The 57,671-nt window shown below is 42.6% G+C and carries 55 protein-coding genes, 1 tRNA gene and 1 rRNA gene; 47 read left to right on the top strand and 10 right to left on the bottom strand.

The window, feature by feature from the left end; all coding sequences use genetic code 11:
* The first annotated feature begins 11 nt into the window (after positions 1–11).
* Both rrf and PCY71_RS13415 read left to right on the top strand, forming a co-directional pair.
* Positions 12–127 (top strand): 5S ribosomal RNA (gene rrf / locus PCY71_RS13410).
* Between the two features lie 5 nt (positions 128–132).
* Positions 133–206, top strand: a tRNA-Asn gene (locus PCY71_RS13415).
* A 229-nt stretch (positions 207–435) separates the two neighbouring features.
* On the opposite strand, the gene PCY71_RS13420 is transcribed toward PCY71_RS13415, so the two are convergent.
* Complete coding sequence (locus tag PCY71_RS13420; RefSeq protein ID WP_002901191.1) at positions 436–1,800, bottom strand: aspartate kinase; 1,365 nt, start codon at positions 1,798–1,800, stop codon at positions 436–438.
* A gap of 250 nt (positions 1,801–2,050) precedes the next feature.
* Between PCY71_RS13420 and PCY71_RS13425 the strand changes: the two genes are divergently transcribed.
* From PCY71_RS13425 to PCY71_RS13500, 16 genes are all read left to right on the top strand, one after another.
* Complete coding sequence (locus PCY71_RS13425) at positions 2,051–2,842, top strand: enoyl-CoA hydratase (protein WP_002901188.1); 792 nt, start codon at positions 2,051–2,053, stop codon at positions 2,840–2,842.
* Between the two features lie 141 nt (positions 2,843–2,983).
* On the top strand, positions 2,984–3,418 hold the full coding sequence (locus PCY71_RS13430; protein ID WP_002901186.1) for a MarR family winged helix-turn-helix transcriptional regulator: 435 nt from the start codon (positions 2,984–2,986) through the stop codon (positions 3,416–3,418).
* Positions 3,418–4,392: a beta-ketoacyl-ACP synthase III gene (locus tag PCY71_RS13435; RefSeq protein ID WP_301412756.1), complete on the top strand. Its 975-nt coding sequence runs from the start codon at positions 3,418–3,420 to the stop codon at positions 4,390–4,392. The genes PCY71_RS13430 and PCY71_RS13435 overlap by 1 nt, the downstream gene beginning before the upstream one ends.
* 55 nt (positions 4,393–4,447) lie before the next feature.
* Positions 4,448–4,672 carry an acyl carrier protein gene (locus PCY71_RS13440; RefSeq protein ID WP_002893611.1) on the top strand — a complete coding sequence of 75 codons (225 nt, stop codon included), beginning with the start codon at positions 4,448–4,450 and terminating at the stop codon, positions 4,670–4,672.
* 136 nt (positions 4,673–4,808) lie between these two features.
* Complete coding sequence (fabK, locus tag PCY71_RS13445; RefSeq protein WP_002896881.1) at positions 4,809–5,783, top strand: enoyl-[acyl-carrier-protein] reductase FabK; 975 nt, start codon at positions 4,809–4,811, stop codon at positions 5,781–5,783.
* Positions 5,776–6,696 (top strand): ACP S-malonyltransferase, encoded by a 921-nt coding sequence (gene fabD, locus PCY71_RS13450; RefSeq protein ID WP_301412757.1) that lies wholly within the window; start codon positions 5,776–5,778, stop codon positions 6,694–6,696. Before fabK ends, fabD begins: the two co-directional genes overlap by 8 nt.
* 12 nt (positions 6,697–6,708) lie before the next feature.
* The gene (gene fabG / locus PCY71_RS13455; RefSeq protein WP_002893608.1) at positions 6,709–7,443 is read left to right on the top strand and encodes a 3-oxoacyl-[acyl-carrier-protein] reductase; all 735 of its coding nucleotides are present in this window, start codon (positions 6,709–6,711) and stop codon (positions 7,441–7,443) included.
* 64 nt (positions 7,444–7,507) lie between these two features.
* Entirely contained in the window at positions 7,508–8,740 is a 1,233-nt protein-coding gene (gene fabF, locus PCY71_RS13460) for a beta-ketoacyl-ACP synthase II (protein ID WP_002893606.1), read from the top strand.
* Between the two features lie 6 nt (positions 8,741–8,746).
* Positions 8,747–9,235 carry an acetyl-CoA carboxylase biotin carboxyl carrier protein gene (accB, locus tag PCY71_RS13465; protein ID WP_301412758.1) on the top strand — a complete coding sequence of 163 codons (489 nt, stop codon included), beginning with the start codon at positions 8,747–8,749 and terminating at the stop codon, positions 9,233–9,235.
* Positions 9,232–9,654: a 3-hydroxyacyl-ACP dehydratase FabZ gene (fabZ, locus tag PCY71_RS13470; RefSeq protein ID WP_002908094.1), complete on the top strand. Its 423-nt coding sequence runs from the start codon at positions 9,232–9,234 to the stop codon at positions 9,652–9,654. The genes accB and fabZ overlap by 4 nt, the downstream gene beginning before the upstream one ends.
* Before the next feature lie 18 nt (positions 9,655–9,672).
* Entirely contained in the window at positions 9,673–11,040 is a 1,368-nt protein-coding gene (locus tag PCY71_RS13475) for an acetyl-CoA carboxylase biotin carboxylase subunit (RefSeq protein WP_002908096.1), read from the top strand.
* Positions 11,041–11,139: 99 nt separating this feature from the next.
* On the top strand, positions 11,140–12,003 hold the full coding sequence (accD, locus tag PCY71_RS13480) for an acetyl-CoA carboxylase, carboxyltransferase subunit beta (protein WP_301412759.1): 864 nt from the start codon (positions 11,140–11,142) through the stop codon (positions 12,001–12,003).
* On the top strand, positions 12,000–12,770 hold the full coding sequence (locus PCY71_RS13485) for an acetyl-CoA carboxylase carboxyl transferase subunit alpha (RefSeq protein ID WP_301412760.1): 771 nt from the start codon (positions 12,000–12,002) through the stop codon (positions 12,768–12,770). The genes accD and PCY71_RS13485 overlap by 4 nt, the downstream gene beginning before the upstream one ends.
* 199 nt (positions 12,771–12,969) lie before the next feature.
* Positions 12,970–13,518 carry a carboxymuconolactone decarboxylase family protein gene (locus tag PCY71_RS13490; protein ID WP_301412761.1) on the top strand — a complete coding sequence of 183 codons (549 nt, stop codon included), beginning with the start codon at positions 12,970–12,972 and terminating at the stop codon, positions 13,516–13,518.
* A gap of 18 nt (positions 13,519–13,536) precedes the next feature.
* A complete protein-coding gene (locus PCY71_RS13495; RefSeq protein ID WP_301412762.1) occupies positions 13,537–14,601 on the top strand; it encodes an acyl-CoA dehydrogenase family protein in 1,065 nt (354 codons plus the stop codon).
* A 72-nt stretch (positions 14,602–14,673) separates the two neighbouring features.
* On the top strand, positions 14,674–15,591 hold the full coding sequence (locus PCY71_RS13500) for a TDT family transporter (protein ID WP_301412763.1): 918 nt from the start codon (positions 14,674–14,676) through the stop codon (positions 15,589–15,591).
* A 119-nt stretch (positions 15,592–15,710) separates the two neighbouring features.
* Here PCY71_RS13500 and serS read toward each other — a convergent pair whose 3' ends face one another.
* Positions 15,711–16,988 carry a serine--tRNA ligase gene (gene serS / locus PCY71_RS13505; protein ID WP_301412764.1) on the bottom strand — a complete coding sequence of 426 codons (1,278 nt, stop codon included), beginning with the start codon at positions 16,986–16,988 and terminating at the stop codon, positions 15,711–15,713.
* A 310-nt stretch (positions 16,989–17,298) separates the two neighbouring features.
* On the opposite strand from serS, the gene PCY71_RS13510 reads away from it, so the two are divergent.
* From PCY71_RS13510 to PCY71_RS13520, 3 genes are read left to right on the top strand one after another with little or no spacing between them, the layout of a single operon-like run.
* The gene (locus tag PCY71_RS13510) at positions 17,299–17,856 is read left to right on the top strand and encodes a TetR/AcrR family transcriptional regulator (protein ID WP_002903320.1); all 558 of its coding nucleotides are present in this window, start codon (positions 17,299–17,301) and stop codon (positions 17,854–17,856) included.
* Entirely contained in the window at positions 17,849–18,427 is a 579-nt protein-coding gene (locus tag PCY71_RS13515) for an NAD(P)H-dependent oxidoreductase (RefSeq protein WP_002893583.1), read from the top strand. Before PCY71_RS13510 ends, PCY71_RS13515 begins: the two co-directional genes overlap by 8 nt.
* A 13-nt stretch (positions 18,428–18,440) precedes the next feature.
* Entirely contained in the window at positions 18,441–19,073 is a 633-nt protein-coding gene (locus tag PCY71_RS13520) for a GNAT family N-acetyltransferase (protein ID WP_301412765.1), read from the top strand.
* A gap of 185 nt (positions 19,074–19,258) precedes the next feature.
* On the opposite strand, the gene PCY71_RS13525 is transcribed toward PCY71_RS13520, so the two are convergent.
* From PCY71_RS13525 to PCY71_RS13550, 6 genes are all read right to left on the bottom strand, one after another.
* On the bottom strand, positions 19,259–19,621 hold the full coding sequence (locus PCY71_RS13525) for a DUF956 family protein (RefSeq protein ID WP_002920098.1): 363 nt from the start codon (positions 19,619–19,621) through the stop codon (positions 19,259–19,261).
* 79 nt (positions 19,622–19,700) lie between these two features.
* The gene (locus tag PCY71_RS13530) at positions 19,701–20,642 is read right to left on the bottom strand and encodes a PTS system mannose/fructose/sorbose family transporter subunit IID (RefSeq protein WP_002893579.1); all 942 of its coding nucleotides are present in this window, start codon (positions 20,640–20,642) and stop codon (positions 19,701–19,703) included.
* Positions 20,643–20,660: 18 nt separating this feature from the next.
* Positions 20,661–21,467 (bottom strand): PTS mannose/fructose/sorbose transporter subunit IIC, encoded by an 807-nt coding sequence (locus tag PCY71_RS13535; protein ID WP_002893578.1) that lies wholly within the window; start codon positions 21,465–21,467, stop codon positions 20,661–20,663.
* Positions 21,468–21,511: 44 nt separating this feature from the next.
* Positions 21,512–22,507 (bottom strand): PTS sugar transporter subunit IIB, encoded by a 996-nt coding sequence (locus PCY71_RS13540; protein WP_002893577.1) that lies wholly within the window; start codon positions 22,505–22,507, stop codon positions 21,512–21,514.
* 460 nt (positions 22,508–22,967) lie between these two features.
* Complete coding sequence (gene adhP, locus PCY71_RS13545) at positions 22,968–23,987, bottom strand: alcohol dehydrogenase AdhP (protein WP_002916361.1); 1,020 nt, start codon at positions 23,985–23,987, stop codon at positions 22,968–22,970.
* A 217-nt stretch (positions 23,988–24,204) separates the two neighbouring features.
* On the bottom strand, positions 24,205–25,017 hold the full coding sequence (locus PCY71_RS13550; RefSeq protein ID WP_002901352.1) for a Cof-type HAD-IIB family hydrolase: 813 nt from the start codon (positions 25,015–25,017) through the stop codon (positions 24,205–24,207).
* Positions 25,018–25,113: 96 nt separating this feature from the next.
* Between PCY71_RS13550 and PCY71_RS13555 the strand changes: the two genes are divergently transcribed.
* From PCY71_RS13555 to PCY71_RS13575, 5 genes are all read left to right on the top strand, one after another.
* Positions 25,114–25,743: a DUF1361 domain-containing protein gene (locus PCY71_RS13555; RefSeq protein WP_002920095.1), complete on the top strand. Its 630-nt coding sequence runs from the start codon at positions 25,114–25,116 to the stop codon at positions 25,741–25,743.
* A gap of 146 nt (positions 25,744–25,889) precedes the next feature.
* On the top strand, positions 25,890–27,311 hold the full coding sequence (locus PCY71_RS13560) for an NCS2 family permease (protein WP_301412766.1): 1,422 nt from the start codon (positions 25,890–25,892) through the stop codon (positions 27,309–27,311).
* A 139-nt stretch (positions 27,312–27,450) separates the two neighbouring features.
* Entirely contained in the window at positions 27,451–27,891 is a 441-nt protein-coding gene (tsaE, locus tag PCY71_RS13565; RefSeq protein WP_004185531.1) for a tRNA (adenosine(37)-N6)-threonylcarbamoyltransferase complex ATPase subunit type 1 TsaE, read from the top strand.
* Positions 27,884–28,405 carry a GNAT family N-acetyltransferase gene (locus PCY71_RS13570; RefSeq protein WP_004185532.1) on the top strand — a complete coding sequence of 174 codons (522 nt, stop codon included), beginning with the start codon at positions 27,884–27,886 and terminating at the stop codon, positions 28,403–28,405. The genes tsaE and PCY71_RS13570 overlap by 8 nt, the downstream gene beginning before the upstream one ends.
* Positions 28,406–28,412: 7 nt before the next feature.
* Complete coding sequence (locus tag PCY71_RS13575; RefSeq protein ID WP_004185534.1) at positions 28,413–29,651, top strand: LCP family protein; 1,239 nt, start codon at positions 28,413–28,415, stop codon at positions 29,649–29,651.
* A gap of 120 nt (positions 29,652–29,771) precedes the next feature.
* Here the strand turns inward: PCY71_RS13575 and PCY71_RS13580 are convergent, their stop codons facing one another.
* Together PCY71_RS13580 and PCY71_RS13585 are read right to left on the bottom strand one after the other, a co-directional pair.
* Complete coding sequence (locus tag PCY71_RS13580) at positions 29,772–30,059, bottom strand: hypothetical protein (protein WP_002896907.1); 288 nt, start codon at positions 30,057–30,059, stop codon at positions 29,772–29,774.
* Positions 30,060–30,068: 9 nt separating this feature from the next.
* Positions 30,069–30,479, bottom strand: a complete 411-nt coding sequence (locus PCY71_RS13585; RefSeq protein WP_002893566.1) for an HIT family protein — start codon at positions 30,477–30,479, stop codon at positions 30,069–30,071.
* 68 nt (positions 30,480–30,547) lie between these two features.
* On the opposite strand from PCY71_RS13585, the gene PCY71_RS13590 reads away from it, so the two are divergent.
* From PCY71_RS13590 to PCY71_RS13690, 21 genes are all read left to right on the top strand, one after another.
* On the top strand, positions 30,548–31,279 hold the full coding sequence (locus tag PCY71_RS13590) for an ABC transporter ATP-binding protein (RefSeq protein WP_301412767.1): 732 nt from the start codon (positions 30,548–30,550) through the stop codon (positions 31,277–31,279).
* Positions 31,276–32,322, top strand: a complete 1,047-nt coding sequence (locus tag PCY71_RS13595; protein WP_125337798.1) for an ABC transporter permease — start codon at positions 31,276–31,278, stop codon at positions 32,320–32,322. Before PCY71_RS13590 ends, PCY71_RS13595 begins: the two co-directional genes overlap by 4 nt.
* A 50-nt stretch (positions 32,323–32,372) precedes the next feature.
* Positions 32,373–33,167 (top strand): cell cycle regulator CcrZ, encoded by a 795-nt coding sequence (gene ccrZ / locus PCY71_RS13600; protein WP_002893562.1) that lies wholly within the window; start codon positions 32,373–32,375, stop codon positions 33,165–33,167.
* The gene (gene trmB, locus PCY71_RS13605) at positions 33,164–33,802 is read left to right on the top strand and encodes a tRNA (guanosine(46)-N7)-methyltransferase TrmB (RefSeq protein ID WP_301412768.1); all 639 of its coding nucleotides are present in this window, start codon (positions 33,164–33,166) and stop codon (positions 33,800–33,802) included. Before ccrZ ends, trmB begins: the two co-directional genes overlap by 4 nt.
* 199 nt (positions 33,803–34,001) lie before the next feature.
* Positions 34,002–34,490 carry a ribosome maturation factor RimP gene (gene rimP, locus PCY71_RS13610; RefSeq protein ID WP_032911855.1) on the top strand — a complete coding sequence of 163 codons (489 nt, stop codon included), beginning with the start codon at positions 34,002–34,004 and terminating at the stop codon, positions 34,488–34,490.
* 59 nt (positions 34,491–34,549) lie between these two features.
* Positions 34,550–35,806 carry a transcription termination factor NusA gene (gene nusA / locus PCY71_RS13615; RefSeq protein WP_301412781.1) on the top strand — a complete coding sequence of 419 codons (1,257 nt, stop codon included), beginning with the start codon at positions 34,550–34,552 and terminating at the stop codon, positions 35,804–35,806.
* Positions 35,807–35,816: 10 nt separating this feature from the next.
* The gene (locus PCY71_RS13620) at positions 35,817–36,113 is read left to right on the top strand and encodes a YlxR family protein (protein ID WP_301412769.1); all 297 of its coding nucleotides are present in this window, start codon (positions 35,817–35,819) and stop codon (positions 36,111–36,113) included.
* Entirely contained in the window at positions 36,106–36,402 is a 297-nt protein-coding gene (locus PCY71_RS13625) for a YlxQ-related RNA-binding protein (RefSeq protein WP_002893557.1), read from the top strand. Before PCY71_RS13620 ends, PCY71_RS13625 begins: the two co-directional genes overlap by 8 nt.
* A 19-nt stretch (positions 36,403–36,421) precedes the next feature.
* The gene (gene infB / locus PCY71_RS13630) at positions 36,422–39,214 is read left to right on the top strand and encodes a translation initiation factor IF-2 (RefSeq protein ID WP_002920084.1); all 2,793 of its coding nucleotides are present in this window, start codon (positions 36,422–36,424) and stop codon (positions 39,212–39,214) included.
* A gap of 175 nt (positions 39,215–39,389) precedes the next feature.
* The gene (gene rbfA, locus PCY71_RS13635; protein WP_002893555.1) at positions 39,390–39,740 is read left to right on the top strand and encodes a 30S ribosome-binding factor RbfA; all 351 of its coding nucleotides are present in this window, start codon (positions 39,390–39,392) and stop codon (positions 39,738–39,740) included.
* Between the two features lie 239 nt (positions 39,741–39,979).
* Entirely contained in the window at positions 39,980–41,131 is a 1,152-nt protein-coding gene (nagA, locus tag PCY71_RS13640) for an N-acetylglucosamine-6-phosphate deacetylase (protein WP_032909589.1), read from the top strand.
* 157 nt (positions 41,132–41,288) lie between these two features.
* On the top strand, positions 41,289–41,483 hold the full coding sequence (locus tag PCY71_RS13645) for a hypothetical protein (RefSeq protein ID WP_002903311.1): 195 nt from the start codon (positions 41,289–41,291) through the stop codon (positions 41,481–41,483).
* A gap of 76 nt (positions 41,484–41,559) precedes the next feature.
* Complete coding sequence (locus PCY71_RS13650) at positions 41,560–42,405, top strand: aldo/keto reductase (RefSeq protein ID WP_048773531.1); 846 nt, start codon at positions 41,560–41,562, stop codon at positions 42,403–42,405.
* Positions 42,406–42,609: 204 nt separating this feature from the next.
* Positions 42,610–45,681, top strand: coding sequence for a type I restriction endonuclease (locus tag PCY71_RS13655; RefSeq protein ID WP_002914307.1), 3,072 nt, complete (start codon positions 42,610–42,612; stop codon positions 45,679–45,681).
* Entirely contained in the window at positions 45,681–47,285 is a 1,605-nt protein-coding gene (locus PCY71_RS13660; RefSeq protein WP_002914305.1) for a class I SAM-dependent DNA methyltransferase, read from the top strand. Before PCY71_RS13655 ends, PCY71_RS13660 begins: the two co-directional genes overlap by 1 nt.
* Positions 47,278–48,462 carry a restriction endonuclease subunit S gene (locus tag PCY71_RS13665; protein ID WP_032911362.1) on the top strand — a complete coding sequence of 395 codons (1,185 nt, stop codon included), beginning with the start codon at positions 47,278–47,280 and terminating at the stop codon, positions 48,460–48,462. The genes PCY71_RS13660 and PCY71_RS13665 overlap by 8 nt, the downstream gene beginning before the upstream one ends.
* A gap of 18 nt (positions 48,463–48,480) precedes the next feature.
* Positions 48,481–49,554: a hypothetical protein gene (locus tag PCY71_RS13670; RefSeq protein WP_002914303.1), complete on the top strand. Its 1,074-nt coding sequence runs from the start codon at positions 48,481–48,483 to the stop codon at positions 49,552–49,554.
* Between the two features lie 5 nt (positions 49,555–49,559).
* Entirely contained in the window at positions 49,560–50,948 is a 1,389-nt protein-coding gene (locus PCY71_RS13675) for a hypothetical protein (RefSeq protein ID WP_301412770.1), read from the top strand.
* Between the two features lie 176 nt (positions 50,949–51,124).
* Positions 51,125–51,463, top strand: coding sequence for a type II toxin-antitoxin system RelE/ParE family toxin (locus PCY71_RS13680; protein WP_301412771.1), 339 nt, complete (start codon positions 51,125–51,127; stop codon positions 51,461–51,463).
* Positions 51,456–52,541, top strand: a complete 1,086-nt coding sequence (locus PCY71_RS13685) for a HigA family addiction module antitoxin (RefSeq protein WP_002926554.1) — start codon at positions 51,456–51,458, stop codon at positions 52,539–52,541. Before PCY71_RS13680 ends, PCY71_RS13685 begins: the two co-directional genes overlap by 8 nt.
* Before the next feature lie 326 nt (positions 52,542–52,867).
* Positions 52,868–57,388 carry a S8 family serine peptidase gene (locus PCY71_RS13690; protein ID WP_301412772.1) on the top strand — a complete coding sequence of 1,507 codons (4,521 nt, stop codon included), beginning with the start codon at positions 52,868–52,870 and terminating at the stop codon, positions 57,386–57,388.
* Positions 57,389–57,671: the final 283 nt, after the last annotated feature.

Consider the following 57,671-nt stretch of genomic DNA (forward strand, 5'->3'; position numbering starts at 1 on the left):
TAATTCAATAGTTAAGTGACGATAGCCTAGGAGATACACCTGTACCCATGCCGAACACAGCAGTTAAGCCCTAGAACGCCGGAAGTAGTTGGGGGTTGCCCCCTGTGAGATATGGTAGTCGCTTAGCAGTTATCCGCCATAGCTCAGTTGGTAGTAGCGCATGACTGTTAATCATGATGTCGTAGGTTCGAGTCCTACTGGCGGAGTTTCAAAGAGGTTTTTACCTCTTTTTATTTTTAGTGATAGAATATACTGGAGACAAGGTATTCTATAGTCTTATTGATGAGCTATGAAACTTCTATTAGTTCTTAGTGTATTCTAAAGTTTGACTTTGTATTCTTTATAGTTGAATGAAAAAAGCAGAAGTTAGTCAGTGACTAGTTTCTGCTTTTTTGATCAGAGTTTGTTTGATAAAAATGGTTTCTAAATCTGGACTTACTTTAGAGTTTGGGGTTCAAAGAAAGCTCGGTAAAGTGCACGAATAGCAGCTTTTTCTTGATTTTTTTCAACAACAAACATGATGGATACTTCGCTTGAGCCTTGGGACATCATTTGAATGTTGATGTTATTTTCTGAAAGAGCTTTAGTTGCAGCGGCAGTAACCCCGATATGGCTTTTCATTTTTTCGCCGACAATCATGATAATGGAAAGGTTGTGTTCGATTTCTGCATGATCAACCTCTGCTTTTTGAACAAGCTGGCGAAGGATTTCTTCCTCTTTGATAGGAGTTAATTCGCGCTCGCGCAAGATAATGGAAAGGTCATCAATTCCTGTAGGCATGTGCTCCCAACCAATATTCAAATCTTCTAGAATTTGAAGGACACGTCTACCAAAGCCGATTTCTCTGTTCATCAGGTACTTGGACATGTTAATGCTGACAAAGCCAGCATCTCCAGCAATCCCAACGACCGGGAGGTGATCCTTGCTATGTTTATGAACAATTTGTGTTCCAGGATGTTCTGGATTGTTGGTATTTTTAATAACCAGCGGGATTTTGCCGCGGTAAGCTGGAAGCAGAGCTTCATCATGGAGAACTGTAAAGCCAGCGTAGGCCAATTCACGCATTTCCCGATAGGTTAGCTCAGGAATGGAATGTGGTTTGTGAACGATGCCGGGATGGGCAGCAAAGATTCCGTCAACATCAGTAAAGTTTTCATAGACATCTGCTTTGACTCCCGCAGCAATGATAGAGCCCGTAATATCAGAACCTCCGCGAGAGAAAGTACAGATTTGTCCATCTTGAGTTACACCAAAGAAACCAGGAATAACTAGAACTTCATCAGAATTGTTGAGTTCTTCAATCTTATCATAGCTGGAAGGAAGAATTCTTGCATTGCCAGGTTCACTGGAAACGACGAGTCCTGCTTCTCTCGGATGAACGTAGCTAGCTGGAACGCCATTTTGACTGAAATAAGCTGCAATTAATTTGGCATTGTTGTTTTCTCCTGCAGCAAGAAAAGTATCATAAAGAAATGCGTTATCTTCAATTGGCAAAGTTGCAAGGCTTGTGATGCTTTTGGAAATTTTCTCCAGAACTTTTGGTTTCAAACCAAGTTCTGCCACCATATCTGCATAGCGATTGATAATCCACTGTTGATTTGGTGTGACATCATTTCCTGCTATGTACTCTCGGTAGTATTTAATCAGAGCATCGGTTACTTTGATATCGTCATCGTGGCGTTTTCCTGGCGCTGATACTACAACAAACCGACGTTCAGGATCAGATTTGACAATATTCAAAACTTTTTCTAATTGAGTCGCAGAAGCCAGTGAACTTCCGCCAAATTTTACAACTTTCATAGGTTCTCCTATCTTATTTTAAAAATTATAACAAAATTCTGAAAATTATTCAAACGCTGTTTTTATACTATTTTTATCCATAATATTGCTTTTACACTTTAAATTTGAAGACCATCTAATTTTTCCCATTTTTTATTTCCTTTCTTTTATATTTTATGATAAAATATAAGTTGTGTATAATTTGAATATCAAATTATTTAAGAATAAAACAAAACGGCTGATTTGAAATCGGGTCGGGAATGGAGCTGAAATGACATTTAATGGAATTCTCTATCACGTAGCAGATGAGGTAGCAACGATTACTTTTAATCGCCCTGAAGTTTCAAATGGCTTTAATATTCCTATGTGCGAGGAAATTTTAGAGGCTATTGAACTTGCTGCTAAGGATGAGTCCGTCAAATTTTTAGTTATCAATGCTAATGGCAAGGTTTTTTCAGTGGGTGGGGATTTGGCTGAGATGCAGAGAGCTGTCAGTGATGATGATGTCCAATCCTTGGTGAAAATCGCGGAACTGGTGAATGATATTTCCTTTGCTATGAAGCGTTTGCCTAAGCCGGTTATCATGAGTGTTGATGGCCCTGTTGCTGGTGCAGCTGCTAATATGGTCGTTGCAGCAGATTTCTGCATTGCCACTGAAAAATCCCGTTTCATTCAGGCCTTTGTTGGGGTTGGTCTGGCGCCAGATGCTGGCGGTCTTTACTTACTGACTCGTGCTATCGGGGTGACTAGGGCGACCCATCTGGTTATGACTGGGGAAGCTCTGACTGCAGAGAAAGCTCTGGATTACGGCTTGCTTTATAAAGTCTGTGAAGCAGAAAAGTTGGAAAAAACAACGGAACAGTTGCTGAAGAAGCTGAAACGTGGCTCTCTAAATTCTTACAGAGCCATGAAAGAAATGGTCTGGAAGAGTCTGTTCAGCGGCTGGTCTGAGTATGCTGAGCTAGAGTTGGAACTACAGAAATCGCTGGCTTTCACAGAAGATTTCAAAGAGGGAGTTCGGGCACACTCTGAGAAGCGTCGTCCAAATTTCACAGGTAAATAATATATTGGTTCAAGGTTGCTTAATTTGTAAGTTGTTTACGAAAATATTTGAAAATCAAATTAATTTTCAAAAAAGCTTGCAAATTACTTTTCTATCTGATAAAATTTGATTGTCAAAGTATTTTCTTAAGGAGGGTTGGTTTTGAATTTTCAGTTAGTAAATGATTACTTAACGTCTATTTTCAATAATGTCTTGGTTATTGAAGAATCGAGCCTAAGAAGCAGTCGCTTCAACGACGTCTCCATTAAGGAAATGCATACGATAGATGTCATCGGTACAACCCCAAATGCTACTCCAAGTGATATATCACGAGAATTGATGGTTACTTTGGGAACTGTTACGACCAGTTTGAATAATCTGGAGCGTAAGGGGTATATTGAGAGACGTCGGTCGGAAGTTGACCGTCGTGTGGTGCATCTGAATTTGACAAAGAATGGACGGCTTTTGTATCGTCTTCACAAGCGATTCCACAACCGCATGGTCATGCAGGTAGTGGATGGGATGAGTCCAGAAGAGAGACAAGTGATGCAAAAGGGCCTGCAAAATTTATATAGTTTCCTAGAGGATTTGAAATAATGAACTATGCTAAGATTAGCCAGGTGGCTCATTATGCTCCCCGTCAGGTTGTCAGCAATGATGATCTAGCCGAGATTATGGATACCAGTGATGAGTGGATTTCAAGTCGAACTGGGATTAAAAACCGCCATTTATCGTCAGATGAAACGACAAGTGATTTAGCTACAAAAGTAGCAGAGAATTTGCTGCAAAAGTCAGGGATTCCTGCTCAGGACCTGGACTTTATCATTGTTGCCACTATTACGCCGGATTCTTTAATGCCTTCAACAGCTGCTAGAGTACAGGCAAATATCGGTGCTAAGAATGCATTTGCCTTTGATTTGACAGCAGCCTGCAGTGGCTTTATCTTCGCACTATCTACTGGGGAAAAATTTATTTCTTCAGGTCGTTATCAAAAAGGTCTGATCATAGGAAGTGAAACTCTCTCTAAGACGGTAGATTGGTCAGATCGTTCAACAGCGGTTCTCTTTGGAGATGGTGCTGGCGGTGTACTGTTGGAAAGTGCTTCAGAACAGCATTTTTTGGCAGAAAGTCAGTTTACAGACGGATCTCGCGGAGATAGTCTGACCTGCGGAAAAATCGGTTTGTCTTCACCTTTTTCTGAAAAGGGTGAGAATCAGCCTTATCTGACAATGGACGGTAGAGCTATTTTCGACTTTGCTATTCGTGATGTTGCTCGTTCTATCAGGGAAACCATTGAAAGCAGTCAGCTTTCAGCGGAAGATTTGGATTTTCTGTTGCTGCATCAGGCCAATATCCGTATTTTGGATAAAATGGCTAAGAAGCTTGGTGTTGCGCGGGAGAAACTTCCAGCCAATATGATGGAATATGGCAATACTAGCGCTGCTAGCATCCCGATTTTATTATCTGAGTGTGTGGAGCAAGGACTGATCAAACTGAACGGAAATCAGACAATTTTGATGTCAGGTTTCGGTGGAGGTTTGACATGGGGCACGCTTATTGTTACAATTTAGTTAATCAAGTGGAAACACATGATAAAAAATATTTTATTTTTAAAGGAGTCTATCCATGGCAGTATTTGAAAAAGTACAAGAAATTATCGTTGAAGAACTTGGCAAAGAGCCATCAGAAGTTACTCTTGAGTCAACTTTCGATGATCTTGAAGCAGATTCATTGGACTTGTTCCAAGTGATTTCAGAAATTGAAGATGCATTTGACATCCAAATCGAAACTGAAGAAGGTTTGAACACAGTTGGTGATTTGGTTGCTTATGTAGAAGAAAAAACTAAATAAGCAAGTAACTGAGAGTATCGAAAGATATTCTCTCTTGTTTAGGTAATAGTTTGACTGTCAAAGTAAAGAAAATACATCTAGCGTGTGGTAGTTTGAAATCAAGCTATTACTTAAGCAATGATAAAAGGAAGGTATTATGCAAACACGTATTACAGAATTATTGAACATTGATTACCCTATTTTCCAAGGCGGAATGGCCTGGGTTGCTGACGGCGACTTGGCTGGTGCAGTTTCAAAAGCTGGTGGTCTTGGTATCATCGGTGGCGGAAATGCACCTAAGGAAGTAGTAAAGGCAAATATTGACAAGATTAAGTCTTTGACGGACCGTCCTTTCGGAGTTAACATCATGCTCCTTTCTCCTTTTGCAGACGACATTGTGGATCTCGTCATTGAAGAGGGAGTAAAAGTAGTAACAACTGGTGCAGGTAATCCAAGCAAGCACATGGCACGTTTCCATGAAGCGGGGATTACAGTTATCCCTGTAGTTCCAAGTGTGGCCTTGGCTAAGCGGATGGAAAAAATCGGTGCGGATGCAGTCATTGCAGAAGGTATGGAAGCCGGTGGTCACATCGGAAAATTGACGACCATGTCCTTGGTTCGTCAGGTTGCAGAAGCTGTTAGCATTCCGGTGATTGCTGCTGGTGGTATTGCTGATGGTTCTGGGGCTGCAGCTGGATTTATGCTGGGAGCGGAGGCCGTTCAGGTCGGAACTCGCTTTGTCGTTGCTAAGGAATCGAATGCCCATCAGAACTACAAGGATATGATTTTGAAGGCTCGCGATATTGATACAACTATCTCTGCCCAGCATTTCGGTCATGCGGTTCGTGCTATCAAGAATAAGCTAACGCGTGATTTCGAAAAGGCAGAAAAAGAAGCCTTTAAGCAAGAAAATCCAGATTTGACTGTTTTTGAAAATCTTGGAGCTGGTGCTTTGGCCAATGCGGTTGTTCGCGGAGATGTGGAAAATGGTTCCGTCATGTCTGGTCAAATTGCTGGTTTAATCAGTAAGGAAGAAACAGTCGAAGAGATCCTCAAAGATATCTACTATGGTGCTGCTGAGAAGATTCAGCAGGAAGCGAAACGTTGGGCAGGAGTAACTAGAAATGACTAAAAGAGCCTTTCTCTTTGCCGGTCAGGGAGCGCAGTACCTTGGAATGGGGCGTGAGCTTTATGATCAGTATGAGCTTGTGCGGTCAACTTTTGATGAGGCTAGCCAAGTTCTAGGCTATGATGTCCGAGCTTTGATCGATCAGGATGAGGAAAAGCTCAATCAAACTCGCTACACGCAACCGGCTATTTTAACGACTTCAGTAGCTATTTATCGGCTCTTGGCTGATAAGGGAATCGAGCCTGATATGGTAGCAGGTCTCTCGCTTGGAGAATATTCTGCTTTGGTAGCTGCTGGCGCTATTGATTTTAAGACGGCGGTGGCTTTGGTTGCTAAACGCGGTAGCTTTATGGAAGAGGCAGCTCCAGCAGGTTCTGGGAAAATGGTCGCTGTTTTAAATGCTGAGGTTTCTCTCATTGAAGCGGTCTGTCAAGAAGCAAGTGCTATTGGTGTAGTCTCACCAGCTAACTATAATACGCCTAGTCAGATTGTTATTGGCGGTGAAGTCGCAGCGGTAGGTAAGGCTGTGGAGCTTTTGAAAGATGCCGGTGTCAAGCGCTTAATCCCGCTCAATGTATCTGGACCTTTCCATACGGCGCTTTTAAAGCCAGCCAGTGAACGATTGGCAGAAGTCTTAGAAACAGTTGAGTTTTCAGATTTTGTACGGCCATTAGTCGGAAATACTGAAGCAACTGTGATGGAAAAAGAAAGAGTCAATGAGCTTTTGACTCGTCAGGTAATGGAGCCAGTGCGCTTTTATGACAGCATTGCTAAGATGCAGGAAGCTGGTGTGACTGAATTTATCGAAATCGGTCCTGGCAAAGTCCTGTCTGGTTTTATTAAGAAAATTGATAAATCTGCGGATGTACGCCAAGTTGAAGATGTAGAAAGTTTGAATGCTCTTCTAGAAAAATAATGAGGAATCATCATGGAATTACAAAACAAGAATGTGTTAATTACAGGGTCCGCTCGTGGGATTGGGCTGGCAATTGCGCATAAATTTGCCAGTGTCGGAGCCAATGTTATCTTAAACGGACTAAGCGGGATTTCTGATGATATTTTGGCTGAATTTGCCGGCTATTCTGGTAAAGTCGTAGCTGTTATTGGGGATGTGTCTAAATCTGCGGATGCTCAGCGGATAGTGGAAGAAGCTGTTGCGGCTCTGGGGTCTGTTGATGTATTGGTCAATAATGCTGGTATTACCCGTGATAAGCTCATGCTGAAAATGACGGAAGAAGATTTTGAGCAGGTGCTGAAAGTGAACTTGACTGGAACATTCAATATGACACAATCAGTCCTGAAACCGATGACAAAAGCTCGTCAGGGTGCTATTATCAACCTATCGAGTGTCGTTGGTTTGGCTGGAAATATCGGTCAGGCAAACTATGCAGCTTCCAAGGCCGGTCTGATTGGTTTTTCTAAGTCAGTAGCCCGTGAAGTGGCAGCGCGAAATATCCGTGTTAACTGCATTGCCCCTGGCTTTATCGCATCTGATATGACAGATGTGCTCCCAGAAAAAATCAAGGAAGCGTCTCTGGCGCTCATTCCGATGAAGCGTTTTGGTACTCCAGAAGAAGTAGCAGATGTTGCTCTCTTCTTGGCAGGTCAAGAATATCTGACGGGTCAAGTCATCACAATTGATGGCGGCTTTACTATGCAGTAAGTCACAGTTTTTGAATATTAACGAGTAGAAAATCAGTTGATTCATCTAAATAAAGGAGCTCAATATGAAACTTAATCGAGTTGTTGTAACAGGATACGGTTTAACTTCACCTATCGGAAATACTCCAGAAGAATTCTGGAATAATTTAAAAGAAGGCAATATTGGAATCGGTCCAATTACTAAATTTGATCATAGTGAATACAGTGTTCACAATGCGGCGGAAATTCAGGATTTCCCTTTTGATAAATACTTTGTCAAAAAAGATACCAATCGTTATGATAATTACACACTTTATGCGATTTATGCTTCTCAAGAAGCGGTCAACAATGCTCACTTAGATGTAGATGCGTTGGATAAGGATCGCTTTGGTGTCATTGTGGCTTCAGGTATCGGTGGGATTCAGGAAATTGAAGAGCAGGTTGTTCGCTTGCATGAAAAAGGTCCTAAACGTATCAAACCTTTGACCTTGCCAAAAGCCCTGCCAAATATGGGGGCAGGAAATGTAGCGATGCGCTTTGGAGCCAATGGTATCTGTAAGTCTGTCAATACGGCCTGTGCCTCAGCAAACGATGCGATTGGTGAAGCTTTCCGCTCAATTAAATTCGGTTATCAAGATGTAATGCTGGTCGGTGGTTCAGAAGCTTCTATTACGCCGTTTGCGATTGCTGGTTTCCAGGCTCTGACTGCTCTTTCTACCACAGAAGATCCTAAGCGTGCTTCTATTCCTTTTGACAAGGATCGCAATGGTTTTGTCATGGGTGAAGGTTCTGGTATGCTGGTTCTGGAAAGTTTGGAACATGCTGAGAAACGCGGAGCTACTATCCTGGCTGAGGTGGTGGGATACGGTCATACTTGTGACGCTTACCATATGACTTCTCCGCATCCAGAAGGTTTGGGCGCTATCAAGGCTATCAAACAGGCGGTTGAAGAAGCTGAAATTGAGCCGAAAGATGTAGCTTATGTCAATGCTCATGGTACATCAACTCCTGCTAACGAAAAAGGCGAAAGCGGAGCCATTGTTTCTGTCTTTGGTAAAGATGTAGCAGTGTCTTCTACTAAATCCTTTACAGGACATCTGCTCGGTGCAGCGGGCGCGGTTGAGGCTATTGCGACGATTGAAGCAATGCGTCATAGCTATGTGCCAAAAACAGCTGGTACAACAGAGCTGCCAGACTATATTGAAGCCAACGTTATTTACGGTCAAGGTAAGGAACAGGAAATCCCTTATGCGATTTCCAATACATTTGGCTTTGGCGGGCACAATGCCGTTCTTGCCTTTAAACGCTGGGAGGCTTAAAAACCTATGAATATCAACGAAATTAAAGATTTAATGGCGCAGTTTGACCAGTCTAGTCTGCGTGAGTTTTCTTACAAAAATCAGAGCGATGAACTGACTTTTAGTAAGAATGAAGGGCAGGCTGCAGTTCCAACAGCTAGTGCAGCTCCAATTGCTGCACCTTTGCAGGCTGCGAGTGCACCTGTGATTGAGCCAACTCCTCAAGCAGCTCCGTCTGCAGAGCCTGAAACAGCGTCAGCAGCTCCGGCACCTGCTGCTGAAGGGGATGTTGTAGAAAGTCCTTTGGTTGGTGTGGCTTACTTAGCAGCTGGTCCAGACAAGCCGCCGTTTGTGGCAGTTGGAGACCAAGTTAAAAAAGGTCAAACCCTGATGATTATTGAAGCGATGAAGGTCATGAATGAAGTTCCAGCACCTAAAGATGGTCTGGTTACAGAAATTCTGGTTCAGAATGAAGAAATGGTTGAATTTGGGAAAGGGCTGGTACGCATCAAATGATTGATATCAATGCAATAAAAGAAGCACTTCCGCATCGCTACCCAATGCTTTTGGTAGACCGAGTTTTGGAAGTTAGTGAAGATGAGATTGTTGCTCTGAAAAATGTGACAGTCAATGAGCCTTTCTTTAATGGACATTTTCCTCAATACCCTGTCATGCCAGGTGTCTTGATCATGGAAGCTCTGGCTCAAACAGCCGGTGTGCTGGAATTGTCTAAAGATGAAAACAAGGGCAAATTAGTCTTCTACGCTGGCATGGATAAGGTTAAGTTCAAGAAGCAAGTTGTACCAGGTGATCAACTGATTATGACAGCTAAGTTTGTTAAGCGTCGCGGAACCATTGCGGTTGTAGAGGCGAAAGCAGAAGTTGATGGAAAACTTGCAGCCAGCGGTACCTTGACCTTTGCGATTGGCCAGTAGATAAAAGGAGCTTTCACCATGTTTCGTAAAATTTTAATTGCTAACCGTGGGGAAATTGCGGTCAGAATTATTCGTGCAGCCCGCGAGTTGGGAATTGATACGGTAGCTATTTATTCAACGGCTGACAAGGAAGCACTCCATACCCTACTGGCTGATGAGGCTGTCTGCATCGGTCCAGCCAAGTCCACCGATTCTTATCTAAATATGAACGCAGTCCTGTCTGCCGCTGTTCTGACAGGTGCAGAAGCCATTCATCCTGGTTTTGGTTTTTTGAGTGAAAACTCTAAATTTGCGACCATGTGCGAAGAAGTCGGCATTAAGTTTATTGGGCCTTCAGGTGCTGTTATGGACATGATGGGGGACAAGATTAATGCTCGGGCTCAGATGATTAAAGCGAAAGTACCAGTTATCCCAGGTTCTGATGGAGAAGTTCATACCTCTGAAGAAGCTTTGGAAGTTGCCGAAAAGATTGGTTATCCAGTCATGCTTAAAGCTTCTGCTGGTGGCGGCGGCAAGGGCATTCGTAAGGTTGAAAAGGCTGAGGATTTAGTAGCGGCCTTTGAGTCTGCGTCTAGCGAAGCCAAAGCGGCCTTTGGTAATGGTGCCATGTATATGGAGCGAGTCATCTATCCAGCGCGCCATATTGAAGTGCAGATCTTGGCAGATCAGCAGGGGCATGTGGTTCACTTGGGCGAGCGGGATTGCTCTTTGCAGCGTAATAATCAGAAAGTACTGGAAGAAAGTCCATCTGTGGCGATTGGGAAAACCCTACGTCAGCAGATTGGTGAAGCAGCCGTTCGGGCTGCTCAGTCTGTCGGCTATGAAAATGCTGGAACGATTGAGTTTCTGCTTGATGAAGCCAAGGGTGAATTCTACTTTATGGAGATGAACACTCGGGTGCAGGTTGAGCATCCAGTCACCGAGTTTGTCACTGGTGTGGATATTGTAAAAGAGCAAATTAAGATCGCAAACGGTCAAGAACTGTCCTTCAGTCAAGATGATGTTGAAATCCGAGGGCATGCGATTGAGTGTCGGATTAATGCTGAAAATCCAGCCTTTAACTTTGCACCGAGTCCTGGTAAGATTTCAAATGTTTATCTACCAAGCGGTGGAGTGGGGCTGCGCGTGGACTCAGCCGTCTATCCTGGTTATACCATTCCGCCTTACTACGATAGCATGATTGCGAAGATAATTGTTCACGGAGAAAATCGCTTCGATGCTCTCATGAAGATGCAACGTGCACTCTATGAACTAGAAATTGACGGTGTTGTGACCAACAGTGGCTTCCAACTGGACTTAATATCAGATCCTAATGTAATTGCTGGTGATTATGATACAGCCTTTCTCATGGAGAAGTTCCTTCCGGCTTATCAAGAGAAACAATAGATACGACATGTAAGAGCTGCTCTGTAAACTTGAAAGACAGTGGCTCTTGCTGTTTGATGTGCCTGAGTATAAAATCTTGAAAAGGAGAAGACGTAAACGATGGCTTTGTTTTCAAAGAAGGATAAATATATCCGTATCAATCCTAATCGAGCGAGTCGGGAAAAGCCTCAAGCAAAGCCTGAGGTACCAGACGAACTCTTTTCGAAATGCCCAGGTTGTAAGCATACTATTTACCAAAAAGATCTTGGGAATGACAGTGTGTGTCCTAACTGTGGCTATAATTTCCGTATTTCTGCTCATGAGCGCTTAAATCTAACTGTGGATGAGAACAGTTTTGAGGAGATGTTCACTGGAATTGAAACCAAAGATCCTCTGAACTTCCCTAACTATCAGGAGAAATTAGCACTTACCCGCGAGAAGACAGGTTTAGATGAGGCAGTTCTGACGGGGACAGCTTGCATCAAGGGGCATAAAGTGGCTCTTGGAATCATGGATTCAAACTTTATCATGGCTTCTATGGGGACAGTTGTGGGTGAAAAGATTACCCGTCTCTTTGAGTATGCGACAGAGCATAAATTGCCAGTCGTTCTGTTTACAGCTTCTGGCGGTGCCCGCATGCAGGAGGGCATTATGAGCTTGATGCAGATGGCTAAGGTCTCTGCGGCTGTTCAGCGGCACTCTGCTGCAGGCCTCTTCTATCTGACCGTCTTGACGGATCCAACAACTGGTGGTGTCACAGCCTCTTTTGCTATGGAGGGTGATATTATTCTGGCCGAAACACAGGCTCTGGTCGGATTTGCAGGGCGTCGGGTCATTGAATCCACTGTTCGTGAGAAGCTGCCAGATGATTTTCAAAAGGCTGAATTTCTCATGGAGCATGGTTTTGTAGATGCCATCGTCAAGCGTGGTGACGTGAGAGATACACTTGCTACCTTATTAGCATTCCATGGAGGTCAAGCATGACAAAAATCACTCGGATTATTAAAGAAGCGCGTGATCAGGCTCGTTTGACTGCGCTGGATTTTGCACAAGGAATTTTTGATAACTTCGTCGAGCTGCATGGGGATCGCTCTTTTCGAGATGACGGTGCGGTGATTGGTGGTATTGGGACGCTAAACGGTCAGCCTGTAACAGTGGTCGGTATTCAAAAAGGCCGTAATTTGCAGGATAATTTGCGACGAAACTTTGGACAGCCGCATCCGGAAGGCTACCGTAAGGCCCTGCGCCTCATGAAGCAGGCGGAAAAATTTGGCCGTCCTGTGGTAACCTTTATCAATACGGCAGGAGCCTATCCTGGTGTCGGTGCTGAAGAGCGCGGTCAAGGGGAAGCTATTGCCCGCAATTTGATGGAAATGAGCAATCTCAAAGTACCGATTATTGCCATCATCATTGGTGAAGGTGGTTCTGGTGGTGCCTTGGCTTTGGCTGTAGCAGACAAGGTCTGGATGCTGGAAAACTCTATGTATGCAGTTCTTAGTCCAGAAGGCTTTGCTTCTATCCTCTGGAAAGACGGCAGCCGCGCTATGGAAGCAGCAGAGCTGATGAAAATTACTTCACACGAGCTCTTGCAGATGGAAGTGGTGGACAAGGTCATTCCTGAAAGAGGCTTTAACAACCATGAATTGCTGGCGTCTGTGAAAGATGAAATCACAACTGAGTTGAATAGTCTGTCTCAGCTACCCTTGGAGCAATTATTGGAAAATCGCTACCAGAGATTCAGGAAATATTAAAAAATCGAAGCCAAAAGGCTTCTTTTTCTCGTTTCGGATTCTTGTTTGAAATTGATGTGGAGCCACCTTACAAGGGTAATATATTTTAGTTTGAAAAATCGCATTATATTCTCTTTATAGGACTTATATAAAATATATATTATACAAGCCATTGGTCCTATGTTAAGATAGTTTCTAATTAAAAGAAATGAGGTTTCATATGTCAGAATTTACTATCCACACGATTGAGTCCGCACCAGCCGAGGTAAAAGAAGTCCTGGAAACTGTTCAAAAAGATAACGGTGGCTACATTCCCAATCTTATCGGTCTTTTGGCCAATGCGCCAACGGCCTTGGAAACATATCGGACGGTTGGAGCTATCAATCGCCGTAACAGCCTGACACCGACTGAGCGTGAAGTAGTGCAGATAACGGCTGCAGTTACCAACGGTTGTGCTTTCTGTGTAGCGGGTCATACAGCCTTTTCAATCAAGCAGATTCAAATGAATGATGATCTTTTGGAGGCTCTGCGCAATCGTACTCCGATTGATACAGATCCGAAGCTAGATACACTTGCTAAATTTACCATTGCAGTCATCAATACTAAGGGACGGGTCGGAGATGAGGCTTTGGCAGACTTCCTAGAAGCGGGCTATACGCATGAGAATGTTCTGGATGTAGTTCTGGGTGTCAGCCTTGCGACCCTCTGCAATTATGCCAATAATCTGGCCAACACGCCAATTAATCCGGAATTGCAGCCTTATGCCTAGTCTTTGAGGAGGTGGCAAATGACTTTTTTTTCAGAAGAATTTATCAACTGGTTGGATAATCACGCCGACCAAATTGACAAAGAATCCTGTGCAGCGGGTAACCAACTGATTGAGCGTATCGCCGCTGAAGGAGCCTTTCGGGTTGGCGTTCCAGAAGAGCTGGGAGGCCGAGGTGGCAATGATACGGATGTGATTGAAGTGCTCAAGGAGCTAGCTCACCATTCTTTGACCGCTTCCTTTATCTCTTGGGGGCAAAGGACCTTTATTGATAACATTTTAAAATCTCCTAATCCCTACTTTAGAGACCACTATTTGGAAGGCCTTCTGTCAGGGGAATATGCAGGTGCGACAGCCCTGTCCAATGCAGTTAAATTCCTGTCGGACTTAGAAGAGTTAAATGTCTCTATTGTGGAAGAAGATGGGAATCTTTATCTCAAGGGACGTCTGCCTTGGGTAGCCAATGCTCGCGCGGATCGCTTCCTCAGCATATTTGTTGCCGGTTTCGAAGACGGGAGCCGCCAGCCGCTGGTTCTGGCTGTACCGTCTGATGCAGAGAATTTCTCCCGTTCAGCGGATTTAGAGTTTGTATCTTTGCAAGGGGGAAATACAGCTGCCCTGACCTTTAATTATGTGCCTTTGCAAAAGGAATGGATTCTTGCACAAGATGCCCAGGCCTTTTTGTCAGAAAATCGCCCAGCTTTTCTAGGTTATCAGTTTGGTTTGGCTCTTGGCCTAGCAGAGAAGTCTCTGGCGGAGGTCGAAGCCAATCTGTCAGTCCGCTCCATTTTGAGAGAGGAGAGGGAGGAGCAAGTGGCTGCTCTGACTGAAATCCAGGATCAGCTCTATAGAGGTCTTCTCCAGCCTGGCTATTTTGTTGAGCGTCCAAAGGAGCTTTTCCAGCTGCGAATTGATATAGTTGATGTGGTAGCCCAAAGTCTGCTCTTGGAGCTGCAGGCTAGTGGAGGCAGAGGATATTTGAGTAATTCGACTTCTGGCTTTATTCGCCGTTGGAACGAAGGAGCTTTTCTTCCCATTGTCTCACCGAGTGCAGTCCAGCTGCGGCATATTTTAGAAGTTTCATAGAAATGATGGCAAACAAACATTTGATTGTCATTGAAAAGGGACTTCAAGACATTACTATAAAGGAGTTGCTTCGTGAACAGGAAACGACCGCCCATTCTTTTATCTGGGTTGATTCTTGGCCTATTTGGCTTAGCTAATCTTTTACTGAACTACCATTCTATCTTTTTCTACTTCTTGAATGGTCTAGCTTTGATACTTTGGATTTATCTGACACTGGCTTTAGTGCTGTCATTTTCGGACTATCGGCAGGATTTGCAAAAGGCCCCTTTCTTATCAAGCTTTGCGACTTATCCTATGGCTAGTATGCTTTTAGCTTCTTACCTAAGCAAGCTTGGCTTATTTTGGATCAGCCAGTTGCTTTGGTACATGGCCTTGCTTCTGCATATTTTTCTAATAGCTAACTTTACTTGGAAGTATGTGCTTAAGGCCGAGGGATTATCTTTAACCCCGAGCTGGACGGTTCTCTATGTTGGCTTGGCCATGGCAAGCTTGACCCAGGGTGTAGTTCATCAGCCGCTTTTGGGCTATTTGGCTTGGTTTTTTGCTCTGCTAGTGAGTTTGATTCTCTATCCCTTGTTTTACAAGGTTAGACGGTCACAAAGACTGCCTGATGCTTTAAAGCCGCAGTGGGCCATTTACTGTGCACCTTTCTCGCTCCTGTTGGGAAGTTATATCCGTTTGGCTGGTTCTGATGCAGAAGGTTGGTTTGTTGCCTTGCTGATCCTCTTATCGCAGGCCTTTTATCTTTTGGTCCTATGCCTCTTACCTCGCATTTTCCGACTGGGTCCTCAGCTTAGCTGGTCAGCCTTGACCTTTCCTCTTGTCAATACAGCTTTTGCTCTGAGACTGGGACTTGATTATCTAGGTTGGACCTGGCTTGTTTGGCTAAGTCATGCAGAAGCTCTGCTAGCTTTCGCAATCGTCCTCTATGTCTGTTTTTACTATGCAGTCTCATTGCGAGCCAGAAAGATAACAAAAAATCCGAGATGACACTCTTTGAAAACCAGTTTTTGATTTTCTCTGAGTTGATCTCGGATTTTTTAATTTTAGCAAAATAAGTCTTTGTATAGACCTAATGATATAGGCAAAGTATCAGGATAATCTGCTTTTTATTTTGGCGCTATAACTTCTAATCCACCCATGTACGGACGCAGAACTTCTGGGATAGTCACAGAGCCATCTTCATTTTGGTAATTTTCTAAGATAGCTGCCACTGTGCGTCCGACAGCCAGTCCTGAACCGTTGAGAGTATGAAGGAGTTTGACCTTGCCATCTGCTTCGTCACGGTAGCGGATTTGAGCTCGACGAGCTTGGAAATCTTCTGTGTTAGAGCAACTAGAGATTTCACGGTAGGTGTTCTGAGCCGGAATCCAAACCTCCAAGTCATAGGTCTTAGCGGCCGAGAAGCCCATATCTCCAGTACAGAGTGCTACAACGCGGTAAGGTAGATTCAGCTTTTGCAGGATGTTTTCAGCATTGGCAGTCATCTTTTCCAGCTCTTGATAAGATTCTTCTGGCTTGGCAAATTTAACCATTTCAACCTTGTGGAATTGGTGCAAACGAATGAGACCGCGCGTGTCACGACCAGCAGAGCCCGCTTCAGAGCGGAATGATGGGCTCATAGCGGTGAAGTAGATTGGCAATTCTTTTCCGTCGAGAATTTCGTCTCGATAATAGTTGGTCAGTGGAACTTCAGCAGTCGGAATCAGAACGAAGTTGGTATCGCTTAGCTCAAAGGTATCTTCTTTGAACTTAGGATATTGCCCAGTCCCAAACATGGAATCGTGGTTGACCATGTAAGGAGTGATAACTTCGGTATAGCCTTCTTTGCCATGCTCGTCCAGCATGAAGTTGTAGATGGCACGCTCAAGTCTTGCTCCCAAGCCCTTATAGAAGAGGAAGCGAGCACCAGTAACTTTTGCTCCACGCTCCCAGTCCAAGATATCCAGATCTTCACCCAAATCCCAGTGAGCTTTAACTTCAAAGTCAAATTGGCGCGGTGTACCCCAGCGACGAACTTCGACGTTTTCGTCCTCATCTGCTCCGACAGGAACACTTTCGTGCGGGATATTCGGCAGTGTGGTAGTAAATTCGGTCAACTTAGCGTCTAGCTCAGCCAAGGTTGCGTCTAAGTTCTTGACCTCAGCAGAAAGTTTTTGCATGGCAGCAATCTTGTCATCTGCATTTTCTTTGTTGCGTTTAGCTTGGGCAATTTCAGCAGAAACAGTATTGCGCTCTGCCTTGAGTTCTTCGACCTTTACCAATAAATCCCGACGTTCTTTGTCAATGGTTTTCATTTGGTTAAGCGTAGCAGCGTCAACACCTCGCGTAGCCAATTTTTCAGCTACAGAATCAAAATCTGTACGGATACGTTTTAAATCTAACATAGGGACCTCCAAAAATAAAAAGCGCTTTATGAAACTGTTGGAGCGGCAGAGCCGCGGTTCCATCCAACTTCACAAAAGTGCACTTGCTTAATTATTCATTTTTAAACTAACGGTAGAATTTCCTATTTTCTCCTTATCTGCTCACAGCCACCGCAGACTTTCTGAAAAGTGCCCAATAGTACTTATCCGTTTCGACTATTATACAGGATTTTCCGGAAAATGTAAATCCCAGGATAGGAAAAATCTTGACAGAAAAAGATAACTATGTTATCTTTAAATAAAGGTAACGTAGTTATCTAAAGGAGTTCTTATGGCAAAACAAACAACGCGCGACCGTATGATTGAGAAGGCAAGCCAGCTTATCAGAGAGTATGGCTATCAGAATATCCCCTTGAGGAAACTGGCATCTCTGCTGGGGGTTACGACTGGCGCTTTTTACAAGGCTTTTGAGAATAAGGAGGAACTTTACTATCAGGTCTGTCTTTTGGAAAACCAGAAGCACCTTAAGCGTTTAGAGGAGCAGTATCTAGATGGAGTCTCTGATCCTCTGGATTGCATTTGGCAGATAGGACTCTTTCTTTTATCGGAATATGAAACTAACAGTCAGATAATGGATTTTCTCTTTTTCAGCCCTGTAGCGACAGAGGCTTACCGGAAAGGTGAGCTTCTGGAAATCGGGAATAAGACAGTGGTTTATCTGGATCGGCTGCCTATTGAGAGTCAAAAAGAGAAAAAGATTCTTTTGCTCAAGCTGGACACCTTCATCACAGGCTATGGGCATTTTATTGCCAAAGGCTTGGAGCCTTTTGATGAGGAAGTTTATCGCTCAATGTTCAATGATTTACTAGGAGGTTACAAATATGAGTAAAAATCTCATTGTTTATGCACATCCCTATGATAAAAGCTTTAACCATGCTATTTTAGAGCAGGTTCAGGACTTGTTGGAGAAGAAAGGTCAGACCTATGAACTGATTGATCTCTATGAGGATGGTTTTAATCCAGTCTATACCAAGGAAGAGCTAGCGCTTTTTAATAAAGGGCAGGCACTAGACCCACTAGTTTTAAAATATCAGGAAGCTCTTGCGTCCTGTGACCGCCTTATCATGATTTTTCCTATCTGGTGGGCGGATATGCCAGCTATTGTCAAGGGCTTTGAAGATAAGGTTTTTTTGAAAAATAAGATTTACGAGGAGAGCAAAACTCGCCAGTTAGTTGGTCGTTTGACCAATATTAAAGAGGTGTTAGCTATTACTACCTCTGCAGCACCGACCTTCTATCTTAAGTATTTCTGTGGTGATGTCGTCAAGAAAGCCATGTTGGGCCATACCTTTAAGTCTATCGGTGCTAGACAGCGCCGTTGGTTGAATTTCGGGAATATTTCTCAGTCTACAGCTGAAAAACGGCAGGCTTTTTTAGAAAAATTAGCAGAAAAGATTTGAAGAGGTAGTTATCATGATTCGTTTTAGAAGAGCAGATGAAAGGGATCTTGCTGCTGCAGTCTCAGTTTTAACTGCTGCTTTTGCTGAGCATGAGGTCTATAGAGAAAAATTCCGCCCTCTCTTTGGCAGCAGCCAGTCTTATATTGATTTTCTAAATAGATTGCATGCAGTTATGGTTAAGGCAGCGATGCGTCATCATATTTGTCTGCTTGCTGAAATGGACGGGCGTCTTATGGCGGTCGCTACCATTCATAAGCTCGGTAACCATCCTGTCGGTATGCTTTCCTTTTTGCGGGCAGGAGCATGGAGGATGTGGAAATATATTCCTCAACTTTTAGCTTTTCAAAAAGTCTTTGGGGAGGGCAGTAAAGAAGCTAAGAAAAGGAGTGTTTCAACTCTTTATCTTGAACTACTGGGTGTGCTGCCTGATTATCAAGGACAGGGAGTTGGCGGTCTTTTTATCTCAAAGGGACTTGAGTTGCTTGCAAAAGAAGAGAAATGCCAGCGGCTTACTTTGATTACTCATACAGAAAGCAACTGTCGTTTTTACAAAAAGAACGGATTTAAACAGCTAGATGTCCGTGATGTTGAAGGTGTCAAGACATGGACTTTCGAGAAAAATTTAGCTGATGTTTATCTTTTTTGAAAATCTAATGATGCGGTCTTGCATTGATAATGTCAGCTTACCCCACCCTATCATTTCAAGGGGCTGAAATAGTGCATTCTCAGATTGTTTAACTTTTCAATTTTTTGTGCTAGCTCCATTTTGCTGATACAAGCAGCTTTTGTCTTAGTCGAAAATAGAAAAATAAGGTTGAAACTTTTTCAACCCTATTTTTTCTTCTTAAAGATTCCAGCAATTTTTTGTAACAGAGTCGGCAATCTAACGACCTTGTCGTTGCCAATATGTTCTCGCGCAATTTTGAGAATCTTGCCAGAGTCTTTGGAGGCAAAGAGAAACTTTCCTTTGTCAGTCCAGATTTCAAAATGGCGGCTGACTTTCTTGCCAGAAACATTAGCACCGATAGTAGTGATGCTAGTCCAAGGCAGCTGAATATAATCTTCTACATTGGCATCAGCGTAAAACTCCAGAGCTGTCTCGCCGATTAAAAATTTCCCAACCTTTCCGCCTAATCCAAGATAGGATACGCCAGTAGTATTAAACTCAACTGTTTTGTTTTGTGACTGTGCCATAGAGTAACTCCCTTTTAGATAATATAGATAATATAGCTATTATACCACAATAAAAAGAAGGCCGAAACCTTCTTTTTGATTACATCAAACCAGCAACGTGAGCTAGTACACCTACTACAAAGAGGGCGATGATGATAGTGATAGGGGATACTTTCTTCTTAAGCAACCACATACAAGCGAAAGTTAGAAGTAGTCCCATCAAACCAGGAATCAAGGAATCCAAGTTTTGTTGGAAAGTTGTAACTTTTTCAGGGGTTTGAGATAGTCCTTGACCTACTTGAGCAAAGGCTTCTTGGATACCCTTATAGCCACTAGATAATTTGTCCCAATGGATATATGCTTTATCATCTAGCTTAACAGATGAAACGTTAAAGACAAACTTAATAGATACCCAGCGCTCAACCAGAACAGCCAAGATAAACATACCTAGGATTGAAGCACCTTTAGTAATGTCTTGGAGGATACCACCAGACATGTCTTTAGTGATTTCAGAACCGGCCTTGTAGCCCAATTCTTGTGTGTACCAGAGGAAAGCCATCCGGATAGCATTCCAAGCTAAGAAGAAGATAAGTGGCCCAATGATATTTCCAGTCAAAGCAAGAGATGCCCCAAGTGCTCCAAGGATAGGACGAACTGTGAACCAGAAGACAGGGTCTCCGATACCAGCCAGAGGTCCCATCATACCGATTTTAACCCCTTGAATAGCCGCATCGTCAATTGCTGCACCATTTGCTTTTTCTTCTTCAAGCGCAAGTGTAACTCCGATGATTGGAGCTGCAACATATGGGTGAGTGTTGAAGAATTCCAAGTGACGCTCAAGAGCAGCAGCTTGATCTTCTTTTTTAGTATAAAGTTTCTTAATAGCTGGAATCAGTGAATAAGCCCAGCCCAAGTTTTGCATACGTTCGTAGTTCCAAGAACCTTGCAAGAAAGTAGAACGCCACCAAACTTTTTGACGGTCAGCCTTTGAAAGAGTCAATTTTCCTGACTCATCAGGTTTTACAGTATTTAATTCTGTCATGATAGTGTGTCTCCTTTCTTAGTAGTCTTCTAGGATGTCGCCGATTGGATCGTTAGATGAAGCTGTTGCTCCGCCACCACCATTTCCACCTTTTTTAGACAAGGCAAGGTAGATGAGGGCAATAGCGACACCAATTGCACCGAGGGCAATCAGAGTGAGTTCGCTGACAGCAGCCAAAGCGAAACCAATAGCGAAGAATGGCCATACTTCACGAGTTGCCATCATGTTGATAACCATGGCATAACCAACGGCTACGACCATACCACCACCAATTTGCATACCTTCTGATAGCCAAGCTGGCATAGCTTCAAGAGCAGATTTAACAGACTCAGCTGGAATCATCAAAAGAAGTGCTGCCGGGATAGCAATACGTGCTCCTTGCATGAAGAGAGCGATAAAGTGAGCGCGTTCAACTCCTTTAATGTCTCCTTTTTTCGCAGCAGCATCTGCACCGTGAACCAAACCGACTGACAAAGTACGGACAATCATAGTCAAGAAGAGACCAGCAACAGCAAGTGGAATAGCAACACCTTGTGCTACAGCGATTCCTTTGCTTGAAAAGTCTCCACCCAGTACCATGATGATGGCAGCGGCAACAGAAGCGAGGGCAGCATCAGGTGCTACAGCAGCTCCGATATTAGCCCAGCCAAGAGCGATCAGCTGGAGAGAGCCACCCAGCATAACACCGGCTGCCAAATTACCAGTTACCAGTCCAATCAAGGTACAAGCAACCAGCGGTTGGTGGAATTGGAATTGGTCCAAGATACCTTCTAGACCAGCTAAGAAGGCAACAAAGACTACTAAAACCATAGAAATAATAGACATGTTCTAAATCCTTTCGTAAATTAATAAAAGCAAAACGTTTGATTCTACTGCACGTTGGCTTTCTTAATCAAATCAAACAAATCTTTTTTAGAGTCATTTGGTACTTTACGTACGTCGAATTCAACGCCAAGGTCGCGCAGTTTTTCATAAGTGGCAACGTCTTCCTTGTCCATTGACAGTACGTTGTTGACCATCGTTTTACCAGTTGAGTGAGCCATGGAACCAACATTAAGGGTCTTGATTGGCACACCGCCTTCAACAGCACGAAGGGCGTCTTGAGGAGTTTCAAACAGAATCAAGGCATGTGTGTTGCCAAAGCGAGGGTCTTTTGAAACGGCAATCAATTTGTCGATTGGGACAACATTGGCTTTGACATTACCTGGTGCAGCTTGCTTGATCAATTCTTTACGAAGTTCATCTTGAGCTACTGAGTCAGAGGCAACGATAATACGATCTGCTTTTGAATCTGGTGTCCAAGCTGTTGCTACCTGACCGTGCAGCAAACGTGTGTCGATCCGGGCAAGGTTGATTTTGAGCTTGCCGTCGCCGATTACAGTCCCTTCAGGGATAGCTGCTTGGGCAACTGGAGCAGCTGCAGCAGGAGCATTTGCTTCTTCAGCAGCAGGGTTCAGCTCTTCAGGCAGAGCTTTGACTCCTTCCTTAGCTTCTTTGATGATGTTAGCAACAACAGCTTCAACGCCGGCGTTGGCATCCATCATCCTTTCTGTATAAGCTTGAATCAGCATAGGCAGGTTCAAGCCTGTAATGATAGCGAACTTGCGGTCAGGATTTTCACCCATGACACGGCTAGCTTGGTTGAATGGAGAGCCACTCCAAAGGTCAGCCAAGACCAACACTTCATCGTCCGCATCAAACGAAGCCACAGCGTCATTGAACTTTGCATAGAGATCATCTGGTCCTTCGTTGGGCATGAAAGTTACAACTTGTACTTTTTCCTGCTCACCGAAAATCATAGAACCTGATTGATGAATACCAGCAGCAAATTCACCGTGGCTAGCAATAATGATTCCGATACTCATTATTGACATTCCTCCTTATAAAATGTTTGACTTAAGTTTTAAGAAAACTTTAAGGCAAGTTTATTATAAAACGTTTTCATGAAAAATGCAAGCGTTTGTTCCTAAAAACGACTTTTTCTTTCAAAAATGTCAGTATTTGCTGGAACCCTGATAAATATAGGTATAAGCAAACCTTAGCTATAGAAATGTTTTAATAAATTAGGAAAACAGAAAATAAAACAGATTAATATATGAAAAAACGTTGAAATAATATGAAAGAGACTTTTGAAATGACAGAAGAGAATTTTGTTTGAGAAAGTGTTTATTTATCAAAAAAGAAAGAGGAGGACCAAAGACAAGAATTCGCATCTTATGTCTTTAGCCTCCATCTATAATGGCAAAAGTTTCTAATAATATTAAGTCTGCCCATCATATGTTTCCAAGAGCTTGGTAAATGTTGGGACTGAAATGCTTTAAAGTATTAGTGTGTGAAGTCAAGGACCATACGTCCCTGAATGGTACCCGCTTCCATTTCGTCAAAGACATCCACTGCATCTGAAACAGGGCGTTTTTTAACGACAGGAACCACTAATCCTTCAGCACCAAACTGGAAGGCTTCTTCCAAGTCCTTACGTGTACCAACGAGGGAACCGATGACTTGAATGCCATCTAAAACTGTTTTGACAATGCTGAGATCCATCATTTCAGATGGTAATCCAACGGCAACTACCCGACCGCCAGCACGAACAGAGTCAACAGCTTGGTTGAAGGCAACTTTAGAAACGGCTGTTACTACGGCAGAATGAGCACCGCCAGTTTTTTCTTGGATAAGAGCAGCGACATCTTCAACTTCATGACCGTTGATGACGATGTCAGCACCAACTTCTTTGGCCAGAGCGAGCTTGTCATTGTTGATATCAACAGCGACTACATGGGCATTAAAGACTTTCTTGGCATATTGAACCGCTAGGTTACCCAAACCACCTGCTCCAAAGATTACTGTCCATTGGCCTGGCTGCAGCTGGGCTTCTTTGATAGCCTTGTAGGTAGTTACACCGGCACAAGTGATAGAAGAAGCTTGGGCAGGATCCAGTCCTTCTGGAACTTTGACAGCATAGTCGGCTGTAACGATACATTGCTCTGCCATCCCACCGTCAACAGAATAACCAGCATTTTTTACTGTACGGCAAAGGGTTTCGCGGCCAGTTGTACAGTATTCACAAGCGCCGCAGCCTTCAAAGAACCAAGCGACACTGACGCGGTCTCCGACTTTGAGGCTTTTTACATCTGGAGCGATTTCTTTGACAATACCAATACCTTCATGTCCTAGAACGCGGCCCGGTACCTTGCCAAAGTCACCATGCGCGACGTGAAGGTCTGTATGGCAGACACCGCAGTATTCAATGTCAACGAGAGCTTCCCCTGTTTCAAGAGGACGAAGTTCCTTATTTTCGATGAGTTGGACATTGGTTCCTTCTGGATTTACAACAACTGCTTTCATAAGTAATTTCCTCCTGTTATTTAGTTTTTGATTATGTTAATTATATCACAAACTCAAACAAATAGCAAACGCTTACAATTTCAAGCAGAAGTAACCTTTAAAACTATGATACGGCGGATAAGCTCCGATTTTTAAAGCTTTCGAGCATGATTGAGGTTGAGAGAAGACAAAAAAGAAAAGACAAACTCTCAAACAGAGTTTGCCAAATTGTCTACTTTTATAAAAATAGTTTGTTGAGCTCGTGGGCGACGCCATCTTGGTCATTGGTCAAAGATAATTGCTGGTCGGCGTAGGGCAGCAGGTCAGTATTGGCATTTTTCATAGCATAGCCGGTGCCAGCAAAGGACAGCATCTCAGTATCATTTTGCTCATCGCCAAAGGCAATCAGATTTTTGCGATCCACATTGAGAACATTAAGCAGGTACTGAAGGGCGAAGGCTTTGTTGACCCCTTTGGGAGCACACTCGAGAATGTTGAGTGGTCCGCCCCAAGAGTTGATGGAAAGTTCATGCTGGTAAAAAGCATTCATTTCCTCAGCCAGAGCATATTTGTCAGCTGCTCGCGTCTGCAGGAGAATGGCGTTAGGATTCTCCGTTACCAAATTGGCTTGAAACTGGTTTTCTGGTTTGAAAGCATCGATGCCAAAGAGCTTGGGATCAGCGATTTCCTCGTTGGGATTGGTGATATAGAATTTATTGCGGTATTCGCCGGCAATGAAATCAGCTTCAATCTCATCCCTGCGCTTAACCATATCCAGCAGAAAGGACTTATCCAGCGTCAGCGATTTTTCAAAGTCCCATTTCTTTTCTGGAATGTGAGTCAAAGAGCCATTGAAGTTGATCATGGGCGTATTGAGCTCTAATTCTTTATAATATTTCAAAGCCATGCGGTAGGGCCGGCCTGTTGTGATAATGACCTTGTGGCCCTTTTGGGAAATTTTTTTGATGGTTTCTTTGGTGAAGTCAGATAAATTGCTGTTAGAATCCAGCAAGGTTCCGTCCAAGTCCACAGCGATTACTTTTTTTGTCATGTGAGTCTCTTTTCAGTGATAATACAGACTATTATAACAGAATTCAGTGTAAATAACACGACTTATGTTATAATGGTGCTCTAGTCAGCCACAATTATGACACAGCAAGGAGGAGCTTTTCGTATGCGTAAACCGATCATGATTCATGCTCTTTTTCTGATGATTGCCTTTTTTATCTATATCCAATCTCTAAATGGCGGTCCGACCTATCTCATCTGGAATATGACCTTGGCCTTAATCAGCTATGATGCAGCTGTCTTGACGCTTTTATTCAAGAAGCAGAAGTGGGCTTATCCTCTTCTTTTCCTCTTGTGGTTGCTTTTCTTCCCCAACACTTTCTATATGATTACAGATTTGATTCATATGACTTGGGTGGCAGATGTTCTGAGTAAGCCAAGTGTTTTCCTGCTCTTTTTAGCTTTTGTTTCCAGTATTTTATTCGGGATTTTCTGTGGTATGGAGAGTTGGTATGTCATCAAGGAGCGTTGGAAACTTAACTGGTATTTGGATCTATTGCTGACGACAGCTCTGTCGGCTGTGTCCAGTCTGGCTATCTACATAGGACGTTATGATCGCCTCAATAGCTGGGATTTATTGCTTCATCCTCAGCTGGTTGTAGAGAAGCTCTTGCAAACTTTGCAGCCTGATCGTCTGCCTTTCATTCTTGGTTTTACTTTTTTGCAGTTTATGAGTTTAGTATTTCTGATGAGAGATAATAAAAAATAAGAAAAGCGAGACATTCATCTTGAAAAAGTGAATGTTTTTTATTATAATTTAAATTATCGTTCGCAAATAAACGAAATTCAATCTGTTTTTCTTTGTTTTTTGAACTAGATATTAGAAATTTTACTCAAAAGGAGATTTGTTGAAAAATGGATAAATTTTTCAAACTGACCGAAAAAGGGACAGATGTCCGGACAGAGGTTTTGGCTGGTCTGACGACTTTCTTTGCTATGTCCTACATTTTATTTGTCAATCCGGCTATGCTGGCTCAGACAGGTATGCCCAAACAGGGTGTTTTCCTAGCTACGATTATCGGGGCTGTTGCAGGTACCTTGATGATGGCTTTCTTTGCCAATCTGCCTTATGCGCAGGCACCGGGCATGGGGTTGAATGCCTTTTTCACTTTTACGGTCGTCTTTGCCTTGGGCTACACTTGGCAGGAAGCCTTGGCTATGGTCTTTATCTGTGGGATTATTTCGCTCATTATCACTCTGACCAAGGTGCGTAAGATGATCATTGAGTCAATTCCAGGCTCCTTGCGCGCAGCTATTTCAGCAGGGATCGGGGTCTTTCTGGCCTATGTAGGTATTAAAAATGCTGGCTTGCTAAAGTTTTCAATCGATCCAGGCAATTATACAGTAGCTGGTAAGGGAGCAGATAAGGCTGCAGCGGTTATCACGGCTAATTCGGCAGCAACTCCCGGTCTGGTAGACTTTAACAATCCAGCTGTCATCGTAGCCTTAGTCGGTTTGGCCATCACAATCTTCTTTATCGTGAAAAATATCAAGGGTGGTGTTATCCTATCTATTCTGGTCACGACAGTGGTAGCTATTCTGGTTGGCTTGGTTGATTTGTCAGCAATTGACTTTGGGCAGAATAACATTGGCACTGCTGTCAGTGAATTGGGACAGATTTTTGGGGTGGCAGTAGGTCCGAAAGGTCTGGGTGCCCTCTTAGCAGATTCGGGTCGCTGGCCTCAGACATTTATGGCTATTCTGGCTTTCTCCTTGACAGATATTTTTGATACCATTGGTACCTTAATTGGTACAGGTGAAAAGGTTGGAATTGTAGCAACTTCAGGGGAAAACCATGAATCAGAAGGTTTGGATAAGGCTCTTTACTCGGATCTCATCGGAACCTCTATTGGCGCCATTGCTGGAACTTCTAATGTGACGACTTATGTGGAGTCTGCAGCTGGTATCGGAGCTGGAGGCCGAACAGGTCTGACCGCCTTGGTCGTAGCCATCTGCTTTGCGGTGTCAAGCTTCTTTAGCCCACTCTTGGCTATTGTTCCTAATGCTGCAACTGCACCGATTCTCATTATCGTGGGGATTATGATGCTGGCTAGCTTAAAAAATATCCATTGGGATGATATGACAGAAGCCATTCCAGCTTTCTTTACTTCTATTTTTATGGGATTTGCCTATTCTATCACTCACGGGATAGCAGCTGGGTTTATTACCTACACCTTGGTCAAAATCTTCAAAGGTCAAGCTAAGGATGTGCATTCTATGATTTGGATTTTGGATTTTCTCTTTATTTTGAATTTCGTAAATTTGGCTTTAAATTAGGTCTAAACATTGCTGGATTTCCTTGTGTCTAGTAAAGTTTGGATAGCTTATATTTTCAGTATAAAAAATCAGCTTTTCCTGGCTGATTTTTCTTTTGCAAAATTAAGCAGAAAAAATTTTTTTCTGGTATAATAAGAGAATGTTTAGTCATAATGAGGAAGAATTAATCCAGCAGGGTCAGCGTCTGGGCAAATTGCTTCAGGCAGGGGACGTACTGGTTTTAACGGGAAATTTAGGAGCAGGGAAGACAACCTTTACTAAGGGTCTGGCTCTAGGTTTGGGCATCAGTCAGATGATTAAAAGTCCAACCTATACCATTGTTCGGGAATACGAGGGGCGCTTGCCGCTCTATCATCTGGATGTCTACCGCATCGGAGGCGATCCAGATTCCATTGATTTGGATGACTTTCTCTTCGGGGAGGGTGTGACGGTCATTGAATGGGGAGAGCTGCTAGGAGAAAATCTACCTGAAGACTATCTCAAATTAAGCCTCTTGAAAAAGGAAGACGGGCGTGAATTGGTTTTTGAAGCCAAAGGAAAGCGAGCCCAAGAGTTGCTTGAGGAACTGCAGAATGACTGAATATGAATTATGCTTGCGAGAAGCGGAAAAAACAGATGCTGCTGATCTGATTGCCTTCCTCAATCAGGTCGGGTCTGAGTCAGATTATATGACGCTGGATGAGGCTGGAATCTTGATGAATCAAGAGGAGATGGCTTCATTCATTGAGCATCAGGCTGCTTCCAGTAATCAGCTTTATCTGTTGGCGCTTTTGAATGGTAAGATTGCTGGCCTTGTCAGCATCACGGCCGATTTTCATGAGCGAATTCGCCATATTGGTCAAGTCTTTGTTGTAGTGAAGAAAGCTTTCTGGAACCAAGGACTGGGACGCATATTGCTGGAAGAGGCATTGACTTGGGCAGAAGATTCTCAAGTTATTAGACGTTTGGAATTGAGCGTTCAGGTTAGAAATGAACGAGCAGTTCACCTCTATAAAGATTTAGGATTTGAAATTGAAGGCTTACAAAAAAGAGGAGCCTATTTAAAAGAAGGGATATTTCTTGATGTTTACCTGATGGGTAAGCTGATAGACTAAAAAAGATATGTTTAAAAAGATTATAATGATGTTTCTCAGTCTCCTTGTCGTAACGACAGCTGGTATCGGTACTTATGCTTGGACGATTTATGGTCAGTCAACAGATGAACTGTCCAAGACTTATAAGGGTTTGGGAAATGAGACAGATGTTATTTCTGCAACTAAGCCCATGACTATCTTGCTGATGGGTGTAGATACAGGGAGCGGATCCCGCGAGGATACTTGGGTCGGGAACAGCGATACCATGATTCTCCTGAGTGTCAATCCTAAGACCAAGAAAACAGTCATGATGAGTTTGGAACGTGATATTCTGACTCAGATTGACGAAAACGGTCAGACAGTTGAAGCCAAGCTGAATGCTGCCTATGCGACAGGCGGAGCAGAGTTAGCCATTTCGACTATTGAGGGCTTGATGAATATCCACATCGACCGCTATGTGATGATTAATATGCAGGGCTTGGTTCAGTTAGTAGATGCAGTAGGTGGTATTGAGGTCAATAATACCTTTGACTTCCCAATTTCTATTGAAGATAATGAGCCTGAGTATACTGCCAAGGTGGAACCTGGCAAGCAAAAAATCAATGGTGATCAAGCGCTGGTATATGCTCGCATGCGCTATCAGGATCCAGATAGCGACTATGGCCGCCAAAAGCGTCAACGTGAAGTAATTGAGAAAGTGGTTGAAAAAGTTCTTAGTCTCAACAGTCTCAGCCGTTATCAGACTATTTTAAAAGCTGTCAGCAACAATATGCAGACTAATATCGCGCTTGATTCAAAAAGCATTCCTCAATTGTTAGGCTATAAAGACGCCTTTAAAAACATTAAGTCTGAGCAGCTGCGTGGAGAAGATGCGACCTTGCCTGATGGTGGAAGCTATCAGCTAGTGACGTCAGAGCATCTGCTGAGCATGCAGAATCTAATCCGCAAGTCTCTGGGCTTGGACACAGTTAAGAGTCTGAAGACCAATGCTGTTCTCTATGAAGATATTATGGGTGGCAATAGTCTAAGAAGCAGCAATAGCAGTAGTACATCTAGCAGTACAGAAAGCTATAGCAGTTACCAGAATTCTTATAGTCAGCCTACTTATAATAATGGTTATGAGAATTATTCTTATCCGACGACAGATACAACAGTTGGAACTACGAATACGACTCCGGTTGCTCCAGCAGCTTCCTCTGCCCCAGCTGCAGATGTCAGTGTCAGCACCCCACAAAGTCAGCCAGTAGTCAATGCGACTACAGAGTAGAAAGTTAAATATAAAAAGAGGCCGGGACAAAATGTCTCGGCCTCTTTTGGTAATGACAGGAGGTTCTTGACGCGGTAGCGGATTGGAGTTTTTGTTTCCCTATCAACCACCTTTTCTCTATCAAGACTCGTACTTTTCCCAGATGTCTTTGACTTGCTGGATCTGCACTTGAGCTTGGTTTTCAAGGACTTTATATTTATAAGTAAGATCTTGAGCGATGTCTTTGACTTGCTCTTTTTGCTCTTGAATGATGGCAATATTTCGTTGAATATTTGCTAGACTGTCCTTTACTTTGTCTAGACTATCTGTTGTTTCAATGATTTCTTCTTGAATTTTTTGTCGGTTTTCAACCAGTTTGTAACTGGCTGCTGCGGCACCGATAAATAGGAAAATATTTGAAAGTTTCATATTCCCTCCTTAAGCTTGTGCAATCTTTTCAGCTAATTCGGCCAGAGCTGGAAAGTCTGGTTCGTGGGCTGCGAAAGTAATCTTGAGGTCATCTGCATCACTGTAGCGCGGTGCCAAATGCACATGAGTGTGAAAGACAGTCTGTCCAGCAATTTCTTCGTTGTTGTTGATGATATTCATACCAGCTGCACCTGTGGCTTTCATCACCTTTCGAGCAATGTCAGGTACGCGAGCGAAGAGCTGACTGGTGCTGTCGGCATCCATATCCAGCACATTTCGGAAATGCTCTTTAGGGACAACCAAGGTATGACCTGGTGTTACCTGGGAAATATCCAGAAAAGCAAGGACTTTCTCGTCTTCATAGACTTTAGAAGAAGGGATTTCTCCGGCAATAATTTTACAAAAAATACAATCAGCCATAAATGGTACCTCTATTCGCTAGATTTTGTTATAATATAAGAACCATTATACCAGAATTCGGAGAAAATATGTTAGAAATCAAAGAGCTTACGGGCGGCTATGTTAATATCCCGGTTTTAAAGGATGTCAGCTTTGAAGTGGGCAATGGCCAGTTGGTTGGTCTGATCGGTCTCAACGGTGCGGGCAAGTCCACGACTATCAATGAGATTATTGGTCTTCTGACACCTTATAAGGGGCAGATTCAAATTGATGGGCTGGAGCTGAGGAACAATCCCAGCGATTACCGCAAGAAAATCGGTTTCATTCCGGAAACGCCTAGTCTCTATGAAGAATTGACCCTGCGCGAGCACATTGAGACGGTAGCTATGGCTTACGACATTGAGCAGGAGACAGCTTTTGAGCGTGTGGATAAGTTGTTGGAAATGTTCCGACTCAAGGAAAAATTAGATTGGTTCCCTGTTCACTTTTCAAAAGGGATGAAGCAAAAAGTGATGATTATCTGTGCTTTTGTAGTTGATCCCAGCCTTTTTATTGTAGATGAGCCTTTTCTGGGTCTGGATCCGGTAGCAATTGCAGACCTTATCCAGCTCTTGGATGAGGAAAAGAAGAAGGGCAAGTCGATTCTGATGAGCACCCATGTTCTGGACTCTGCTGAGAAGATGTGCGATAGTTTTGTAATTCTGCACAAGGGTCAAGTACGGGCCAAGGGCAGCTTGACTGAGTTGCGTGCTCAATTCCAAATGCCGGATGCTAGTCTGAATGACATCTATCTAGCCCTGACAGAAGAGGCAGCGCTATGAAAGAATTATTTGCTAAACGAAAGCAGGATTTTCGTCAGCAATGTTTGAAATACCTGCGTTATGTTTTTAATGATCATTTCGTGCTCTTTCTGCTGATTTTTATGGGATTTTTAGGTGTTCAGTACAGTCAGCTTTTGCGGCATTTTCCGACCAATCACCTACCCATTATTGCCAGTCTGGTTATTCTATCGGTCTTTATCCTGCCTTTTGGACGGATTGCGACCTATCTGGAAAAGCCGGATGCTCTCTTTCTCTTGGTCAGAGAAGCAGAAGTCAGGACTTTTATCAAGGCTCAGATTCTGCGTTCCTATCTCTTGTACGCAGTCTTACAGACTGGGCTATTGCTACTGTTAGCTCCGCTTTTTCTGGCTCTGGGATTGCCTATTTGGGGCTTCGGGCTCTACTGCATCTTTATGCTAGTTTTGAAATGGTTTTTGTTTCAGGCTAAGGCCAAGAAGTTCTTTACTCAAAATGGCTTAGATTGGCAGGCTCTGGTAGCTTATGAAGCAGCCCGAAAGCAGACGATTCTGCGCTTCTTTGCTCTATTTACAAATGTTAAAGGCATTTCAAACAGTGTCAAGCGCCGGGCCTATCTGGATGGTTTGACGAGACTTGTGGGCAAGCAGCATAGTAAGACCTGGCAGAATCTCTTTTTGCGCTCTTACTTGCGAAATGGAGACTTCTTTGCTCTGACCTTGAGACTGCTCTTTTTGGCTCTTTTGGCCTTGATTTTTGTCAGTCAAGCTTGGATTGCTGCAGCTTTTGCGATCTTGTTCAATTACCTCTTGCTCTTCCAATTGACAGCCTTGTACGAAGCTTTTGATTATCAGTTTTTGACCCAGCTTTTTCCGATAGAAAGAGGGGAAAAGCTGAAGGGAGCAAGACAAATTATCACATCTATTGGCAGCAGTGTCCTTTTAGCTGAAGTGATGACTGCTCTGCTATTTCTCCAAGACAAGACAGCAGTGCTGGCTATGCTGGGAGCAACTGCCCTACTCTATCTGTTCTATCTGCCGTTTAAGTTACGGAGATTGGTTGACTAAAAGAGGTAAAACTAGTAAAATGATAAAGAAACTTTTTACGGAGGGGAAACATGGACTTGGTTGATAACGAGCTGACCCTGACACCGATAGCTGGTAAGAGCGGAAAGGCCTATATGGGGACTTATCCGGACGGGGGGCGCGTTTTCGTCAAGATGAATACAACCCCTATCTTAGCAGGCTTAGCTCGAGAACAAATCGCACCGCAGCTTTTGTGGAGCCGCCGGATGCCGGACGGCAACGTAATGAGCGGGCAGGAGTGGCTTTCAGGCACTATTCTGACCCCAAATGATATGTCCAAAAAGCAGGTAATCAATATTTTGACTCGGCTGCATCGCTCGCGCCCATTGATGACGCAGCTGACCAAGCTGGGCTATACTTTGGAAACGCCAACTGATTTGCTGAATGCATGGCTCAATCAAGTTCCGCTTGCTTTGAGGAATAATCAATATCTGCAATCAGTTATCCGCGACCTACGCCAGACTGTGCCGGCCTTTCGTGAGGACTATGCCACCATCGTTCACGGAGATGTGCGCCACAGCAACTGGGTAGAGACCGACAGCGGGCTTATTTACTTGGTGGATTGGGATTCTGTGCGCCTGACAGACAGGATGATGGATGTAGCTCATATTCTGAGCCATTATGTGCCTGATTCAGGCTGGCAAGAGTGGCTGAGTGCTTATGGCTATAAGTATAATCAGACTGTTTTCAATAAGCTATATTGGTTTGGTCAGTATTCTTATCTGATGCAGATTGCCAAATACTATGAAAACAATGATTTAGAAAATGTGAACCGGGAGATTTACGCATTACGAAACTTCCGTTCCAAATACGGAAGAGGACAATGAGAGTAAGGAATCGTAAGGGAGCGACGGAACTGCTAGAGGCGCATCCCCAGTATGTGATTTTAAATCCGGCAGACGCCAAGGGCAGATGGCAGGAGATTTTTGGCAATGACCATCCCATTCATGTAGAGGTTGGCAGCGGTAAAGGAGCTTTTGTATCCGGTATGGCCAAGGCCAATCCGGAGATCAACTACATCGGGATTGATATCCAGAAATCGGTTCTCAGCTATGCCTTGGACAAAGTGCTAGCAACAGGTGTGCCCAATATCAAGTTGCTATGGGTGGACGGTTCGGATCTGACTGATTATTTTGAAGATGGCGAGATTGACCGCCTCTATCTGAACTTCTCGGATCCTTGGCCCAAGAAACGCCATGAAAAGCGCCGTCTGACCTATCAGTCCTTTCTGGCGACCTATCAGCAGATTTTGCCGGAAAATGGAGAAATCCACTTCAAAACGGACAATCGTGGTCTTTTTGAGTATAGCTTAGTAAGCTTTTCGCAGTATGGTATGAAGTTAAAGGGCGTGTGGTTAGACTTGCATGCCAGCGACTTTGAAGACAATGTCCTGACTGAGTATGAGCAGAAATTTGCTAACAAGGGACAAGTCATCTATCGGGTGGAAGCAGCGTTTGAATAAGAAAGAGTCTTCTAGGAAATACTCCTTGAAGACTTTATTATTAGGAAAGAATTTTGCTTAAAAATAAGATCGTTTTAAGTGGGATTCCGTCTTTAAAAGCTTGTACAGCATATTTCCCTTGCATTCTGGGACTTGTCGTGCTATAATACTAATAATGAATAAGGAAAGAGAGGCGAGGAAGTATCTTCGCCTCTTATCTGTGAGGAGGTGTCGTCATATCGCAACGATTGTTGAATTGGTGAGGGAGGTTATTGAACCAGCCATTTTGGCCCCCTATGAATTAGTCGATATTGAGTACGGAAAGATGGGCGGGGACTACGTTCTCAGTGTCTTTGTAGATAAACCTGAGGGCATTACGGTCAATGATACAGCGGATTTGACGGATATTATCAGTCCGCTCTTGGATCAAATCAAGCCAGATCCCTTCCCAGAACAGTATTTTCTGGAAGTGACCAGTCCTGGCTTGGAGCGCCCGCTTAAGACCAAGGAACAGCTAGCTGATGCAGTCGGCAGTTATATCCATGTTAGTCTCTATAAGGCTGTTGACAAGCAGAAAGTCTTTGAAGGCACCTTGCTGAGCTTTGAAGAGGAAGTTCTGCACATGGAATATCTGGACAAGACTCGCAGAAAAGAAGTCGAAATTCCCTACAGTCTGGTTTCCAAAGCCAGATTAGCCGTTAAGTTTTAGCCGCAGAAGCAATATAGAAAAGAAAGGAACACTTTTGTTTCGGCAAAAGTCACATGAAAATGAGTAAAGAAATGCTAGAGGCCTTCCGCATTTTGGAAGAAGACAAAGGAATCAAGAAAGAAGATATCATTGACGCAGTGACTGAGTCACTCCGCTCAGCCTATCGTCGTCGCTATGGTCAGGCAGACAGCGCAGCTATTGAGTTTGACGAAAAGTCAGGAGATTTCCGTGTCTATACTGTTCGCGAAGTCGTGGACGAGGTCTTTGACAGCCGTTTGGAAATCAGTCTCAAAGATGCCTTGACTATCAGTTCAGCCTATGAATTAGGAGATAAGATCAAATTTGAAGAAGCGCCAGCTGAATTTGGCCGCGTAGCAGCTCAGTCTGCCAAGCAAACCATCATGGAAAAGATGCGCAAACAAACTCGCGCTATCACTTACAATACCTACAAAGAACATGAAAATGAAATCATGAGCGGGACGGTGGAGCGCTTTGACAATCGCTTTATCTATGTCAATCTTGGCAGCATTGAAGCGCAGCTATCGAAACAAGATCAGATTCCTGGTGAGGTCTTTGCCTCTCATGACCGCATCGAAGTCTTTGTCTACAAAGTAGAAGACAATCCTCGCGGTGTCAATGTCTTTGTAAGTCGCAGCCATCCAGAAATGATCAAGCGCTTGATGGAGCAAGAAATCCCTGAAGTATATGACGGAACTGTGGAAATCATGAGCGTGTCACGGGAAGCAGGCGATCGGACTAAGGTAGCCGTTCGCAGTCACAATCCTAATGTGGATGCCATCGGTACAATCGTCGGACGCGGTGGAGCTAATATCAAGAAAATTACTAGCAAGTTCCATCCTGCTAAATACGATCCGAAGAGCGGGCGTATGGTACCGACTGAAGAAAATATCGACGTCATCGAGTGGGTAGCAGATCCAGCTGAGTTTATCTACAACGCTATTGCTCCTGCAGAAGTTGACCAAGTTATCTTTAACCAAGAAGATAACAAGCGGGCTTTGGTTGTCGTACCGGACAGCAAGCTTTCTCTGGCTATCGGTCGTCGCGGACAGAACGTACGCTTAGCAGCTCATTTGACAGGCTTTAGAATCGATATCAAGTCTGCCACAGAGTTTGAAGAAATGGAAGCAGCCAATGAACTGGGCGGATTTGCTCAGGAAGCAGAAGAAATTCTTGCGGATGCAGATGTTCTAGAGACAGAAGTTTCATCAGCAGAAGCAATAGACTTTGACGCAGCTGCAGAGGAAACTGTACTGGAAACAGCTGGTTTAGAAAGCGAAGCTGAAGAACTAGATTAAGGGGGCTGGAATGGCAAAAACAAGAAAAATCCCTTTAAGAAAATCAGTGGTGTCCAACGAAGTGATTGACAAGCGCGATTTATTGCGGATTGTCAAGAACAAGGAAGGTCAAGTCTTTATCGATCCGACAGGCAAGGCAAACGGCCGTGGAGCCTATATCAAGCTGGACAATCAAGAAGCCCTTCAAGCTAAGAAGAAGCGGATCTTTAACCGCAGCTTCAGTATGGAAGTGGATGAGGCTTTCTATGATGAATTAATCGCTTATGTCGATCATAAGGTCAAAAGAAGAGAGTTAGGTCTTGAATAAAGAGAAACTTGCAAATTTGCTGGGACTGGCTCAGCGGGCTGGCCGCATCATTTCTGGTGAGGAGCTGACCGTCAAGGCTATTCAGGAGGGAAAAGCGCATCTGGTCTTTTTGGCCCAGGATGCAGCTCCTAATCTCAGCAAGAAAATCACTGATAAAAGTCGTTACTACCAAGTAGAAGTATCAACCGTGTTTTCAACACTGGAATTAAGCTCTGCCATTGGCAAGGCCAGAAAAGTGCTTGCCGTGACGGATGCTGGTTTTACAAAGAAAATGAGGTCTCTTATGTAATAGAAGAGGAGGACAAGATTTGTCTAAAGTAAGATTGTATGAAATCGCCAAAGAACTGGGAAAAGAAAGCAAGGAGGTAGTGGCTCGTGCTAAGGAGCTGGGACTGGATGTCAAAAGTCATTCATCCAGCGTAGAAGCTGACGCTGGTGAGCGAATCAAATCCAGCTTTACAAAAGCAGCCGCACCTCAAGCTGCTGCAGAAAAGCCTGTAGCAGCCCAACCATCACCGAAAAAAACTCCTGCCAAAGAGGCGGCACCAGTCAAGGCAGAACAGACAGAAGCAAAAGCAGCAGCTCAGCCAGAAGCGAAAGCAGAAACGGTAGCGCCAGTCAAGCGCCCGCAAAGCCGGAACTTTAAGGCAGAACGTGAAGCGAGAGCCAAGGAAGAGGCAGAGCGTCGGAAGCAGCAAGGCAACCGCAAACCACAAAATAAAGAGCAAGGCAAGCGTGAGGACCGTGATAATCGAAATAAGAATCGCGGAAACCGCAACGACCGAGATAGGGGCAATCGTCCAAATGACCGTCGCGATAATCGTGGTCAAGATGGCCGCCGCAATGGTCAGAATCATCAAGGATTTAACGGTCAAAACCGCCAACAGCCTCAAGGACCAAAGATTGACTTTAAGGCCCGAGCAGCAGCTTTGAAAGCAGAGCAGAATGCTGAATACGCTCGCTCCAGCGAGGAACGCTTTAAGCAAGCACAAGAAGCTAAAGAAGTGTTGGAACGGCAAAATCGCCGCAAGGAGCAGCCTAAGGCAGAAGCAAGTGCACCAGTTCAGCCTGCACCAGCTCCATCTGCACCAGCAGCGAATCCAAGCCCAGCTCCAGCCGCCGTGGATACGCGTCGTAAGAAGCAAGCTCGACCAGATAAGAAGCGCGATGATTTTGATCGCGAAGAAGAAGGTCCAAGAAAACAACAAAAGAATCGAAGCAGTCAAAATCAAGTGAGAAATCAAAGAAATAGTAATTGGAATAAAAACAAGAAAAATAAAAAAGGAAAGGGCAACAATAATCAGGCACCAAAACCTGTTACAGAACGTAAGTTCCATGAGTTGCCAACTGAATTTGAATATACAGACGGAATGACCGTTGCAGAAATTGCAAAACGGATCAAGCGCGAACCAGCTGAAATTGTCAAGAAACTCTTTATGATGGGCGTGATGGCAACGCAAAACCAATCTCTTGACGGCGATACTATTGAACTCCTTATGGTGGACTACGGTATCGAAGCTAAGAAGAAGGTGGAAGTTGACACAGCTGACATTGAGCGCTTCTTCGTAGAAGAAGGTTATATCAACCAAGATGCCTTGGTAGAGCGTCCACCGGTTGTAACCATCATGGGACACGTTGACCATGGTAAAACAACCCTCTTGGATACCCTGCGTAACTCTCGCGTAGCAACAGGCGAAGCAGGTGGTATCACTCAGCACATCGGTGCTTACCAGATTGAGGAAAGCGGCAAGAAGATTACTTTCTTGGATACGCCTGGACACGCGGCCTTTACTTCTATGCGGGCTCGCGGTGCCTCTGTTACGGATATCACTATTCTGGTCGTGGCAGCTGATGATGGTGTTATGCCGCAAACGATCGAAGCTATCAACCACTCCAAAGCCGCTGATGTCCCAATCATCGTAGCTATCAACAAGATTGATAAGCCGGGAGCGAATCCTGAGCGCGTGATTGGTGAATTGGCTGAGCATGGTGTCATGTCAACAGCTTGGGGCGGAGATTCTGAATTTGTTGAAATCTCAGCGAAATTCAATCAAAATATCGACAGCTTGCTAGAAACAGTCCTCTTGGTGGCTGAAATTCAAGAGCTCAAGGCAGATCCTACTGTTCGAGCGATTGGTACAGTCATTGAAGCCCGTCTGGATAAAGGAAAAGGTGCTGTCGCAACCCTTCTGGTTCAGCAGGGAACTCTGAATGTGCAGGATCCAATCGTTGTTGGTAATACTTTCGGTCGGGTTCGGGCTATGACCAATGACTTGGGCCGTCGTGTTAAGGTGGCAGGACCATCTACACCGGTTTCTATCACTGGTCTCAATGAAACTCCGATGGCTGGTGACCACTTTGCGGTCTATGAAGATGAAAAAGCTGCGCGTGCAGCTGGTGAAGAACGTGCCAAACGTGCTCTTCTCAAGCAGCGTCAAGCTACTCATCGCGTTAGTCTGGAAAATCTCTTTGATACCCTCAAAGCTGGTGAAGTTAAGTCTGTCAATGTTATCATCAAGGCTGATGTGCAAGGTTCTGTAGAAGCCCTGTCTGCTTCCCTACAGAAGATTGAAGTGGAAGGCGTTAAGATTACCATCGTCCACTCAGCGGTTGGTGCTATCAATGAATCTGACGTGACACTGGCGGAAGCTTCAAATGCTTTCATCATCGGATTTAACGTTCGTCCAACATCTCAGGCTCGCCAACAGGCAGAAGCTGATGATGTCGAAATCCGTCTCCACAGCATTATCTACAAGGTTATCGAAGAAATGGAAGATGCCATGAAGGGAATGCTGGACCCAGAATACGAAGAAAAAATCATCGGGGAAGCTCTTATCCGCGAGACCTTCAAGGTTTCCAAGGTTGGTACTATCGGTGGATTTATGGTTATCAACGGTAAAGTTACCCGTGATTCCAAGGTTCGTGTTATCCGTGACGGCGTCGTGATTTACGATGGGGAACTTGCCAGCCTCAAGCACTTCAAGGATGATGTTAAGGAAGTTACCAACGGCCGTGAAGGTGGACTCATGATTGATGGCTACAATGACATCCAAGTAGATGACACGATCGAAGCTTATATCATGGAAGAAATTAAGAAATAAGATAAGAAGTAGGTTAAAAACTCGCAGTGAAATCATATTTGGTGGAAGTTGATATTTTTAGTCCCACATCTTTTTCACAAAGAGTTTAGATCGAATTTCATTCATTAAAACTAAAATATAAGCTAGGCTAGGCCTAGCTTATATTGCAGAAGAGAAAAATTAGAAAGGAAATCTCATGGCAAATAATTTTCGTACAGACCGTGTGGGCATGGAAATCAAGCGCGAAGTCAATGAAATTTTGCAGAAGAAAGTTCGTGACCCGCGGGTACAGGGAGTAACCATTACCGATGTCCAAATGCTGGGCGACCTATCCATGGCCAAGGTCTACTACACGATTATGAGCAATCTGGCCTCTGATAATCAAAAAGCTCAGACCGGTCTGGAAAAAGCGACCGGTACCATCAAGCGGGAGCTGGGCCACAATCTGAAGATGTACAAGATTCCAGATTTGACCTTTGTCAAGGATGAATCCATCGAGTATGGCAATAAAATCGACCAGATGCTGCGCGATTTAGAGAAAAAATAAAGCAGAAACTCAGCTGTCATGGCTGGGTTTTCTTATTTTTAAATTTAATATAACAATTTTTCATAAAAATAGGTATATACCATTTACAAATAAAAAAGAAAGAGTTATAATATAGTCAAGAAAACTCAGAGATTCAAAAGCGGGAGTTAGAAAGTGGCTATAGAAAGATGTTAGCTCTATCACAGAATTCCGCTTTGAATGGCAGAGAATACAGAAGTCAAGACAAGGGAGGCAGTCTTATGCCTACATATATTAAAGCAGATCAATTTTTCTATCCTCAGGGAATCCGTCAGGGCGGTTATTTAGAGCTGATTGACGGCAAGTTTGGCAAGCTGGTGCAGTCTGTCCCACAGGATGCAGAAGTCATAGACTACAGTGGCTACTCAATTGCACCAGGTCTGGTGGATACTCACATTCACGGCTTCGGCGGTGTTGATGTGATGGATAATAACATCGAAGGAACTCTTCATACCATGAGTGAGGGTCTCTTGACTACCGGTGTGACCAGCTTTTTACCAACAACGCTGACTTCGTCCTATGAGCGGCTCTTAGCAGTCACTGAAAATATCGGTGCACGCTATCAAGAAGCCAGTGGGGCCAAGATTCGCGGTCTCTATTTTGAAGGGCCTTACTTCACCGAAAAGTACAAGGGCGCTCAAAATCCGGCCTATATGAAAGATCCTAGCATGAATGAGTTTCGTGCTTGGCAGAAGGCCGCAAATGGCTTGCTCAATAAAATTGCTCTCGCGCCAGAACGTGATGGCGTTGAGGAATTTGTCCGCACGCTGACTGATGAAGGCGTGACCGTTGCTCTGGGGCACTCTAACGCAACCTATGATGAAGCCAAAACTGCGGTCGAAGCAGGTGCCAGTGTCTGGGTGCATGCTTACAATGGTATGCGGGGCTTGACTCATCGGGAGCTAGGCATGGTTGGTGCCATGTATGAGTTGCCCCACACCTATGCGGAACTGATTTGTGACGGCCACCATGTGGACCCTAAGGCCTGTGACATCTTGCTCAAGCAGAAGGGACATGAAAATATTGCCCTCATTACTGACTGTATGACCGCAGGAGGTCTTGAAGATGGTGACTACATGCTGGGAGAATTTCCAGTGGTTGTGGCGGAAGGAACAGCTCGGCTCAAGTCAACGGGCAATCTAGCTGGCTCTATCCTCAAGCTCAAGGACGGATTGAAAAATGTGGTCAAATGGGGCATTGCCAATCCTCATCAGGCAGTCATGATGGCTAGCCTGATTCCAGCAAAATCCGTCCATATTGATGATGTCTGCGGACAGATCAAGGAAGGCTACGATGCTGACTTTATCGTTTTAGATAAAGATTTAGAGCTGGTAGCTACTTATCTTGATGGTCAAGAACGATTCCATGTATGAGAACCGCAGGTATTTAAATTAGTCTCCTTATATTTTTCAGAAAGAGCAGGGAAACCTGTTCTTTTTGCTTGTCAAGCTACTTGATAGCCTTCTCCTAGATTTGAATTGCTTTCTTAGGCGTGATATAATGAGACTATAATGTAAACAGGAGTAGGCTATGAAACGAATTGATGCGAAATTTTTGATAATGGGACTTGTTTTACTGCTGGCGGGACTGATCTTTGGTCGAATCTTGATCCTTGTTGCAGGAGTTGCTTTCATTATCTATAGCTTTTTCAGTAAAGGCATGGAGCCGACCAAGGAAAATATCTTTAAACCCAAGCCAATACTGAAGAAAAAGGAAAAGAAGTGAGCAGTTCTGCTCTTGTGATTGCTGTAGCAGCTGCCTTGCTGAAGGCAGTAGATGGAACTTGTAAAGGAGACATGAGATGAGAGAATATCTTTTGAACAATGGTGTTGGCATTCCGGTGCTGGGCTTCGGTACTTGGAAGGCTCAGGATGGCGAAGAAGCCTATCAGGCAACATTAGCCGCTCTTAAGGCAGGCTATCGTCACATTGATACGGCAGCCATCTATAAGAACGAAGAGAGTGTCGGACGGGCAATCAAGGACAGCGGCATTCCGCGGGAGGAACTCTTCATCACGACCAAGCTCTGGAATGACATTCATACTTATGAGGAGGCTCAAGAGGCCTTTGCTGCCTCAGTGGAGCGGTTGGGACTGGACTATCTGGACCTATACCTCATCCACTGGCCTAATCCCAAACCCCTGAGGGAAAACGATGCTTGGAAAAAGCGCAATGCCGAAGTCTGGCGGGCTATGGAAGATCTTTATAATCTCGGCAAGATTCGAGCGATTGGCGTCAGCAATTTCCTGCCTCATCACTTAGAAGCCTTGCTTGAAACAGCGCGCATGACTCCTGCTATCAATCAAATCCGCCTGGCTCCAGGTGTTTATCAGACAGAGGCGGTGAACTTCTGCCGTGAGCATGAGATTTTACTGGAAGCTTGGGGACCATTTGGACAAGGGGAGCTCTTCCAAAATCCAGCTGTACAGGCTGTGGCTTACAAGTATGGCAAGACTATTGCCCAAGTCGCGCTAGCTTGGAGCTTGCAGGAAGGCTTCCTGCCCCTGCCTAAGTCGGTCACTCCGAGCCGGATTGCCAGCAATCTGGACTGCTTTGGCATCGAGTTAGATGCTGCTGATTTGGAAGTGCTCAAAAATGTCAGCGGTTTGGCCGGTGGCGCACCAAATCCGGATGGGATGGATTTTTAGGTGAAAACATAAATAGGAAATTGCTAGAAGTCAATGTCTAATTTATTTCATTTTATACACGAAAATGGTGTAGATAAAATTAATCTCTCAATTTATAGATTGAGAGATTTTTAAATTTACTGAGTTATTTTATGTAATGAATAAGAAACGAGTGAAAAAATGGTATAATAAGAAATAATAGATTTTATAGTAAGGGTTGATTATATGAGAACAAGAGCAGACCAAATTAGATTTTCTGAATTAACTCGCGTACAGATTCCTGCAGTACTACACCTAATTAGGATAGGATATACCTATTTGTCTCGTAAAAGCCAAGAAATTATTGAAAGGGATTCCGAAACGAATATTTTGGTATCTATTTTTAGAGAACAGTATCGTAAGTTGAATAATTATGCAACTGATATGGACTTTGAACGAGATTTAAATAATATCAAGCTAGAGCTGAATCAAAACGATTTGGGTCGAGCTTTCTATAATCGTATTCAAGGGGATGGCGGTGCGACCTATATTGATTGGAACAATCCGGAAGCGAATACTTTTCATGTAGCTATGGAAGTATCTTGTCAAAATGGTAATGATGAGTTCAGACCAGATGTGATGATTTTTATTAATGGCTTGCCGCTATCTTATATTGAAGTGAAACAGCCCAATGCGATTAGAGATGGAAAAACTGGCATTCAATCCGAGCAGAATAGAACGAGATATCGCTTTGAAAATAAGAAATTTCGCCGTTTCAATAATATAACACAATTTATTTCGTTTTCAGATAATTCATATTACGTGAGTGGACAAGGAGGACAAAAACAGGGGTCTTATTATTGTTCAAACGCCTTTTCTAAGACTAAATTCAATGCTTTTAAAGAAGAAATAGAGGTTGATTTTCTTCATAGTTTTCAGACTCTGACTCAGGATGATATTGAATATGTTTTGGAAGATATGAATCAGCTACCACTTCAAACTCTTCCAGAGTTTGCAACAAATATGCAACCTGATACACCATGCAATTCGTTTTTGACTTCTCTATATCAAAAAGAACGCCTATTTTTTATGCTACGTTTTGGTCTTGCTTATGTTGAGGAAGAAGGTAAGGACGGGCAACGCCAACTCCAAAAGCATGTAATGCGCTATCCGCAATATTTTGCTACCCGAGCTATCAAAGATATGATTTCAAAGGGTATTAAAAAGGGTGTTATTTGGCATACTCAAGGTTCGGGTAAGACAGCCTTGGCTTATTTTAATATTCGTTATTTAAAGAATTATTTTTCAAAACAAAGCATTATTCCAAAATTCTATTTTGTTGTTGATCGCTTAGATTTGGCTGACCAAGCTTATAGAGAGTTTGCTAAGCGCGGTTTACGGGTTAAACGTATCAATAAACCGAAAGAATTAAACCAGAAACATGATGGCTATGATGTAGCTGTTGTAAATATACAAAAATTTAAAGACAGCTCCGATTTGACGGATAGTTCTGGCTATGACCTTAACTGCCAAAATGTTTATTTTATTGATGAAGCTCATCGTTCTTATAATGAACGTGGATCCTACCTACCAAATCTTTATAACTCGGACAAGCGGGCCATTAAAATTGCTCTAACGGGAACACCTTTGATTACGTACAAGAAAGACGGACGGACCAAAGAAAGTCATGCCACTACGCGAGATATTTTCGGAAATTACATCCATAAATATTACTATAACCAATCTATTGAAGATGGCTTTACTCTCCGACTGATGCGAGAAGATATTGAAACCTCGTATAAAGAGAATCTTCGTTCGATAAATGAAGAAATTCAACGTGGCGGGCTCTCTAAAGAGGCTATCTTTGCTCATCGTAAGTATGTCTCACCTATGTTAGATTTTATCTTAGAAGATTTCACTAGAGCAAGGAAGTTTATTTTTGATGATGATTCTATCGGAGGGATGATTGTTTGCGATTCTTCTAAACAGGCGCGTGAGCTAGAACGGCAGCTTGAGGAACGACGTCAAAATGGACAAACGAACCTAAGTTCAGCTCTCATTTTGCATGATGAAGGGGATAAGGACTATAAGAAAGAAAGGGTGGAAGCATTTAAGGAAGGCAAGATTGATTTGATTATTGTCTACTCTATGCTTCTAACTGGCTTTGATGCTCCCAGACTGAAACGTCTTTATTTAGGTCGCAAAATAAAAGCTCATAATCTCTTACAAACTCTGACTCGTGTTAATAGACCCTATAAAGATTATTTGTTCGGTTATGTAGTTGACTTTGCGGATATTTCCCAAGAATTTGATAAGACCAATCGAGCCTATCTTGAGGAACTTAATCATGAGTATGATATTACGGTCACTGGTGAAAATGAAGAAGATGTCTTTGGGTCTCTTTTTGTACCAGCTGATGAGATTAGTCGAGAATTAGAAAAATCAAATCTTATTTTGATGGATTACCCAACTGGAAATCGAGCGGCTTTTGCAATAGTTGTTGATGAAGTGAAGGACAGAAGAGAGTTGATTGAACTCAAAAAAGCGATAGAATCTGTCAAGCAGTACTATAACATTGCAAGTCTTCTAGGCTATAAGGAATTAATGGACCAAATTGATATCAAATTAATTTCGACTTTTTTGAACATCATCTCCAGAAGATTGATCAACCTTTCTGCTATGGAAAGACCAGATGACTTTTCTAGCCAGGCATTGCTGAACCTCGCGATGTCAGAAACTAGTTTCGCTTTTGTAAAGATTGCAGAAGAGGAATTGCGATTAGCTGCTAATGACCTGGACGATTTACGTCGGCGGATCGCCAATGGACTTAATAATCAGAAAGATAAAAAAGATCCTGAATGGGTTCAACTTTTTGAAGAGTTCAAGCGAATTATGAAAAAACATATGATCCATGAGGAAGAAGGCTACACCATGGATGTTATTCTGCATACCAAAGAGGCTTATCATAAACTTTTTGGAGCAGTTGATGATTATCGAAGTCGTATGAGACGTTTGACAATGAATTTTGATGGAGATGAGATGGCTGCTAGAAGCTATAAGCATGCAACTAATTCGTCCAAAGTTAGTGCTTTTCCAGCAGTTTATCATGTCATCAAGGGAGCTAAGATTCAGGTTGATAGACTAGTCGGTCAAAATCAAGGTGTACTGGACAATGAGGCCTTTCTAAAAAGAATGATTAGTCAGGCAGCTCGCGAGGAAATGAAAAAAACAAAATTAAACAGTAGTTTGACCAGAGAAAATTTTGAAAAGCTTGTTGAATCACTGTTTGAACAATATGAAGAGGAATACCAACATTAATGAATGAGAATTACAAAAATCTTGTCCAAGATTTAGTTGATGATTTAAAAGCTGTTTTTACACATGCTGGTTTAGGAGGAGAGGCTGGTGAATACAAGCTTCTTACCCAATCTTTCTTATATAAGTTTTTAAATGATAAGTTTCTCTATGAAGCAAAGGCAGTAGATACAAAGAATATCTATGAGGAACTTGTTAAGATGAGCCTTGATGATTATAGGTGGCTTTTGGAAGATATAGGTACTGCGACTGCTCAGCTTAAACCTGAGCAGTTCATTGAGACTTTGCATCGTAAGCAAAATGAAGACAATTTCTATGAAATATTTGAAACGACTCTCAACCAAATAGCTATTGACAATAATGATATCTTCTCTGTTCATACGGATGGAGACACAGCTATTCGTCTTTTTGATGAGCGTTTAATTACAGATAATATTTCAGATTCAAGCAAACGTAATCAAGTCGCAAGAGCTATCATCAATCTACTTGCTCGTATCAAATTTGATGAGACCATTTTTTCACAAGGTTTCGACTTTTTCTCTACTCTCTTTGAGTACATGATCAAGGACTATAACAAAGACGGTGGAGGCAAGTATGCAGAGTACTATACGCCTCACTCTGTGGCTAAGATTATTGCTGATATTCTTGTGGGAAATGACCAGCCATCAAACGTGCGTATCTATGATCCGTCAGCTGGTTCGGGGACCTTGCTCATGAACCTAGCTAGCCGTATCGGTGTGGATAAGACCACAGTCTATAGTCAGGATATCTCGCAAAAATCCTCTAATCTCCTCCGTCTCAATCTGATCTTGAATGGATTGCAACATTCCATCCATAATATCGTACAGGGAAATACCATCATCGCCAATCGTCACCCTGAAAAGATGGACTATATCGTCTCCAACCCGCCTTTCAAGCTGGACTTTTCAGAGTGGCGTGACCGAGTGGAGACCTTGCCAGAAGCCAGTGAGCGTTTTTTTGCAGGAGTGCCAAAGGTTCCAGCCAAGTCTAAGGACAAGATGGCGATTTACGAGCTCTTTGTTCAGCATATCATCTACTCCCTGAAGTCAGATGGTCAAGCAGCCGTTGTCTTGCCGACAGGTTTTATCACGGCCCAGTCTGGGATTGATAAGACTATCCGCCAACATTTGGTGGATAATCAAATGCTGGCAGGTGTCGTTTCCATGCCGTCCAATATCTTTGCGACGACAGGTACTAACGTATCCATCCTCTTTATCGATAAGAAAAATAAGGGCGATGTTGTCCTCATCGATGCCTCAAACCTCGGAACCAAGGTCAAGGAAGGCAAGAACCAAAAGACTGTGCTTTCTTCAGAGGAGGAGCAGAAGATCGTCGAGACCTTTATCAAGAAAAAAGCCGTCGATGACTTTTCTGTCACTGTCTCTTATGAGGACATCAAGGAGAAAAACTACTCTCTTAGCGCAGGCCAATACTTTGACATCAAGATCGACTATGTGGACATCACAGCAGAAGAGTTTGAAGCCAAGATGACTGCCTTTCAAGACAAACTCTCAGACCTCTTCCAGCAATCACATGCATTGGAGCAGGAGATTGAAGAGCAAATGAAGGGATTGAAGTATGAGTGAGTGGAAAGAATATACCATCGGTGAGATTTGTTCAAGGTTTAGTAGTGGTAAATCGATAAAAGCAAGCCAAATATCTGCTGAAGGTCTATATCCAGTGTATGGTGGGAATGGATTAAGGGGCTTCACTGACACATTTAACTTTGATGGAGAGTGCTCAATAATTGGACGCCAAGGTGCTTACTGTGGAAATGTTAGATATTTCAAAGGGAAAGCATTTATGACTGAACATGCAATTGTGGCAGTGGTTAATGAAAATCATAATAATGGCTATGTTTCAAATTTGTTATCAATGATGAATCTAGCTCAATATCAAGGACAGTCTGCTCAGCCAGGATTATCAGTTTCAACGTTATCAAAAATTATAATTAAGCTACCAGATTTAGCTACTCAAGAGCAGTGCTTCAATGTTTTGAATCTAATTGACCAAAAAATCCAAATCAACAACCAAATCAACCGAGAGTTGGAAGACATGGCTAAGACACTCTATGACTACTGGTTTGTGCAGTTTGATTTCCCAGACCAGAATGGCAAACCCTACAAATCATCAGGCGGAAAGATGGTCTATAACCCAGAACTCAAACGCGAAATCCCAGAAGGGTGGAGAGTGGAAAAGTTGGGGGATGTGGCAAAATTTAAAAATGGTATTAACTATGAAAAAACTTCTAGTGGAAGTGAAAAAATTAAAATCATTAATGTCAGAAATATCTCATCCTCAACAATATTTGTCAATCAAACAGATTTAGATGAAATATCTTTAGAGAATGATAAATCAACAAATTTTATTGTTAATGAGGGAATGATTTTAATTACACGAAGTGGAATTCCAGGAGCTACACGATTAGTTTCAGAACTTGAAGCAAAAACCGTATATTCTGGATTTATTATTGCATCAGAAGTTAATGATTTGATTTTTAAAAATCTGATTTTTTACTACTTAAAAAATGTGGAAGAAGTATTAAAAAATCAATCAGCGGGTACTATCATGAAAAATATTTCTCAATCAGTACTTACTGATATGGTTATTTCACTTCCTCCCCAAAATGTTCTGTTGAAATTTAATTCAATCATTGATAACTTACTTGAACAAATGAAAAACGTTCAAAGACAAAACCAAGAACTCACCCAACTTCGCGATTGGCTCTTGCCAATGCTGATGAATGGACAGGTGAAGGCATAATATTAAGGAGATGATAAGATGGAAAAGCGACTAAGATTGTTTCACTTTTCAAGAGAAAGTGACAATGTTAATGTAGTATCAGGGAAAATCTTCGAATCAAGCTCAATTGATTTTAAAGAAGAATTCGATAAAATTATTGATGATTTAGACACACGAGTTCAAAAATGTATGGACGATAAATTTGCAAAAAATTTTAGATTTAATCGAAGAACTTCTCAAATGGTTACAAACATTTCTGAGATATTTGTTAGTCATAATAAATTTAAGTCAAACTCAGATGATATTGCAAGTAAGTTTAAGGATGCAATAGGCAATCAATTCCATAATGATTTCTATCTAGTAGTACTAACCACTATGCTAAATGATAGTGAGGTGCTTTTTATAGTAAAAATGGAAACTGGAACTGCTATACAAGTCACGGATGAAAATACTTTAAAGACACTTGATAGAATCTTACCTGATAAAAAATCTAGGCTTCAGAAAGCTACTGTAATATTCAAAGATAGAACTATTTCTTTTAAAGAAGGAACAGAGCCAAGCAATTCAGAAAGAGAAAATATTCATTCAAGGGTATTAGATAGGACTGATGATAACATTTCTCGTTACTTCTTCAAAACGTTTTTAGAAAGTACAAACGTCATTGATGATCCCGATTCAGCAGCAAAAGCAGCTATAGAAGCAATTGAAATAGTTTCAAAACCATATCTAAAGTCTAATAACTCTTCTAACGATGTAAAAGAGAGATTACAAAGTTTTTTATCTCAAAAACGAGAGACATCTTTTGATGGTTTGATTGGGGAAATTAGTACTTTACTTGATTTTGAAAAAGCTGGAACCTATATGGATTCTGAAAAACTAGCTCAAGAAGCATATCAAAATGCCAAAAAAAGAAATGGCACGGTTATATTTACATTTACAGCCGAGCTAAAAACACCACCAAGGACAGTGTATGTTTCAAAGGATAATAATAAAGAGTTAGAGATTAGAGTTTTTGATAGTTTATTGGAACAAGGAGATGTTGTATGGGAGGTAGAAGGGAATTATTCAATAATGAAGATAAATACAGATAGGATCACAATATTGAAGAGGTGATTATTATGTGTAACCAAATTTTTTCTTCGATCAGCAATTATAATTTGCAAGGGAGTTGGTTTAATTTTTTAGAAAAGGAGAGAATATTTAAATATAATATTAAGTTTATAGTTTACGAAAAAGAAGTTAGTAAATTTAAACATGATTTTTCATTACCCTTACCAGATAATATAAGTGTTAGATGTAATGATTTTCCATTTGCTCAGTTTGATAATCCTGAGAGTGAAAATATTATTATTCTTACTATTGAACAAAACTTAGTTCCTGAAAAAAATAAAAAGATATTCTTTTACTCAGAAAAAGATTTTATTGAATTCGAAAAAGAATTTTTAAGAAAAATTGCAATAAAAGAATTAAAAAATAGACATAATAAAATTGCGATAGATATTTTTAAAGGTGATTTTAGAATTATTTCTCCAATATTTTCTCTAGTAACAGAAGAATTAAAGATTCCTAAAATAGTTCTAACTAAATCAGAATTTAATCACGTGAAGATATGTGCTTTGCCAAATGTGATTACTAATATTAACTACGAAGATTGTAAAAAAATATCATTAATTAATTTATTGGATTTACTATCTGAACGAATGATCTCTGATAATGGAGAAAATACTGAATTTGTAATTAGTTTTGAAAAAAATGCAATCTTAAAATTAGATGATGTTAGTGTAACAGAAAAATTTTTCAATAATTTTGAAAATATTTTTGACTTTATTTTTAGTGATGATAAAACTTATTATGAAAAGTTAATTATTTTTAGAGAACTGTTCTCAGATTTAGTAAATAATAAATTAAAAATAGATGATAAAGACATAGACATAACCTGGAAAAAATTAAAAATTAATTATAATTTATTTATAAAAGATAAGTTAAAAAAATATATTGATGATAAGAAAAAAATCACTGAAGACTTCACTAATCTGCAAAGGAAGACTTCCGATAGTATAAAAACTATAACAAATTCATTGTTGCAACAAATTTTAGTTTTGGTAGTAACAGTTTTAACAACTTTTATTCTTAAAAATTTCTCTACTAGATCAGCTATGTTGTTAACTCTTATTGTTGGATTGTTCTATTTGATTCTTGTAATAGGAATAAATCGTTTAAAAGGATGGAATTGTGAATCAAAATCTATTGAGTTAGAATACAAAAAAATAGAAAATATGTATAGTATTTTTTATAATGTTGAAGAAGATTATTTTAATGAGTTGAAGCAAGATTATAAAGACAAAATAAATGATTTAATACAGGTTGAAAAATGGAGTCATAAATTTGTATATTTAATTACAGTTTTTGTTGCTTTTTCTATATTATTTGTTTATTTACATCCATGTTTGTACACTCATTGTGAATTTTATAAAAATATGGTCGATTTCTTTAGTCAACATTTTTGAATCAATAAGTCTATTTGAATTCTGAATATTTGTAAGTTGTTAAAAAAACATGATGTTTATATTTACTAAATAATAGCATATATCCCAGCCAAATCAATCTTTGGCTGGTTTTTATTGTTTAAAGATGGTATAATTAAATTACCTAATAGGTAATTTAATTTAACGGAAAGGGATTTATGAAGCTTATCTATACAAACAAAACTGTTAAAAAGCAGTGCACAGAGCTGAGGCAGGCGAAAAAGGATTTTTCGGATAAGATTGCTGTAAAGTTGCATCAGTTGATCAACTTTTTGAAAGCGGCGGATTCTTTGGCTAGTGTGACGGCTTTTCCTAAGTATCACTTTCACCAACTAAAGGGAAAGAGACAGGGACAGTTTGCTTTGGATATAGATGGTCGAAAGAGTTCCTATCGTTTGATTGTAGAATTTCGTGAGGAGGATTTAGAAAAGGTTTTTCCTAGTCCCATTGAAATCGAAATCCTAAAAATAGAGGAGGTCAGCAATCACTATGAGTAATAAAATTGTTGAATACAAAGACCTGATTGCTTTTCATCCAGGTCAATATGTTGAAGAGATGATTGAAGATTATAACGTGACGCAAAAAGAATTTGCGGAGCGTTTAGGAGTTTCTGCAAAGACTGTCAGCAAGCTCGTCAATGCTGAGGAGTCCATTAGTAAAGAAACAGCTCATAAGTTAGCCAAGCTAAGCGGAGTTTCCATGCAAACCTGGCTCAATCTTCAAAATGCTTATGATGTAAAAGTTGCTGAGATTGCAGAACAAAGAGAGCTAGAAGAAGGTTGTGAGAAAGAAATCTGTGAGATGATTGATTTCAAGTATTTTAAGGAAGAGGGCTATGTTACAGAAAAGCGCTATACTTTGAAAGAAAAGATTGTCGAACTTCGCAAGATTCTAGGTGTTGCAAGTTTAGAAAACCTCTTAACTTTCAATCATCTAGTGAGTTATCGGAATACACGTGAGTTTACGCCTAAAAGTATAGTGAATTCCAACGTCATGCTGGAGTTGGCATCTAAAAAAGCACGTGATAAAACGACTACCAAGCTCAATCGTAGAAAGCTAGAGAAAAGCCTGCCTGCCTTGAGAGAGTTGACTAGACAAGATCCAGAATCCTTTCCTCAACTCTTGTCTGACATTCTGCTAGACTGTGGTATTGTCTTAGTCGGTCTACCTGCTTTAGCAAATGCCAATCTGAATGGTGCTACGAAAAAATTTGGAAATGGCAGTGCCTTGCTTTTACTCACGGATAGAAATAAAGCATCCGATATTTTCTGGTTCTCACTTTTCCATGAGATTGGGCACATTTTGGAGAATGATTTTTCTTCTGATGATGGTAATAGTGAATCATACCTTCGTTCCGAGGAGCAAGCAGACCAGTTTGCAAAAGATCTCTTGATTAGACCTGAAGACTATCAAGCTTTTGTTGAAAAAGGGAATTTCGATAAGTCAGATGTCATACGCTTTGCTGAGGAGATAGATATTCATCCTAGTGTCGTTTTAGGAAGATTACAAAATGAGGGTATTCTCAGTTTTGACCGATTCCGAGAATTAAAAGAAAACTATTACTTTGTTTCTTGAGAATTTTTGATTTTATGAGATTCTTATTTCAAGAAGTAGTCCGTTTGCTTATTTATCAATGAGAAATAATATTTCATAAAGTTCCTATCACAAACCAATCAAACTGGTGCATCCTGCGCTAGTTCTGATTGGTTTTTCTTATTTCCGGATTTTAAACTGTATTTATTCTGTATTTCAAATAAATAGAGACTTGAAACTTTATCATATAGCAGCTTTTGGCTAGAACATTCGCCATTATTACGTTTTGGTTACATTTGTTATAAGTGTATGAATTGTCAGAAAATTTTTATTATAATATGGTTTATAAATAAAGTAAGGAGACTTCTATGCAAAGACAACGTTTTTCACTCCGTAAATACAAGTTCGGTTTGGCTTCTGTTCTGCTGGGGACTGCTCTGGTTTTTGGTGCGGGACAGGCTCAGGCGGATGAGCAGGCGACAGCTAGTCCGTCAGGGCAAGGTCAGCAGACTGCCACTGTGGTGGCTGCGACTGAGTCTGCTTCTCAAACAGCAACACTTGAGAGTCAGCCGGCAACTCAAGCCACTGTGGAGAAAGTAACGCCAGCTTCTTCTGAATCGGCTGCTTCAGGTACAGAGCAGGCTAGTCAGCCTTCTACGGCAGAGGCTAAGGAAGCATCTGCAGCTCCTGTAGAAAAAGGATCGACTTCTTCATCAGAACAGGCTTCTTCAAGTGCTGAGAAGGTAACTCAACCATCTACTACAGAGACCAAGCCGACAGCTCCAGCTAGTCCGACTGTAGAGTCTCCGGCAGCTGCAAACTCAGACAAGCCTGCTGCTAATTCTGATGCAGTAGCAGAGTCAGCAACTTCTCATGATGCTAAACCAAGCAGCATCAGCACCAATGAGATTATTAAGGTCCCTCAGACTTGGTCACAGGGTTATAAAGGTCAAGGCCGTGTGGTAGCGATTATCGACTCAGGTCTGGATGTCCATCATGAGGTTCTGAAGATTTCTGATCCGTCAAAGGCCAAGTATCAGACAGAGGCAGCTCTGGAAGAGGCTAAGAAAAAGGCTGGTATTGACTACGGGAAATGGTACAACAGCAAGGTTGTCTATGCCTATAACTATATCGACGGTGATGACAATATCAAGGAAAAGAACAGTTATTCGCATGGTATGCACGTAACAGGGATTTCAGTGGGAAATCCCAACAAGAAAGCTCCTAATGATGAGTATGTCTATGGTGTTGCGCCAGAAGCACAAGTTATGTTTATGCGGGTCTTCTCAGACCGTCAGCGCACAACAAGCGACGCTATCTATATCAAAGCCATTGATGATGCAGTAGCTTTGGGAGCTGATACCATCAATATGAGTCTAGGTTCAGCAACAGGTTCAACGGTTGATGTCAGCCCTAGTCTGCAGGCGGCTATTGAGCGCGCTCGGGCCAAGGGGGTGAGTGTGATCATTGCTGCGGGTAATGACAACACCTTCGGAAGTGAATACTCTAAACCGCTGGTTGAAAATCCAGACTATGGTCTAGTTGGCAGTCCTTCAACAGCAGAAAGCTCTATCTCAGTAGCCTCTGTCAATAATACTGTCCTGACAGAGGAAGTCATGGAAGTGCGTGGTCTGGAAAAGAACGATAAGCTTTTGAACGGTCATTTCAGCTACTCCATGGGTGAGACAAATGCAACCTTTGAAAAGGGCAAAGAATATGAGTATGTCCATGTTGGTCTTGGCCGTGAAGAGGACTTTGCTGGTAAGGATCTGACAGGTAAGCTGGCCCTTATCCAGCGTGGTTCCTTTACCTTTGCTGAAAAAGTTAGAAATGCCATTAGCCATGGTGCTGTTGGTGCTCTGATCTACAATAATGTCGACGGAGCTAACCTAACGATGAGCCTAGACAGTGAATCTAAAAAGGTTCCGTCAGCCTTTATTAGTAAGGAATATGGAGAGGCTTTGGCAGCTGGTAATTACAAGGTAGTCTTTAATGGTCTTAAGGTCAATCGGCCGCATCCAGGAGCTGGTAGTCTGTCTGACTTCTCTAGCTGGGGAGTGACGACAGATGGTTTGCTCAAGCCAGATGTGACAGCACCAGGTGGCGATATTTACTCTTCGCTTAATGACAATACCTATGGCTCTATGAAGGGAACCAGTATGGCTACGCCTCATGTGGCTGGTGTGGCGGCTCTTGTCAAGGAATATCTCCTTCAGCACTATCCAGAACTGACGCCTGCCCAGAATGCAGATTTGGTCAAAGCGCTCCTCATGTCAACAGCTAAGCTGCACGTCAACAAGGAAACTGGTGTCTACACCTCTCCACGTCAGCAGGGTGCTGGTATTGTGGATACGGCAGCGGCTATTTCTACCGGCCTCTATGTGACAGGGGATAATCAATATCCTAGCGTTTCCTTGGGCAATGTTCAAGACAGCTTCACCTTTGATGTTACGGTTCATAATATCACGGATAAGGACCGGACGCTGAAGATGATTGTCAATACCAACACGGATGCGGTCAAGGATGGCTACTTTACCCTGACACCTCGCAAACTAACTGAAACGGTCTGGCCTGAAGTTACTGTCAAGGCTCACAGCAGCCAGAAAGTGACGGTCAAGGTAAATACTGCTAAGTTTGCGGAAGAGTTGCTCAAGCAGATGCCAAACGGTTATTTCCTCGAAGGTTTTGTCCGTTTTGTCGATCCAGCGGATGACGGCGATGTGGTTAGTCTGCCATTCATGGGCTTCCGTGGGCAATTCCAAGATTTGCCAGCTGTAGAAAGACCAATCTATGATCTGGTCCAAGAAGGTAAGTCAGGCTTCTATTACCCAGTGCCAAAAGACAAGAGTATCCTGTCTGATGACAATGTCTCTTCCCTTGTGACAGAGTCAAATGATACACTCTACTCTACCGGTCGAACAGCTGCTCGCAGCTCAATTGTACTGGGAACTGCAGAAAATGCGGATGGTAAGCATGTGCTGCAGCTGGGAGCAGATGGCAAGATTCGTCTGGCCTTCTCACCTAATGGTGATGGCAATCAGGACAGCATCCAGTATCGGACAGTTCTCTATCGCAATATCAATAATCTGACAGCTAGTGTCTATACGGCAGATGATACAGACTATCGCTTCCCAATCTGGCAGAGCAGCACGATTAGAGAAGGCCGCAAGAACTACTATAGTGGCCAGTCAGACAATCCTAAGTCCTACCTACTGGAAGATACATACTGGGACGGTCGTGATAGCAAGGGTGAGAAGCTGGAAGATGGCCTCTATACCTATCTGGTTCGCTATACGCCAGATGTACCAGGTGCTAAAGAGCAGCAGATTAGCTTTAAGCTGCAGATCGATACGCAGAAACCTTTGATTAGTTCAGGCTATATCAGTACCAAGGATGGTGCGGAAACCTTTACGGCTCGCAAGCCAAAAGATGTTGGCAACGGCGGTATTTTGAGAGAGCAGGTCTTCTATCTGCAAGCAGATGAAAAAGGGAAAGAGACCTATAAAGCCGTGGATGATTTTGGCATTGAGCGTGATTACGAGCGTCGAGTTTACATCTCAGCCAATGCGGATGGCAGCTACACCTTGCCAAAAGGAGTGGACAAGTCCAAGATCTTCTATGTGGTAGAGGACTATGCGGGCAACCGTGATGCCATAGCTCTGTCAGAACTGGTCAGTGCTGAAAATGATGGTCGTATCCGTGTCGCTCTGGTCGATGCTAATACGCATCAAGATGTATCGTCGACCTTTGTCTATCGAATCAAGGATAGCAAGGGCAAGTATGTCGAACTGGACAAGGGCAAGCAAATCAACGCTCTGCCATTTGGCCGCTATACAGCAGAGATCTTTAGTTATGATAAGGATGGGCTTCGTTTCTACAGCGATCTGACTCAGGAGTTTGAGCTGACAGCCCAAGATAGCTTTAAGACAATTGAGTTTCTAGTCAAGAAGCTGGTCTTTGCACCGGTCAGCGTTGCCTTTGATCAAGCTGTTCCGAAGAATACCCAAGTGGTTCTCAAGAATAATAATGGCGATGCTTATACGCTTCCAGCAGAACTGTTTGGCAAGCATGCCTTCGGAAGATCCGTAGCATCTGGATTCTACTCTGTCTTTGTCAACCTGCCGACTGGTTATGAGCTCTGGGAAAATGAGCCGACCGTCGAGGTCAAAGAAGGCAAGAATAATCTGCTGAAGCTGGGAGTTATCGTCAAGTCAGGCTTGCTGGCAGCTGTCAATCAGCAGTCTAGTCTGGTCGGCACTGCTCAGTATTACAATGCTTCTGCAGCGAAGCGCACAGCCTACGACCAAGCGTATCAAGCAGCCAAGGAAGCTTTGACAAGCAAACTGACCCAAGCGCAAGTTGATGACGTAAGAGCGAAACTGGAAACAGCTTCAGCTAATCTAGACGGCAAGGACTCTGATATTGCTGCGGTTAAGGCGGCTGTGGAGGCTTATGCAGCTACCACTAAGACAGGTGCTTATGCCAATGCTAAGGATAGGACTCGCCGCGCTTATGACAAGGCCTTCCAAGCAGTAGCTCTGCTCTTGGTGCAGGACAAGGTGACCCAGGAGCAAATTGATACAGCCCTAGCTCAGCTGACTACAGCAGAGAAGAAGCTGGATGGCAAGGCGACTAACTTTACTAACCTTAAGAAGCTAGTTGATGATGAGGTGCATTACCAAGCCATCAGCAATAAGTTTATCTATGCGACTGACGCGGTTAAGGCGGCTTATCTAGAGGCTTATGCACAGGCTAAGGAAGTTTTGGCTAATCCAGGTGCCAGCCAGGAAGATGTCAAAGAAGCTATCGCCAATCTCAGAGCAGCCAAGAGAAAACTTGATGGCAGAAAGCCAAGAGTTGTGAGACCGAAAAACCCTAAACAAGTCTAATTGGTTTTCAAGTCAGTTAAAATCCCTTAAGTTGAAACTTGAGGGATTTTTCGATAAGTATTTTACATTAGGTCTATTTTCTGCTATAATCTTTTTTAGAAAGAATTCTCATTGTCTACTTTTTAGCGAGTTCGGGATAGTGTGAGCCGGATAGGGAAGCAGTGCAGATGGCGCTTTCGGATATAATTTCAAAAGTAATGAAGTAATAAATTAGGGTGGAACCGCGTCTTGACGCCCCTAGGTGAATAGCCTAGGACTGTCGGATGTGGTTCTTTTGCGTACT

Source organism: Streptococcus sp. SN3, assembly GCF_030439905.1.

Excerpts from the sequence above, each read along its gene's own strand:
- PCY71_RS13420 (WP_002901191.1), bottom strand. The coding sequence starts at position 1,800 with ATGAAAGTTGTAAAATTTGGCGGAAGTTCACTGGCTTCTGCGACTCAA.
- PCY71_RS13425 (WP_002901188.1), top strand. The coding sequence starts at position 2,051 with ATGACATTTAATGGAATTCTCTATCACGTAGCAGATGAGGTAGCAACG.
- PCY71_RS13435 (WP_301412756.1), top strand. The coding sequence starts at position 3,418 with ATGAACTATGCTAAGATTAGCCAGGTGGCTCATTATGCTCCCCGTCAG.
- PCY71_RS13440 (WP_002893611.1), top strand. The coding sequence starts at position 4,448 with ATGGCAGTATTTGAAAAAGTACAAGAAATTATCGTTGAAGAACTTGGC.
- fabK (WP_002896881.1), top strand. The coding sequence starts at position 4,809 with ATGCAAACACGTATTACAGAATTATTGAACATTGATTACCCTATTTTC.
- fabD (WP_301412757.1), top strand. The coding sequence starts at position 5,776 with ATGACTAAAAGAGCCTTTCTCTTTGCCGGTCAGGGAGCGCAGTACCTT.
- fabG (WP_002893608.1), top strand. The coding sequence starts at position 6,709 with ATGGAATTACAAAACAAGAATGTGTTAATTACAGGGTCCGCTCGTGGG.
- fabF (WP_002893606.1), top strand. The coding sequence starts at position 7,508 with ATGAAACTTAATCGAGTTGTTGTAACAGGATACGGTTTAACTTCACCT.
- accB (WP_301412758.1), top strand. The coding sequence starts at position 8,747 with ATGAATATCAACGAAATTAAAGATTTAATGGCGCAGTTTGACCAGTCT.
- fabZ (WP_002908094.1), top strand. The coding sequence starts at position 9,232 with ATGATTGATATCAATGCAATAAAAGAAGCACTTCCGCATCGCTACCCA.
- PCY71_RS13475 (WP_002908096.1), top strand. The coding sequence starts at position 9,673 with ATGTTTCGTAAAATTTTAATTGCTAACCGTGGGGAAATTGCGGTCAGA.
- accD (WP_301412759.1), top strand. The coding sequence starts at position 11,140 with ATGGCTTTGTTTTCAAAGAAGGATAAATATATCCGTATCAATCCTAAT.
- PCY71_RS13485 (WP_301412760.1), top strand. The coding sequence starts at position 12,000 with ATGACAAAAATCACTCGGATTATTAAAGAAGCGCGTGATCAGGCTCGT.
- PCY71_RS13490 (WP_301412761.1), top strand. The coding sequence starts at position 12,970 with ATGTCAGAATTTACTATCCACACGATTGAGTCCGCACCAGCCGAGGTA.
- PCY71_RS13495 (WP_301412762.1), top strand. The coding sequence starts at position 13,537 with ATGACTTTTTTTTCAGAAGAATTTATCAACTGGTTGGATAATCACGCC.
- serS (WP_301412764.1), bottom strand. The coding sequence starts at position 16,988 with ATGTTAGATTTAAAACGTATCCGTACAGATTTTGATTCTGTAGCTGAA.
- PCY71_RS13510 (WP_002903320.1), top strand. The coding sequence starts at position 17,299 with ATGGCAAAACAAACAACGCGCGACCGTATGATTGAGAAGGCAAGCCAG.
- PCY71_RS13515 (WP_002893583.1), top strand. The coding sequence starts at position 17,849 with ATGAGTAAAAATCTCATTGTTTATGCACATCCCTATGATAAAAGCTTT.
- PCY71_RS13520 (WP_301412765.1), top strand. The coding sequence starts at position 18,441 with ATGATTCGTTTTAGAAGAGCAGATGAAAGGGATCTTGCTGCTGCAGTC.
- PCY71_RS13525 (WP_002920098.1), bottom strand. The coding sequence starts at position 19,621 with ATGGCACAGTCACAAAACAAAACAGTTGAGTTTAATACTACTGGCGTA.
- PCY71_RS13530 (WP_002893579.1), bottom strand. The coding sequence starts at position 20,642 with ATGACAGAATTAAATACTGTAAAACCTGATGAGTCAGGAAAATTGACT.
- PCY71_RS13535 (WP_002893578.1), bottom strand. The coding sequence starts at position 21,467 with ATGTCTATTATTTCTATGGTTTTAGTAGTCTTTGTTGCCTTCTTAGCT.
- PCY71_RS13540 (WP_002893577.1), bottom strand. The coding sequence starts at position 22,507 with ATGAGTATCGGAATCATTATTGCTAGCCACGGTGAATTTGCTGCTGGT.
- adhP (WP_002916361.1), bottom strand. The coding sequence starts at position 23,987 with ATGAAAGCAGTTGTTGTAAATCCAGAAGGAACCAATGTCCAACTCATC.
- PCY71_RS13550 (WP_002901352.1), bottom strand. The coding sequence starts at position 25,017 with ATGACAAAAAAAGTAATCGCTGTGGACTTGGACGGAACCTTGCTGGAT.
- PCY71_RS13555 (WP_002920095.1), top strand. The coding sequence starts at position 25,114 with ATGACACAGCAAGGAGGAGCTTTTCGTATGCGTAAACCGATCATGATT.
- PCY71_RS13560 (WP_301412766.1), top strand. The coding sequence starts at position 25,890 with ATGGATAAATTTTTCAAACTGACCGAAAAAGGGACAGATGTCCGGACA.
- tsaE (WP_004185531.1), top strand. The coding sequence starts at position 27,451 with ATGTTTAGTCATAATGAGGAAGAATTAATCCAGCAGGGTCAGCGTCTG.
- PCY71_RS13570 (WP_004185532.1), top strand. The coding sequence starts at position 27,884 with ATGACTGAATATGAATTATGCTTGCGAGAAGCGGAAAAAACAGATGCT.
- PCY71_RS13575 (WP_004185534.1), top strand. The coding sequence starts at position 28,413 with ATGTTTAAAAAGATTATAATGATGTTTCTCAGTCTCCTTGTCGTAACG.
- PCY71_RS13580 (WP_002896907.1), bottom strand. The coding sequence starts at position 30,059 with ATGAAACTTTCAAATATTTTCCTATTTATCGGTGCCGCAGCAGCCAGT.
- PCY71_RS13585 (WP_002893566.1), bottom strand. The coding sequence starts at position 30,479 with ATGGCTGATTGTATTTTTTGTAAAATTATTGCCGGAGAAATCCCTTCT.
- PCY71_RS13590 (WP_301412767.1), top strand. The coding sequence starts at position 30,548 with ATGTTAGAAATCAAAGAGCTTACGGGCGGCTATGTTAATATCCCGGTT.
- PCY71_RS13595 (WP_125337798.1), top strand. The coding sequence starts at position 31,276 with ATGAAAGAATTATTTGCTAAACGAAAGCAGGATTTTCGTCAGCAATGT.
- ccrZ (WP_002893562.1), top strand. The coding sequence starts at position 32,373 with ATGGACTTGGTTGATAACGAGCTGACCCTGACACCGATAGCTGGTAAG.
- trmB (WP_301412768.1), top strand. The coding sequence starts at position 33,164 with ATGAGAGTAAGGAATCGTAAGGGAGCGACGGAACTGCTAGAGGCGCAT.
- nusA (WP_301412781.1), top strand. The coding sequence starts at position 34,550 with ATGAGTAAAGAAATGCTAGAGGCCTTCCGCATTTTGGAAGAAGACAAA.
- PCY71_RS13620 (WP_301412769.1), top strand. The coding sequence starts at position 35,817 with ATGGCAAAAACAAGAAAAATCCCTTTAAGAAAATCAGTGGTGTCCAAC.
- rbfA (WP_002893555.1), top strand. The coding sequence starts at position 39,390 with ATGGCAAATAATTTTCGTACAGACCGTGTGGGCATGGAAATCAAGCGC.
- nagA (WP_032909589.1), top strand. The coding sequence starts at position 39,980 with ATGCCTACATATATTAAAGCAGATCAATTTTTCTATCCTCAGGGAATC.
- PCY71_RS13645 (WP_002903311.1), top strand. The coding sequence starts at position 41,289 with ATGAAACGAATTGATGCGAAATTTTTGATAATGGGACTTGTTTTACTG.
- PCY71_RS13650 (WP_048773531.1), top strand. The coding sequence starts at position 41,560 with ATGAGAGAATATCTTTTGAACAATGGTGTTGGCATTCCGGTGCTGGGC.
- PCY71_RS13655 (WP_002914307.1), top strand. The coding sequence starts at position 42,610 with ATGAGAACAAGAGCAGACCAAATTAGATTTTCTGAATTAACTCGCGTA.
- PCY71_RS13660 (WP_002914305.1), top strand. The coding sequence starts at position 45,681 with ATGAATGAGAATTACAAAAATCTTGTCCAAGATTTAGTTGATGATTTA.
- PCY71_RS13665 (WP_032911362.1), top strand. The coding sequence starts at position 47,278 with ATGAGTGAGTGGAAAGAATATACCATCGGTGAGATTTGTTCAAGGTTT.
- PCY71_RS13670 (WP_002914303.1), top strand. The coding sequence starts at position 48,481 with ATGGAAAAGCGACTAAGATTGTTTCACTTTTCAAGAGAAAGTGACAAT.
- PCY71_RS13675 (WP_301412770.1), top strand. The coding sequence starts at position 49,560 with ATGTGTAACCAAATTTTTTCTTCGATCAGCAATTATAATTTGCAAGGG.
- PCY71_RS13680 (WP_301412771.1), top strand. The coding sequence starts at position 51,125 with ATGAAGCTTATCTATACAAACAAAACTGTTAAAAAGCAGTGCACAGAG.
- PCY71_RS13685 (WP_002926554.1), top strand. The coding sequence starts at position 51,456 with ATGAGTAATAAAATTGTTGAATACAAAGACCTGATTGCTTTTCATCCA.
- PCY71_RS13690 (WP_301412772.1), top strand. The coding sequence starts at position 52,868 with ATGCAAAGACAACGTTTTTCACTCCGTAAATACAAGTTCGGTTTGGCT.